At 54.9% G+C, this 56,192-nt stretch carries 58 protein-coding genes and 1 pseudogene (2 of these 59 only partly in view); 32 read left to right on the forward strand and 27 right to left on the reverse strand.

Annotated elements, in window-relative coordinates:
- From AC007G_RS12785 to AC007G_RS12810, 6 genes are all read left to right on the forward strand, one after another.
- Nucleotides 1-619: the 3' portion of a flavodoxin gene (locus AC007G_RS12785; RefSeq protein ID WP_077267086.1), read on the forward strand. The gene continues 38 nt to the left of window position 1, outside the view; 619 of the gene's 657 nt are visible here — the last part of the coding sequence; its start codon lies beyond the left edge, outside the window; the stop codon is at nt 617-619.
- Nucleotides 620-670: 51 nt separating this feature from the next.
- Nucleotides 671-1,318 (forward strand): DUF4405 domain-containing protein, encoded by a 648-nt coding sequence (locus AC007G_RS12790; RefSeq protein ID WP_318327864.1) that lies wholly within the window; start codon nt 671-673, stop codon nt 1,316-1,318.
- Between the two features lie 107 nt (nt 1,319-1,425).
- A complete protein-coding gene (locus tag AC007G_RS12795) occupies nt 1,426-1,905 on the forward strand; it encodes a (R)-mandelonitrile lyase (RefSeq protein ID WP_099972772.1) in 480 nt (159 codons plus the stop codon).
- Nucleotides 1,883-2,644 (forward strand): carboxymuconolactone decarboxylase family protein, encoded by a 762-nt coding sequence (locus AC007G_RS12800; protein WP_318327865.1) that lies wholly within the window; start codon nt 1,883-1,885, stop codon nt 2,642-2,644. The genes AC007G_RS12795 and AC007G_RS12800 overlap by 23 nt, the downstream gene beginning before the upstream one ends.
- Before the next feature lie 9 nt (nt 2,645-2,653).
- Nucleotides 2,654-3,238: a flavodoxin gene (locus AC007G_RS12805; protein WP_046852666.1), complete on the forward strand. Its 585-nt coding sequence runs from the start codon at nt 2,654-2,656 to the stop codon at nt 3,236-3,238.
- A gap of 107 nt (nt 3,239-3,345) precedes the next feature.
- On the forward strand, nt 3,346-4,410 hold the full coding sequence (locus AC007G_RS12810; protein ID WP_318327867.1) for an alpha/beta hydrolase: 1,065 nt from the start codon (nt 3,346-3,348) through the stop codon (nt 4,408-4,410).
- 189 nt (nt 4,411-4,599) lie between these two features.
- On the opposite strand, the gene AC007G_RS12815 is transcribed toward AC007G_RS12810, so the two are convergent.
- From AC007G_RS12815 to AC007G_RS12830, 4 genes are all read right to left on the reverse strand, one after another.
- Nucleotides 4,600-5,427 (reverse strand): aminoglycoside phosphotransferase family protein, encoded by an 828-nt coding sequence (locus tag AC007G_RS12815; protein WP_032700131.1) that lies wholly within the window; start codon nt 5,425-5,427, stop codon nt 4,600-4,602.
- A 242-nt stretch (nt 5,428-5,669) separates the two neighbouring features.
- On the reverse strand, nt 5,670-6,533 hold the full coding sequence (locus AC007G_RS12820) for an efflux RND transporter periplasmic adaptor subunit (RefSeq protein ID WP_132468198.1): 864 nt from the start codon (nt 6,531-6,533) through the stop codon (nt 5,670-5,672).
- On the reverse strand, nt 6,530-6,745 hold the full coding sequence (locus AC007G_RS12825; RefSeq protein WP_004850424.1) for a DUF1656 domain-containing protein: 216 nt from the start codon (nt 6,743-6,745) through the stop codon (nt 6,530-6,532). The genes AC007G_RS12820 and AC007G_RS12825 overlap by 4 nt, the downstream gene beginning before the upstream one ends.
- Nucleotides 6,735-8,774 carry an FUSC family protein gene (locus tag AC007G_RS12830; RefSeq protein ID WP_318327874.1) on the reverse strand — a complete coding sequence of 680 codons (2,040 nt, stop codon included), beginning with the start codon at nt 8,772-8,774 and terminating at the stop codon, nt 6,735-6,737. Before AC007G_RS12830 ends, AC007G_RS12825 begins: the two co-directional genes overlap by 11 nt.
- Before the next feature lie 77 nt (nt 8,775-8,851).
- Here AC007G_RS12830 and AC007G_RS12835 point away from each other — a divergent pair, with 77 nt between their 5' ends.
- Together AC007G_RS12835 and AC007G_RS12840 are read left to right on the forward strand one after the other, a co-directional pair.
- Nucleotides 8,852-9,646: an AraC family transcriptional regulator gene (locus AC007G_RS12835; protein ID WP_032688040.1), complete on the forward strand. Its 795-nt coding sequence runs from the start codon at nt 8,852-8,854 to the stop codon at nt 9,644-9,646.
- A gap of 149 nt (nt 9,647-9,795) precedes the next feature.
- Nucleotides 9,796-10,092 (forward strand): annotated as a pseudogene (locus AC007G_RS12840) (transposase); the annotation flags it as partial.
- A gap of 142 nt (nt 10,093-10,234) precedes the next feature.
- On the opposite strand, the gene AC007G_RS12845 reads toward AC007G_RS12840, so the two are convergent.
- The 4 genes from AC007G_RS12845 to AC007G_RS12860 all read right to left on the reverse strand — a co-directional run bounded on the left by AC007G_RS12845 (nt 10,235) and on the right by AC007G_RS12860 (nt 14,120).
- Complete coding sequence (locus tag AC007G_RS12845) at nt 10,235-11,389, reverse strand: MFS transporter (protein ID WP_099001066.1); 1,155 nt, start codon at nt 11,387-11,389, stop codon at nt 10,235-10,237.
- A gap of 79 nt (nt 11,390-11,468) precedes the next feature.
- Nucleotides 11,469-12,071: a TetR/AcrR family transcriptional regulator gene (locus AC007G_RS12850; RefSeq protein ID WP_032688042.1), complete on the reverse strand. Its 603-nt coding sequence runs from the start codon at nt 12,069-12,071 to the stop codon at nt 11,469-11,471.
- A 439-nt stretch (nt 12,072-12,510) separates the two neighbouring features.
- Nucleotides 12,511-13,404, reverse strand: coding sequence for a dihydrodipicolinate synthase family protein (locus AC007G_RS12855; protein WP_142631137.1), 894 nt, complete (start codon nt 13,402-13,404; stop codon nt 12,511-12,513).
- A gap of 20 nt (nt 13,405-13,424) precedes the next feature.
- Nucleotides 13,425-14,120: a B3/B4 domain-containing protein gene (locus tag AC007G_RS12860; protein WP_032688044.1), complete on the reverse strand. Its 696-nt coding sequence runs from the start codon at nt 14,118-14,120 to the stop codon at nt 13,425-13,427.
- A gap of 43 nt (nt 14,121-14,163) precedes the next feature.
- Between AC007G_RS12860 and AC007G_RS12865 the strand changes: the two genes are divergently transcribed.
- The 4 genes from AC007G_RS12865 (at nt 14,164) to AC007G_RS12880 (ending at nt 17,542) form a co-directional block, all read left to right on the forward strand.
- Nucleotides 14,164-14,766 carry a helix-turn-helix domain-containing protein gene (locus AC007G_RS12865; RefSeq protein ID WP_032688045.1) on the forward strand — a complete coding sequence of 201 codons (603 nt, stop codon included), beginning with the start codon at nt 14,164-14,166 and terminating at the stop codon, nt 14,764-14,766.
- 76 nt (nt 14,767-14,842) lie between these two features.
- On the forward strand, nt 14,843-15,304 hold the full coding sequence (locus AC007G_RS12870) for a GNAT family N-acetyltransferase (protein ID WP_046852673.1): 462 nt from the start codon (nt 14,843-14,845) through the stop codon (nt 15,302-15,304).
- A 369-nt stretch (nt 15,305-15,673) separates the two neighbouring features.
- A complete protein-coding gene (locus AC007G_RS12875) occupies nt 15,674-16,525 on the forward strand; it encodes an aldo/keto reductase (protein ID WP_032695902.1) in 852 nt (283 codons plus the stop codon).
- A gap of 27 nt (nt 16,526-16,552) precedes the next feature.
- Nucleotides 16,553-17,542, forward strand: a complete 990-nt coding sequence (locus AC007G_RS12880; protein ID WP_032695901.1) for an aldo/keto reductase — start codon at nt 16,553-16,555, stop codon at nt 17,540-17,542.
- Between the two features lie 24 nt (nt 17,543-17,566).
- On the opposite strand, the gene AC007G_RS12885 is transcribed toward AC007G_RS12880, so the two are convergent.
- Entirely contained in the window at nt 17,567-18,460 is an 894-nt protein-coding gene (locus AC007G_RS12885) for a LysR family transcriptional regulator (protein WP_142631139.1), read from the reverse strand.
- A gap of 148 nt (nt 18,461-18,608) precedes the next feature.
- Here AC007G_RS12885 and AC007G_RS12890 point away from each other — a divergent pair, with 148 nt between their 5' ends.
- The 3 genes from AC007G_RS12890 to AC007G_RS12900 all read left to right on the forward strand — a co-directional run bounded on the left by AC007G_RS12890 (nt 18,609) and on the right by AC007G_RS12900 (nt 20,170).
- Nucleotides 18,609-19,388, forward strand: a complete 780-nt coding sequence (locus tag AC007G_RS12890) for an SDR family oxidoreductase (RefSeq protein WP_142631136.1) — start codon at nt 18,609-18,611, stop codon at nt 19,386-19,388.
- A 138-nt stretch (nt 19,389-19,526) separates the two neighbouring features.
- Nucleotides 19,527-19,778, forward strand: coding sequence for a YdgH/BhsA/McbA family protein (locus AC007G_RS12895; protein ID WP_032688052.1), 252 nt, complete (start codon nt 19,527-19,529; stop codon nt 19,776-19,778).
- A 56-nt stretch (nt 19,779-19,834) separates the two neighbouring features.
- Entirely contained in the window at nt 19,835-20,170 is a 336-nt protein-coding gene (locus AC007G_RS12900; RefSeq protein ID WP_032688054.1) for a helix-turn-helix domain-containing protein, read from the forward strand.
- Between the two features lie 342 nt (nt 20,171-20,512).
- Here AC007G_RS12900 and AC007G_RS12905 read toward each other — a convergent pair whose 3' ends face one another.
- Nucleotides 20,513-21,421 (reverse strand): LysR family transcriptional regulator, encoded by a 909-nt coding sequence (locus tag AC007G_RS12905; RefSeq protein ID WP_479466608.1) that lies wholly within the window; start codon nt 21,419-21,421, stop codon nt 20,513-20,515.
- A gap of 94 nt (nt 21,422-21,515) precedes the next feature.
- On the opposite strand from AC007G_RS12905, the gene AC007G_RS12910 reads away from it, so the two are divergent.
- Together AC007G_RS12910 and AC007G_RS12915 are read left to right on the forward strand one after the other, a co-directional pair.
- Nucleotides 21,516-22,499: an NAD-dependent epimerase/dehydratase family protein gene (locus AC007G_RS12910; RefSeq protein ID WP_142631134.1), complete on the forward strand. Its 984-nt coding sequence runs from the start codon at nt 21,516-21,518 to the stop codon at nt 22,497-22,499.
- Nucleotides 22,500-22,716: 217 nt separating this feature from the next.
- Nucleotides 22,717-23,028 (forward strand): hypothetical protein, encoded by a 312-nt coding sequence (locus AC007G_RS12915; RefSeq protein ID WP_047665530.1) that lies wholly within the window; start codon nt 22,717-22,719, stop codon nt 23,026-23,028.
- Between the two features lie 112 nt (nt 23,029-23,140).
- On the opposite strand, the gene AC007G_RS12920 is transcribed toward AC007G_RS12915, so the two are convergent.
- The gene (locus AC007G_RS12920; protein WP_032688059.1) at nt 23,141-24,406 is read right to left on the reverse strand and encodes a Y-family DNA polymerase; all 1,266 of its coding nucleotides are present in this window, start codon (nt 24,404-24,406) and stop codon (nt 23,141-23,143) included.
- 2 nt (nt 24,407-24,408) lie between these two features.
- Nucleotides 24,409-24,828, reverse strand: coding sequence for a translesion error-prone DNA polymerase V autoproteolytic subunit (locus tag AC007G_RS12925; RefSeq protein ID WP_032700174.1), 420 nt, complete (start codon nt 24,826-24,828; stop codon nt 24,409-24,411).
- A gap of 423 nt (nt 24,829-25,251) precedes the next feature.
- Between AC007G_RS12925 and AC007G_RS12930 the strand changes: the two genes are divergently transcribed.
- The 3 genes from AC007G_RS12930 to AC007G_RS12940 all read left to right on the forward strand — a co-directional run bounded on the left by AC007G_RS12930 (nt 25,252) and on the right by AC007G_RS12940 (nt 27,743).
- Nucleotides 25,252-25,446: a hypothetical protein gene (locus AC007G_RS12930; protein WP_015584548.1), complete on the forward strand. Its 195-nt coding sequence runs from the start codon at nt 25,252-25,254 to the stop codon at nt 25,444-25,446.
- A gap of 522 nt (nt 25,447-25,968) precedes the next feature.
- On the forward strand, nt 25,969-26,088 hold the full coding sequence (locus AC007G_RS12935; protein ID WP_137056547.1) for a small membrane protein: 120 nt from the start codon (nt 25,969-25,971) through the stop codon (nt 26,086-26,088).
- Nucleotides 26,089-27,194: 1,106 nt separating this feature from the next.
- On the forward strand, nt 27,195-27,743 hold the full coding sequence (locus tag AC007G_RS12940; RefSeq protein WP_185935659.1) for a helix-turn-helix transcriptional regulator: 549 nt from the start codon (nt 27,195-27,197) through the stop codon (nt 27,741-27,743).
- Nucleotides 27,744-28,060: 317 nt separating this feature from the next.
- Here AC007G_RS12940 and AC007G_RS12945 read toward each other — a convergent pair whose 3' ends face one another.
- On the reverse strand, nt 28,061-29,680 hold the full coding sequence (locus AC007G_RS12945) for a peptide ABC transporter substrate-binding protein (RefSeq protein ID WP_032695894.1): 1,620 nt from the start codon (nt 29,678-29,680) through the stop codon (nt 28,061-28,063).
- 188 nt (nt 29,681-29,868) lie between these two features.
- On the opposite strand from AC007G_RS12945, the gene mpaA reads away from it, so the two are divergent.
- Entirely contained in the window at nt 29,869-30,582 is a 714-nt protein-coding gene (mpaA, locus tag AC007G_RS12950; RefSeq protein WP_032688064.1) for a murein tripeptide amidase MpaA, read from the forward strand.
- On the opposite strand, the gene ycjG is transcribed toward mpaA, so the two are convergent.
- Nucleotides 30,573-31,538, reverse strand: coding sequence for an L-Ala-D/L-Glu epimerase (gene ycjG / locus AC007G_RS12955; protein WP_032688068.1), 966 nt, complete (start codon nt 31,536-31,538; stop codon nt 30,573-30,575). The two genes, mpaA and ycjG, sit on opposite strands and share 10 nt — an antisense overlap.
- A 103-nt stretch (nt 31,539-31,641) precedes the next feature.
- On the opposite strand from ycjG, the gene tpx reads away from it, so the two are divergent.
- The gene (tpx, locus tag AC007G_RS12960) at nt 31,642-32,148 is read left to right on the forward strand and encodes a thiol peroxidase (protein WP_032688069.1); all 507 of its coding nucleotides are present in this window, start codon (nt 31,642-31,644) and stop codon (nt 32,146-32,148) included.
- 77 nt (nt 32,149-32,225) lie between these two features.
- Here the strand turns inward: tpx and AC007G_RS12965 are convergent, their stop codons facing one another.
- The 8 genes from AC007G_RS12965 to pspA all read right to left on the reverse strand — a co-directional run bounded on the left by AC007G_RS12965 (nt 32,226) and on the right by pspA (nt 39,437).
- The gene (locus AC007G_RS12965) at nt 32,226-33,281 is read right to left on the reverse strand and encodes an AbrB family transcriptional regulator (protein WP_032688070.1); all 1,056 of its coding nucleotides are present in this window, start codon (nt 33,279-33,281) and stop codon (nt 32,226-32,228) included.
- A gap of 113 nt (nt 33,282-33,394) precedes the next feature.
- Nucleotides 33,395-34,936: a transcriptional regulator TyrR gene (gene tyrR / locus AC007G_RS12970; RefSeq protein ID WP_032688071.1), complete on the reverse strand. Its 1,542-nt coding sequence runs from the start codon at nt 34,934-34,936 to the stop codon at nt 33,395-33,397.
- Nucleotides 34,937-35,133: 197 nt separating this feature from the next.
- Nucleotides 35,134-36,195, reverse strand: coding sequence for a TIGR01620 family protein (locus AC007G_RS12975; RefSeq protein WP_142631131.1), 1,062 nt, complete (start codon nt 36,193-36,195; stop codon nt 35,134-35,136).
- A complete protein-coding gene (locus tag AC007G_RS12980) occupies nt 36,192-37,589 on the reverse strand; it encodes a YcjX family GTP-binding protein (protein WP_015584552.1) in 1,398 nt (465 codons plus the stop codon). Before AC007G_RS12980 ends, AC007G_RS12975 begins: the two co-directional genes overlap by 4 nt.
- A 214-nt stretch (nt 37,590-37,803) precedes the next feature.
- The gene (gene pspD, locus AC007G_RS12985) at nt 37,804-38,022 is read right to left on the reverse strand and encodes a phage shock protein PspD (RefSeq protein ID WP_004861166.1); all 219 of its coding nucleotides are present in this window, start codon (nt 38,020-38,022) and stop codon (nt 37,804-37,806) included.
- Nucleotides 38,023-38,041: 19 nt separating this feature from the next.
- Nucleotides 38,042-38,401, reverse strand: a complete 360-nt coding sequence (pspC, locus tag AC007G_RS12990; RefSeq protein WP_004861164.1) for an envelope stress response membrane protein PspC — start codon at nt 38,399-38,401, stop codon at nt 38,042-38,044.
- A complete protein-coding gene (gene pspB, locus AC007G_RS12995) occupies nt 38,401-38,625 on the reverse strand; it encodes an envelope stress response membrane protein PspB (protein ID WP_004861160.1) in 225 nt (74 codons plus the stop codon). Before pspB ends, pspC begins: the two co-directional genes overlap by 1 nt.
- A gap of 146 nt (nt 38,626-38,771) precedes the next feature.
- Nucleotides 38,772-39,437, reverse strand: coding sequence for a phage shock protein PspA (gene pspA / locus AC007G_RS13000; protein ID WP_004861156.1), 666 nt, complete (start codon nt 39,435-39,437; stop codon nt 38,772-38,774).
- Nucleotides 39,438-39,599: 162 nt separating this feature from the next.
- On the opposite strand from pspA, the gene pspF reads away from it, so the two are divergent.
- Nucleotides 39,600-40,598, forward strand: a complete 999-nt coding sequence (gene pspF / locus AC007G_RS13005) for a phage shock protein operon transcriptional activator (protein WP_162180101.1) — start codon at nt 39,600-39,602, stop codon at nt 40,596-40,598.
- Here the strand turns inward: pspF and AC007G_RS13010 are convergent.
- A complete protein-coding gene (locus AC007G_RS13010; protein WP_032688073.1) occupies nt 40,589-41,980 on the reverse strand; it encodes an MFS transporter in 1,392 nt (463 codons plus the stop codon). The genes pspF and AC007G_RS13010 overlap by 10 nt on opposite strands.
- 26 nt (nt 41,981-42,006) lie before the next feature.
- Nucleotides 42,007-43,176 carry a M20 aminoacylase family protein gene (locus AC007G_RS13015; RefSeq protein WP_132467761.1) on the reverse strand — a complete coding sequence of 390 codons (1,170 nt, stop codon included), beginning with the start codon at nt 43,174-43,176 and terminating at the stop codon, nt 42,007-42,009.
- 172 nt (nt 43,177-43,348) lie between these two features.
- On the opposite strand from AC007G_RS13015, the gene AC007G_RS13020 reads away from it, so the two are divergent.
- Nucleotides 43,349-45,655: a helix-turn-helix domain-containing protein gene (locus AC007G_RS13020; RefSeq protein ID WP_142631130.1), complete on the forward strand. Its 2,307-nt coding sequence runs from the start codon at nt 43,349-43,351 to the stop codon at nt 45,653-45,655.
- Here the strand turns inward: AC007G_RS13020 and AC007G_RS13025 are convergent.
- Entirely contained in the window at nt 45,636-46,499 is an 864-nt protein-coding gene (locus AC007G_RS13025; protein ID WP_046852683.1) for a helix-turn-helix transcriptional regulator, read from the reverse strand. The two genes, AC007G_RS13020 and AC007G_RS13025, sit on opposite strands and share 20 nt — an antisense overlap.
- A gap of 97 nt (nt 46,500-46,596) precedes the next feature.
- On the opposite strand from AC007G_RS13025, the gene AC007G_RS13030 reads away from it, so the two are divergent.
- The 8 genes from AC007G_RS13030 to sapF all read left to right on the forward strand — a co-directional run bounded on the left by AC007G_RS13030 (nt 46,597) and on the right by sapF (nt 54,102).
- On the forward strand, nt 46,597-47,487 hold the full coding sequence (locus AC007G_RS13030; protein WP_142631129.1) for an SDR family oxidoreductase: 891 nt from the start codon (nt 46,597-46,599) through the stop codon (nt 47,485-47,487).
- 159 nt (nt 47,488-47,646) lie between these two features.
- Nucleotides 47,647-47,961, forward strand: coding sequence for a PTS sugar transporter subunit IIB (locus AC007G_RS13035; RefSeq protein WP_142631128.1), 315 nt, complete (start codon nt 47,647-47,649; stop codon nt 47,959-47,961).
- Between the two features lie 171 nt (nt 47,962-48,132).
- The gene (locus AC007G_RS13040) at nt 48,133-48,417 is read left to right on the forward strand and encodes a hypothetical protein (RefSeq protein WP_048024413.1); all 285 of its coding nucleotides are present in this window, start codon (nt 48,133-48,135) and stop codon (nt 48,415-48,417) included.
- A 399-nt stretch (nt 48,418-48,816) separates the two neighbouring features.
- A complete protein-coding gene (gene sapA, locus AC007G_RS13045) occupies nt 48,817-50,460 on the forward strand; it encodes an ABC transporter substrate-binding protein SapA (RefSeq protein WP_046852684.1) in 1,644 nt (547 codons plus the stop codon).
- Nucleotides 50,457-51,422: a putrescine export ABC transporter permease SapB gene (gene sapB / locus AC007G_RS13050; RefSeq protein ID WP_004861121.1), complete on the forward strand. Its 966-nt coding sequence runs from the start codon at nt 50,457-50,459 to the stop codon at nt 51,420-51,422. The genes sapA and sapB overlap by 4 nt, the downstream gene beginning before the upstream one ends.
- Nucleotides 51,409-52,299, forward strand: coding sequence for a putrescine export ABC transporter permease SapC (gene sapC, locus AC007G_RS13055; protein ID WP_004861118.1), 891 nt, complete (start codon nt 51,409-51,411; stop codon nt 52,297-52,299). Before sapB ends, sapC begins: the two co-directional genes overlap by 14 nt.
- Complete coding sequence (gene sapD, locus AC007G_RS13060) at nt 52,299-53,291, forward strand: putrescine export ABC transporter ATP-binding protein SapD (RefSeq protein WP_004861115.1); 993 nt, start codon at nt 52,299-52,301, stop codon at nt 53,289-53,291. The genes sapC and sapD overlap by 1 nt, the downstream gene beginning before the upstream one ends.
- A 1-nt stretch (nt 53,292) precedes the next feature.
- Nucleotides 53,293-54,102, forward strand: coding sequence for a peptide ABC transporter ATP-binding protein SapF (gene sapF, locus AC007G_RS13065; RefSeq protein WP_032688092.1), 810 nt, complete (start codon nt 53,293-53,295; stop codon nt 54,100-54,102).
- Between the two features lie 30 nt (nt 54,103-54,132).
- On the opposite strand, the gene AC007G_RS13070 is transcribed toward sapF, so the two are convergent.
- Both AC007G_RS13070 and AC007G_RS13075 read right to left on the reverse strand, forming a co-directional pair.
- On the reverse strand, nt 54,133-55,509 hold the full coding sequence (locus AC007G_RS13070; RefSeq protein ID WP_180889129.1) for a purine-cytosine permease family protein: 1,377 nt from the start codon (nt 55,507-55,509) through the stop codon (nt 54,133-54,135).
- A 124-nt stretch (nt 55,510-55,633) separates the two neighbouring features.
- A protein-coding gene (locus AC007G_RS13075; RefSeq protein ID WP_032700161.1) for an HAL/PAL/TAL family ammonia-lyase crosses the window boundary here: on the reverse strand, nt 55,634-56,192 show its final stretch. It continues 944 nt past the right edge of the window; 559 of the gene's 1,503 nt are visible here — the last part of the coding sequence; the start codon falls outside the window, past its right edge — the gene reads right to left on this strand; it ends in the stop codon at nt 55,634-55,636.

Consider the following 56,192-nt stretch of genomic DNA (forward strand, 5'->3'; position numbering starts at 1 on the left):
AATTGTCACGGGGCTTCTGGGACAGCCCGCGTTCGCAGCAGAGAATTCATCCGCTCAGTCCCGCACGCTGATTATCTACTTTTCACAACCCGAGGAAATGAAACCTGATGCGGCGGATGGTTTTTCCGGGGCCAGCGTATTACAAAAAAATACCCCAGAGACCGGCAGCACGCAGTTTATTGCGCAGTTGGTTCAGAAACAGACTCACGGCGACCTGTTTCGCCTTGAAACAACCAGCGCCTACCCTCGCCAACATGATGCGCTTTTACGCGTTGCCGAAAAGGAGCAGCAAACTCAAGCCAGGCCCGCGCTAAAAACGCCGCTCCCCGCTCTCAGCGATTACGACACCATTTACGTCGGCTATCCCATCTGGTGGTATACCATGCCAATGGTGATATATAGCCTTTTTGAGCAAAATGATTTTGCCGGTAAAACGGTCATCCCCTTTACCACCCATGGTGGCAGCCGGTTAGCCGACTCCCTACGAGAAATTGCCCGCATGCAGCCGCAGGCCAAATTAGTCACTCGCGCGCTCTCGATCTCGCGCAACGATATTTCAGATCCTGACGTACCCGCGCAAGTTGAGCAATGGGTAAAACAAGTCCAGCCGCAGCGTTAAGCCATCGACATGAAGAAAATTTATATTTTTCAGGTGATGCAGGATACGCTAATGACGTTACTTCTGCTGGTGCTGATGGGGTTTCATCTTCAGGATGAAATCGTGCATGAATGGGCGGGGATTATTTTTTCACTGCTCATCATATTGCATTTATACCTTAACAGACATCGCTTGTGGTCATTGTCGGCGAAAATGCCTTTAACCATGCGGATAATTAACAGAGTCATTAATGCTGTGACATTCGCTGTTATCCTGACCGCTATTGTCTCTGGCATGATGCTGTCACGACATATCCTTCTGGACCTGCCGTTCCACAACCCGGCAAGCTGGGTCAGAAAAGTACACATGACGTCGGTCCACTGGGGAATGCTCATTCTGGCGCTGCATATCGGGTTGCACTGGAAAATGCTGGCAACCTTTTTCTGTCGGATCCTGAACATCGCCGACGACTCACGCTTTGCAAATGTCATTATGCCGGGGATTTTTTCGCTCATCGCACTACTGGGTTTATACTGGCTTCTGAATCTGAACTATCTCGACTATTTGTTGATGAAGGTTGATTTCTACTTTTTCGATTACGACGAATCCCCCCTTCTGTTTTATTTACGCTATCTGGCTATTATTATTTTATTTTCATTAATGACACGCTTTTTGCTTTGGTGCCTTATTTTTAGACAGTACAAAGCGCTGTCACCATAATTGGGGTTAACTGACAGAATTGTCAGGGGGTCGTCAGCCTGACGACATGTCACCCTTATTACAATCATTGCAGGCCATCCCCCTCATTGTAGATAAGGACGCTTTGCATGATCGGACATTTACGTTACCTCGGGCTGTTACTGCCCCTCTTCACCTTTTCATCCTCGGCAGCGGAGCAAAATCCCGCTGTCCAAATCGCCCCCGCCGGAAGCCAGAATGCGGTGTATGGGCCAGCGGAGAATTTTACCGGTCGCGTCAGGGTTGATCCTCTTTTCAAATCTGATAACGAAATGAGCGTTTCCGGGGCTTATGTCACCTTTGAACCGGGAGCCCGCTCCGCCTGGCATACGCATCCGGCAGGTCAGCGGCTGATCGTGACCTCGGGTGTTGGGCTCACCCAACAAGCAGGTCAGCCGGTACAGGTCATCCGTACGGGTGACGTTGTCTCTTGCCCGGCGGGCGTTAAACACTGGCACGGGGCTGCCCCTGGCAGTGCAATGACGCATCTGGCGATTACCGGGATTGTGGATGGCAAAAGCGTTAACTGGATGGAGAAAGTGACAGATGAACAATACCACGCCCATTAAGGCATTAACGGCAGCGCTACTGCTGACCTTTGGTTTTGGTCTCACGGCACATGCTGCGCCCGTCAATAAAGGAGCCTCAGAAATGAACCAGCCATCAACCGTTTCAGATACGCTGTCAGCTCGCCAGCAGGCCATCCCGTTGATCGCGGCATCGATGGCCAGCAGTCAGATGGACAAGCTGAATGCGGCACTGAATCAGGGGCTTGACGCCGGGCTCACGATAAACGAAGCCAAAGAGATTCTCGTCCAGCTCTATGCCTACACCGGCTTCCCTCGTAGCCTGAATGCACTTAGCGAACTGATGAAAGTCGTCGAAGCACGCAAACAACGTGGCATCGAAGACGTTGAGGGTAAAGAGCCTGTCGCCCCCGTCCCCACCGGGGTGGAACTTCGCCGGGTCGGGACCGCGAACCAGACCAAAATCTCAGGCGCGCCCGTCCAGGGGCCGCTGTTTGATTTTGCGCCGGTCATTAATCAGTTTCTGCAAACGCATCTGTTCGGCGACATTTTCGCCCGCGATAACCTCGACTGGCAGAGCCGCGAGCTGGCAACGGTTGGCGCATTAGCGGCCACGCCGGGCGTTGAAGCCCAGCTGCTATCGCATACGCGAGCCAGCATGCGGGTCGGCCTGACCGCCGCGCAGCTGCGCCAGCTGGCACAGGTTCTGCGTGAGCATGGCGAAAGTGATGCAGCTACGCGAGCGGAAAAGGCGCTGCAACAGGCGCTCGCAAACCATTAGGAGTTGGCTATGGAGCATGATCCCCACCGCAGAATGTTAATCACCGCACTTGCCGGGCTGACGCTGGCGAACGTCTCCCTGGCATCGGCAGCCACCGGAAACGCGAACGTGCAGGGTAAAAGCCGTGTTCTGGTGGCGTACTTTTCCCGCAGCGGAAATACACGGGTGATTGCCGGCGTCATTCACCGCAACCTGAATACCGATCTGTTTGAAATTGAACCGGCTACGCCTTATCCGGAAGACTATTTCCAGACCGTGGAACAGGCGAAAAATGAGCGTGAGCGAGGCGTAAAACCCGCCTTAAAAAATCGCGTCGCAGATATCTCACGCTATCAGACCGTGTACTTAGGTTTTCCCATCTGGGGGACCAGCGTGCCGCCTGTAGTGCAGGCATTTCTCAGCAGCCATAACCTTGCGGGCAAATTACTGATCCCCTTCATTACTCACGGCGGCTACGGTAAAGGAGACAGCGACGACATCCTTACCAGCCTGGCCCCAACAGCCCGTCGGGAAAAACCGCTGGTCATTGAATGCGACCAGGAGCGAAGAACCACAGAAACGGTCAACAGCTGGTTAGAAACCCTACGCGGCTAATCGTCCGCATTTATGAGTCGGACAAATAGGGGCAATCAAGGCTGCTAAATAATTCACTCCGGCCATTCAGATATGATTGAACGGCAAACATAACAGAGGATGTCATTTTGAAGACAATCTTAAAAACGCTGGCCATCTGCGTGATGGCGGGTGGCCTGATGGCTCAGTCGGTATACGCCGAGCCGCTGGTCATTCAGGAACAGGGAAGCTTTTCTGCTGGTGGCACTATCATCACCGCACCAGGAACATTTGATGCAAAAAAGCCGCTGGATTCAGCTGGCCAAACCTATCATGGCGATCATGCCTCAGTGTTCTACCAAATCCCGGAGAATCCGCATAAATACCCTATCGTCATGCTGCACGGCGCAGGTCAGTTCTCCCGTACCTGGGAAAGTACCCCGGATGGTCGCGAAGGGTTCCAGAACATCTTTCTGCGTCGCGGGTTCTCAACTTATCTTGTCGATCAGCCACGCCGGGGCAGCGCCGGACGCACTACGGTAGAAGGTACTGTTACGCCTAAACCGGATGAACAGATGTGGTTCAACCAGTTCCGCGTTGGCGTGTGGCCAGAGTATTTTAAGGGCGTTCAGTTCTCTCACGACAAAGAAGCACTGAATCAGTATTTCCGTCAGATGACCCCAAATACCGGGCCGTTTGATATCAATGTTATCTCTGATGCGATGTCAGCCGTCGTGTATAAATCCGGCCCGGCAATCCTCTTCACCCACTCTCAGGGCGGCGGACCTGGCTGGTACACGGCGATGAAAAACAACAAGGTCAAAGCCATTGTCGCTTTTGAGCCTGGCAGCAGCTTTGTCTTCCCTGAAAAAGAACTCCCAGCCCCTATGCCAAGCGCGTTCGACACGCTGAAGGGTGAGCCGGTGCCGATGGAGCAGTTTATGGCTCTGACCAAAATCCCGATTCTGATTATTTACGGCGATAACATACCGGATAAACCTGTCGCCATGCCCGCGCAGGACAGCTGGCGCGTACGCCTGGCGATGGCTCGTGAGTGGCGTGACGTGGTGAACAAGCATGGCGGGGATGTCACTGTGACGCATCTGCCTGAGACAGGTATCAAAGGTAATACCCACTTCCCGTTCTCTGACCTCAACAATGTGCAGATTGCTGATTTAGTGAGTCAGTTCCTGAAGGAAAAAGATCTGCAATAACAAGAGGGGGTATTGAGCCTTTATTATTGAGGGCTCAATACACACATCAGAATTAAAAAATGGACGACTTTTGGTGGAAAGGTGTTGAACGTGACGGCCGACCTTGAGCAAAGAGCGGGCTTTCAGATTGTCATTGAACAGCAAATGAGAAGTGGGATGGTGACTCAGCAGCCCGGCGTTGCCGGCATCTCATACGCTCAGTTCAGCAATAGCCAACTCAGCAATTTCAACCTGGACTGATATACGATCATTGCATTCGAGCGACCATGCCGCTGAGAGCCCGCACCATGCAATTATCCACTGCAGAAGTCGCTCTCTATTGATTCCCGACATCTCAGTGACGATCTCAAGTCGCTGTTTAAAAATACCCGGTACTCTTGCAACATAATGCTCAGGATTACCAAGATCCGGATTGGTGAAAATATTAGCAAAGTCGAATCCTCGTTCGCCTTGTAGCCCTTTGGGATCAATGGCCAGCCAACCAGATGATGCGAAATCAAGCACGTTATCGTGATGCAAGTCACCATGTAATACAACGACGTCTTGCGCAGAGGAGAGCAGTTCCTGGGAGATCTCTGCGCACTGCGCCAGAATACCTCCATGCGCAAGGGCTGCGGGTTTTAGCGAAGAAAACCAGCGATGGAGAGGTGTAAGGTTTGGCAAGGGTTTATCTGACTTGCGGTGAAGCCTGTTCGCAGTTGCACACAAAATATGACAGGCTTCATTGTCTTGACCATTTCTGGACATCGTTGACAGTGCTGCCGTTCCCGTAGCGCGAGCGAGTAGAATAGCTTCTTTTTCATAAGCAAGAACCTGCGCTGCACCGTTACCTTCCCACCATGCCATCAGTGAGTTCCCGGTTTGCTCATCCGCATCATCAGTCACTTTCAGCATAGCCTTAATACCCTGCGTTGCTGTTTTTACCGGGAGCAAGGTTGATGTATGCGTTATAAATTTCTCGCCATCCGGAATGAGTAACCAACGATTTAACCAAAAACTTAACGTGTCTGTATCCATCGATATTCCTTTAAAATCCTTATTGCCGCCGGGCGTACTGAGGCATACATCCGAACTATATTAACCTATGGATCCCGATATTCCCTGAAGTTGTACTGTGGATTGAGAACGTCCATTTCTGGCACAAAGCAGGGACCTGGCAAGCTGCTGTATCAGAACGGTTGCTCACGCTCTATTTATCGCGGCTGGAGTCACGCAAACCGCTCTTCCACAATGCCCGCCGTCAGGACGGTTAAAAACTTTTAAGGCATAATAGAAACGCTGGCGGATAACCCTGCCACCAGTTCAATTCCCTCCGGTATCTTATCTAACTGGATACGTACAGGTACTCGCTGCGCAAGTCGTACCCAGCTGAAGGTGGGATTGACATCCGGCAGCCCAAGCCCGCCCGTCTCGTCATTGCTATCATCGATTCCCCGGCCGATACTCTCCACATGCCCCGTGATGGGCGGCTCGAACCCCATCAGCGAAATTTGTGCGGCGTTCCCGATACGAATATGACGCAGTTTGGTCTCTTCAAAATAACCCACCACCCAGAAACTGTGCGCATCGACAACGGCGACCTTTGTCTCTCCCACCGTGGCGTAGTCGCCTGGGCGAAGTCGAAGATGCGTGACGTAGCCGGCAACCGGTGCGCGCACGGTAGCATGAGATAAATTAAGCTGCGCCAGTTCCAGCGCAGCCAGCGCCCCCTGATAATTGGCCGCCGCGACGCGTGCTGCACTGCCTGTTTGCTGGATGTCCTCGCCGGAGATGACCCCTTTAATGAGCGCTCGTCGCCTGGCCGCATCCTGGCGCATCAGCATCTCATGACGTTTTGCTTCAACATCGGCCTGCGCGCTGAGCACGGCCAGCGTCAGCCAGCGCGGGTCGATAGCATAAAGCACGTCGCCCTGGTTAACCCACTGATTATCCCGGACAGCCACGCGGCTCACCGGCCCGGAAACATCCGGCGCAATCTGCACCACATCTGCCCTAACCCGTCCATCGCGAGTCCAGGGCGTCTGCGCATACTGTTTCCAGAAAATAAACGCCACGCAAGTCGCCACCGCCACTGCGATTAACGTCAGCGCGTAACGACCGAGCAAACAGAGTAAAGGTTTCATGCGAATAACCCCAGTGTGGTCAGGCCCTGCAAAAGCAGGAAAAAGGTCACGATATAGGTTGAGACATCAAGCAACGGGCGTAAGGGCAAACGCCGGTAAAGTCTGCTGAACGAAAAAAGCGGCACGAGTAACAGCGTACAGACCAGAGCGATAAGCGCGGTCAGCAGCAGCCCGGGGATAAAAACACCGCCGATATTGATGTCATTTATCATGAGTAGGTTCCTTGTTCTGTGTCCGTAGCGCGCAGTGCAGATCAACCAGCCGGTCGACAAACTGGCATGACTGTTCATTTGTCGCGGGCAAGCAGAGAGCTGCCATTACGGCAAGACGCTCGCGTAAGACGGCGGTTTTCGTTGTACCGGTCAGATGATAAAGCACCTCGTTGATCTCGCTGCCTGCGGGCGTATCGCAACGGCGCAAGCGCATCACACAGAGACCAATGCGCAGAAAGTGTACCAGGCTCTCAAGCGCCCGTGCGGATGACGGCCCGCTGCGCGGCAAGCGTGGCAGCAACAGCGCGGCCCGGTCGATCATCAGATTGGTCCAGTGCGTTTCATCGCCTTTAAACACGCCGTTCACGCTGCGGCGAATATCGCGTTGGCAAAGTTTTAGCAGACGGTTTATCGCCGCGTCCGCCTGTACGGTTTGCAGCAGACTCATGCCGATAACCGCAAAGCCGGTCGCGAAAAACAGAGCGATAGCGGTGTTGGCCGCGTCGGCGAAGTCGCCGCTGTAGCGTGCGCCCAGCTCGCATAGCACAGGCAGCGTCAGGGTAATCCCCATCGCCATAAAAGTCGTGGGCGGCCGCGCCTGCAGTGACCCGGCAAGCAGATAGACCGGGGCAAGCGCCGCCACCAGCACCGGGAAATCGCTGAGCGGGGGAAGCAGCGCGAAGCTGTAGATAAGGCTTATCAATACGCCCCAGACGGAACCGATAATGTATTTGACAATATGCGGGGCCGGCGTATCGAAACTGCCAAACAGCGTGCAGCAAACCCCAAGAATCGAGACCGCCGTGCCGCCATCGGGCCAGGCGGAGTAAATCCATAGCAGACAGCCGCCCAGAATGATGACAAAAGCGCCCAGCGCCGTTCGGGCGGCACTGAGGGCATCGCGATGGAAAACATACCCTTTCGCCGCATGATCTTCTGCCTGAATGGGGGCGGATTTGGCGTGATGGATGGCATCCGAAAGACGCTCACACTGTTGCAGGAGGGTCATCAACTCAACGATATAGCGTAAGAAATTCACCCGCAGCGCCTCCTCAAACGTCAGTGCCTGCGCAGCGTGCCGCTGTGCTAACTGCGCGCTGCGTTGTTGAAGCGCATCCGCTGTTTTTTTGCGTTTCCCGGTATTGTCACAGGTCAGCCAGGCCTGAACATCATCCAGCAGCGTCTGTATATCGGCGGGCATCTCCGCGATCGCCTGTAAACGATCGCATAATTCGCCGTTGACAATAACTAACCGCGCCAGCCTGTCATGGAGCGCTTTCCTGGCCTGGCGGACCGGAACCGAAAGCGCAAAATCATACGGGATGTGGTGGCTGACGCCCTGCAGGAACTGTAGCGCCAGCGCCAGATGCAGCGGTTCTGACTGCGCGTTGGACTTGCCCGCCAGAGTGTCGGCAATCCGCTGACGCGTGGCCTGCAGCGTCTGCGCTAATTTGCTGTTAAACAGCCCTGATATCCGGGTAGGCAAAATATACCGGTGAATCAGCGCGGCGCAGACGATGCCGATGGTGATCTCCTGTAGCCGAATGATGGCGATGTTAAACACCGTGCCGGGGTCAGAGACGGCAGGAAAACCAATCAGGCTTGCGGTATAACCGGCCAGTACAAAGGCATAGGCGCGGGGCGTGCGTTCAAGCAGGGATAAATAGAGGCAGAAGCTGATCCAGCCTGCCAGAATCACGCTGCATAAAATCGGCGTATTCACAAACGTGGGCACAATCAACACCGTGGCCCCCGCGCCGGCCACGGTCCCTGCCAGGCGATATAGACTCCTGCTCAAAGACGCGCCCACCGAGGTTTGCGAAACGATATAGACGGTGATGATGGCCCATGAGGGCCGTTCAAGGCCAATCGCCAGGGCAATGTAATACGCGAGCATCGCGGCGACAAAACTCCTGACGGAATAGAGCAGCGCATGGGCGTCGCTCAGTAGCGCGGGTGAGGCTATGCGGCCTGACCAACGGCTTATCGCGTGCAAAGCACGACTATGATGGGGAGTGAATTTTCTCATGCCGGGAATTATTCCCGCTTTGCGCTTGTCCTTAAATACTCTATTCTGTCAAAAAATACCTAAATGTTGCCAATGAGATGCCATCCAGACTTGCCCATACCCTGTTTGATCCCGATAGCACGCCGAGCCCGGCCGTCGCGCGGCATATTGATTTCGTTGATTATGCAGCAGAAGTGCCGGTTCATACGCACCGCAAGGGGCAACTGATTGTTGCCCTGTATGGGGCAGTGATTTGTCGCGCGGAAAACGATATCTGGATAGTGCCGCCGGATTGCGCGGTGTGGATCCCCGGCGGGATCCCCCATAGCGCCAAAGCGACCTGGAATGCGCATCTCAACTATTTGTTTATTGAACCCGGCGCCGCCGCGCTGCCGGAAAAATGTTGCACGCTGGCAATTTCTCCGCTGATTAAACAGTTAGTTGACCGCTTAACGAATGAGGGGGTTGATTACGTAGCGGAGAGCCATGCTGGCAGGCTGATCAGAGTGACGCTCGATGAACTGGCCACCATGCCGCAGCAGCAATTGAGTCTGCCGGTTTCGGCACACCCTAAGATCCGCGCCATGGCTGATGCGCTGGTCAGCCACCCGGAGGATCGCAGCACGTTTAAAGCCTGGGCGAAACGGCTGGCGCTCAGCGAGCGTTCATTAGCACGCCTGATGCTGCGCGAAACCGGGCTGACCTTCGGGCGCTGGCGTCAGCAACTGCATTTGATTATTGCCCTTCGGGAGCTGGCAAGTGGGGTATCGGTGCAAAACGTCGCGGCTAATCTGGGGTATGAGTCGGTAAATGCGTTTATCACCATGTTCAGAAAAACGATGGGTAGCACGCCCGCGCACTATTTTGCCGGTCGAAGAACGGCAGCTCCCTGAGTGACGCGCAGGCTGGATACGGCGGTGCCATGTCCGCGTCTGGCACGGAGCGGACGAGCTGGCTGGGCTGGAGGTCCGCTATGAGCGGTGAGTTCAACGGGTCGATGCAACGCCATCCTTAATCGAAGGGGGACGTTGCCATGAAACGAAAGAAGATGCATCAGGACTGGTCGCCGGAACAAATCGCCGGTTGGCTGAAACGCTGTTATCCGGATAATCAGGAAATGCATGTGTCACACGAAACGATATATAAAACGCTTTTTATACAAACCCGAGGGCATTAAAAAAGAACTGCAGCAATGCCTCAGAAGCGAAAGAGTCGTCGTAGATCCAGAACATTATCGCTAAAAGGGAAAGGATTAGGGGCAATCCCGGATACAATCTCTATCAGCGAAAGGCCACCTGAAGCCGCTGACAGAGCCATACCAGGTCACTGGGAAGGTGATGATCCAAGGCTCTAGATCGATAAAGACCCCGGCACGCAGAACCCACTCGATGATAAAGGCCAGTGAATTTTGAATAAAAATTAACGGCTAAATCGACGCCCCATGACTTTTATAATCAAGGTGTTTTTATCTTCGGAACCTATTAACTCCAGCCTTGTTTACTACGACGGAGATAAGGTAATACGGATAATAAAGCCAGAGCCGCTAATACCATTCCAATCCATAATGCTGAACGCAAACCGAATCCAGATGAAATTGCCATTCCACCTAAATAAGAACCGCCACCTAATCCAATATTAATAATGGAAGTATGAACAGCATTAACCATGGGTCCTGGATGTGCCACACTGACAATTCTTGCCATCATTGCCGGATTCATTGGCACGCCTGACAAACCGATGAGTATGACAGCCAGAATAGCAATAACCTGATATTGAACAAATAGTGCCATGCCGAGCAAAGAAATACTCAGTATTGTTAAGCCGACAACCATAACAGCTAAACTATGGCGATATGCAAGACGTCCCGTTACCATATTACCGATGATATTGGCTAGTCCATAAAGCATCAGAATGAAGGGAACCGTCTGCATTGTAAATTCACTGACATCAGTCAACACGGGAACAAAATAACTGAATGCCGCAAAACTTGCACCCAAAATCAAACAGCTGGTTGCACAGGCTTTCCAATAGGCTTTATTTTTAAATGCCTTAATCTCTTCCGCCATCTTGATAGCACCGCCGCCGCTCATATGTGGCAATAAGCGTACTAATGCTAACTGGCATATGAAAACCAGGACCGCGACCAGCCCAAAACTCATTTTCCAGCCCCAGTGCTGGTCAATGATTGTCGCGATAGGTACACCAAAGACATTGGATACCATAAAACCTGCTATCACTATTGATGCGGCACGAGGGCGATTTTCTACAGAGACAAGAGCCATACTTGTCGCGAGCGAAAGACTTAAACACCCTGCACACAAAATACCTGTCACGATTCGAATAGCAACTAACACATTGTAATCTGAAACAAAGATGCTTAATCCTTGTACGATAACATATAACCCTAACAGCCATAATAACGTTGAACGATAGGGTGCTTTAAACTTAAGAAAGGCGTAGGTTAATACCGGGCCACCTAGCATTACACCGAATGCATAATATGAAATCAAATGCCCGACTTCGCCGACTGTAACACCAAATGCTTCAGATAGCGTGGTCATCATACCCGCCACCATTAACTCTGCTGTACCTAATGAAAAAATGGCTAACCCTAAAATATATACGACTAATGGCATAGTTTTTTATTCTCTCCTTGTATTGGAACGATCGTTACAAAAATAAGTGCAAGTAAACAATGAACTTTTACGCTTAAATTTATAAATTGATTAACAGACCAGCGACGACATCTTCGAGGATTTTTCTATCTGAAATGTTTTTATTCAGTACACGTAAACCGTAATAGCCTGCCATAAAGCCTCTCGCCATTTCGACGGCTGATGCTTTATTGTTTAGTTCACCGCTTCGTTGACCTTCGATGAATACCGCCACCAGCGTTTGTTCTAAATGCTGACGATATTCATTATTCAGGTTCGCAACGGCTTCATCTTTACTGCCCATCTCCAGGGCTGAAAATAAGACCATCGCATCATGCTGCTCTGGCTGAGAAAGATCTTCGGCAATACCCCAGAGCAGAAGGGTATGCAATCGCTCTTTTACCGGACCTGGTTGTGTGAGTATTGTTAACTGTGCTGACATAGTTTGTTCGTGGCTGCGCAACAAAGCTTGCTCGTACAGGGCTTGCTTGCTTCCAAAGGCATTGTATAGGCTTCCCCGCCCTAATCCCGTACCATTGCATAAATCTTGCGCAGAGGTGCCTGCATAACCATTGGCGCTGAAAACAGCGACGGCAGCATCAATGACATCCTGATCTTCGAACTTTCGTGGACGACCTGGAAAGGTTGGTTTTTCAGCACTCATAGGGATGTGGGACTTGAAATGAGTTGAGGCGGCATAGTATTGATTATGGAACGATCAGTCAAATAATTTTCATAAAAAAATCAGCAGTGATGCGCCGACAGCTTTTTTTATGAATTGCCATGCGTTTCTGTAGAGGAACGTGTGGATTTTATCCTTTCCAGGATAGTACGTTGATAAAACGGCAACTACGCGTAATGGTTAATTTTCACACCTGAATCTGCCGTATTCTAGTGAACATACAACTTCCGCTCCTGGCTCGAAGCAGACTGACTTTAGGTGCATGGTGGCCGCTTCGAGCAAGAAACGGACCTTTGTCATCCTGGCGTAAAATTCGCCACGTGGTCAGATGATAGCAATACCTCTTTCTGAGGGTTGTCATGAAAAGTTTTGCACGTTCGGTTTTCTACAGGCCCGGCAGCCTGCCGGTCCAATAGAGGGATTATTTCAGTTCCAGTACTCTTATCACCCCGGCAATATCCGCAATATCCCCCGCCGACAGTGGCTGAAGAGGTCGAGGCAAACAATCCGTGTCAGTCAGCCCAAGCACGCCTGCGGCGGCGGCAATAACCCGGATACTTCCTCTATGTTTACGGAAAAGCGCCCACAAAGGCTCAAGGCGGGTTGTCAGGGCCGTGACGCGCTCATGCTCGTTCGCCGCCGCGGCTTCAGTGATTTGTTTCGCCGTCTCCGGGAACAAACCGCCGCTCACGGAGTACCAGACTTCGCAGCCGGCGTTTAATCCCAGCCCGGCATAAGCATCTCCACTGATACCGATGGTTACGCCAGGGCGCAAATGTTGACGCAACGCCCCTACCCGCTCAGCCGCTGCTGCCGGGCTATCAGGGACGCCCGGGATCTTAAGCGAACGCACACCCTCCAGTGATGAGAGAAGGCCATGCAGTTCATCCGTAAAGGTAAAATGCGTGGTGCCCGGATTATCATAGATGCATACCGGTACCGACACGTGCCGGGTAACGGTCTCAAAGAGTGCGAAGACTTCTTCGTCACGGAGCGACTGGTAGCTAACCGCCGGGAGCAGCAAGGCATCTGCGCCTGCCGCTTGCGCATCGTCTGACAGATGCAGGATGGCATCCGTGCTGACAGCCCCCACACAGACCATGACAGGGATGTCCCCGGCATGCTGTTTTGCCAGAGTCGCTACGCGCTGGCGTTGCTCTCGGGTCAGATACGCATAGCTACCGGTTGACCCCAGGATCCCCATAGAATCAACCCGAGCTTCTGTAAGGCGGGAAAGTATATGACTGAAGCCCTTTTCGTCCACGCCGCTGGCGGTGATTGGGGTTAACGGGAACGCAGACAAGCCGGTAAACATAGTGTTTCTCCTGAATGATATTACTGGCGTTGCTCTTCGATGAGAGCAACAGCAAACCACAGACCTGGCATCATTTTTTCAAGACCGTCAGTCAGCATTTTCCCGGCGTCGTAAAGCTTCTCCAGCGGCATCTGCGGCAGATTTTCCAGAATAAACCACATGTGTTGAGCCTCCACGCTTAAGCGGGTTCTTACCCCCTGTCGCCAGTTCCAGCGGCGGCAGGTTACGCCTGAATCATCGCGCCAGATAACTTCATGTTGTGAAGGATATTCAACGGCGGTGTCCCCCTCTTTTACCGTATCAAAAGGCTCAGTGCCTTCTGCCACAACCAGACGTGGCGACCCCTGATAGGCAGCAATGTTTTCGCCACCAACCGGAATGGCGTAGCGGAGACTAACGGCGTTATAAAGATCAACGATGGGATCGAGCGCTGGCATCGTACCGTCACGTAATACGCGCTTACGTAACGCGTCAGCTGAACAAGGGGTGCGTTTGGGTTTAGCACCAAACTTCTGGAAAACCTCGGCCCATGCGGCCAGATGAGATTCCGCCCATTCAGGCTCACCGGCCAGAACCGCTTCACATGCCTCCCGCAGCGCCGTTTCTCCAATATCAGGGTTCAGCACCGGCGCCGCTTTTACGTAGATACTGAGTGCCCGAAAGCCGGGAGCAATACGATAAATTTCAGGGGCAATTGACGGAGAGACTGTTAACACGTGATAATCCTGTAATGACCAATTTAATCCATAATAATGACCGATGACCAAAAAAGTCAATTTAATGACCGACGCAAATGCTATCGTCAGCACCGTGAATGAAGCCGTATCTCAGCGGATTAAGCTGTATCGTAAACAAAAGAAAATATCACTCGATGAACTGTCCCGTCGGGCGGGCGTCAGTAAGGGGGCGCTGGTTGAGATTGAGGGATGCCGGGCGAATCCCAGCATTGCCCTGTTATGCCGGCTGGCTGCCGCGATGGGAGTTTCGGTGGCTGACTTTGTGGATGTCAGTGCAAAACCGACGGTTCATCTCATTGCTGAAGATGAGATCCCAGAATTGTGGGAAGGTGAAAAAGGCGGCAGAGCAAGGTTGCTGGCAGGATCTGGTGGCCCTGAGATGACAGAACTCTGGATGTGGGAAATGCAGGCGGGAGAAAAGTTTGCTTCACCCGGCCACCCGGCAGGGACGCTTGAGTTGTTTTATGTCCAGACGGGTACGCTCACCCTTGGCGTACAGGACCACCTGTATCTGGTGAAGACCGGTTGTTCGGCAACGGCCAGAACGGACGTTCCTCATTTCTATGAAAACCGGGGAGAGAGCCCATTGGTTTTCATCATGACCGTACATGAAAAAGCATCCTGAGTGTTGCCCGGTACAGAAGCCAACCCTCGCCAGTAAGGCTTGTCTCATCACAAATAAGTGCAGAAGGATACGTTCAGTGAATAATCAGCATCTGAGTTTTACCAAAGATAAATTTACTGTCACAACCGATCCCGCTTTTTTTCAGCTGGACGCCATTCACGATTACCTCTCACAATCGTCCTGGGCTCCTGGTATTGATGTCGAAACGGTCAGGTTATCCATCCAGAACAGCCTTTGTTTTGCGCTTCTGGATGGAACAAGACAAATCGGCTTCGCCCGTCTGGTCACCGACTATGCCACTTTTGGTTATTTGTGCGACGTCTACGTGCTGAACGATTATCAGAAAAGTGGTCTTGGCCGTTGGCTGATTGAATGCTGTCACGCCCATCCGGTGATGTCACGTCTGCGGCGGATAATGCTGGTAACCGACAGTGCGCCCTGGCTATACCAGAAGTTGGGGTATAGCCCGTTGAACCGGCAAGATTTTGTCTGGCAGATCAATCGACCAGACATTTATCGTAACCCCGGACAAAAATAAGCGGCGGTACCCACTCTATTTACCCGATACAGCGGCAGCCATGCATATTATCGTCACATGTTAGCCCTGTTAAAAAATGCTTTTCCGAGAGTAATGACCACTGTTAATCCGTAGGGCAAGTCCCTCTGCCGCAGAAGAACTTGCCATAATCCCTCCCCTGGTAAAGGAGTTGCACAACAACTTATGCGGAAGTGCTTTGCTGAATTTGCGTTAGCTGAACACACATTGCGCCGTCCACTTTTGGTAAAAAACCGATTGCCCCCTCTAAATTAATGAACAAATCTAATAAACCCTAGCTAATTACCCCATCTAATCGAATAAATCGCATTGCGTTATGCTTTTCCTACACAACAGCTGAAGGATAACGTCATGCAAACTGTAAAACTGAACAACGGGATTGAAATGCCCCTGCTGGGCTTTGGTGTGTTTCAGATGTCTGATGCCGCTGAGTGCGAAAGAGCCGTTATTGACGCCATTGATACGGGATACCGTCTGATCGATACCGCCGCGTCTTACCAGAATGAAACCCAGGTCGGGAACGCACTGAAACAGACCGGTATTGCACGTAACGAACTCTTTGTCACAACCAAACTGTGGTTGCAGGACACCCATTACGAAGGCGCTAAAGCACAGTTCGAACGCTCGCTGAATCGACTGCAACTTGATTACGTTGACCTGTACCTGATTCACCAGCCTTACGGTGATGTTCATGGGGCCTGGCGTGCCATGGAAGAACTGCAGCAGGCAGGCAAAATTCGCGCCATTGGCGTCAGCAATTTCCACCCTGACAGGCTGGCCGATCTTATCGCCTTCAACAACGTTGTCCCAGCGGTAAACCAGATTGAAGTTAACCCCTTCAACCAGCAGCTGCATGCGGTTCCATGGAATCAAAGCCGTGGTATCCAGCCGGAAGCCTGGGCACCGTTTGCAGAAGGTAAAAATGGTCTGTTCCAGCATCCGGTGTTAACAGCGATGGGTCAGAAGTACGGCAAGAGCGTAGGCCAGGTTGTGCTGCGGTGGATCTTCCAGCGAGGCGTCGTTTCGCTGGCGAAATCAGTACGCAAAGAGCGCATGGAAGAGAACATCAACATTCTCGATTTTGAACTCAGTTCTGAAGATATGCTGCAAATTGCCGCCCTTGATACCGCAACCAGCGCCTTCTTCTCTCACCGCGATCCGGCGATGGTGGAATGGCTGACCGGTCGCAAGCTGGATGTTTAAGCCGCAATAAAAAGAGGTATTTATTCAATGCAAAAACGTTATCTGGGTAAATCCGGACTCGAAGTCTCCGCCCTTGGACTCGGTTGCATGGGCTTAAGCCACGGCTACGGCCCGGCGACAGATACGCGTCAGGCGATCGAGCTTATTCGCGCAGCGGTTGAACGTGGCGTCACGTTCTTTGATACCGCCGAAGTGTATGGCCCATATCTTAATGAAGAGGTTGTCGGTGAAGCCTTAAAACCGTTTCGTGATCGTCTGGTCATCGCCACCAAATTTGGTTTTACCTTCGGTGCGGACAACAAGCAGCAGATTTTAAACAGCCGCCCGGAGCATATCCGTGAAGCTGTTGAAGGATCATTACGCCGTCTTAAGACTGATGTCATTGATCTGCTGTATCAACACCGTGTCGACCCGGATGTCCCCATTGAAGATGTTGCGGGAACGGTGAAAGACCTGATAGCTGAAGGTAAAGTCAAACATTTCGGTCTCTCCGAAGCGGGGGCGCAGACCATTCGTCGTGCGCATGCTGTACAACCTGTCACTGCCCTGCAAAGTGAGTACTCCATGTGGTGGCGCGAGCCTGAGCAGGAGATCCTGCCGTTGCTGGAGGAGCTGGGCATTGGTTTCGTGCCCTTCAGTCCATTAGGCAAAGGCTTCCTGACGGGATCGATTAAGCCAGGAACCACTTTCGGGAAGGATGATTACCGCAGTACCGTGCCGCGTTTCGCCGAACAAGCGATGGCAGCCAATGAAAAGCTGGTTTCGTTGTTGGGTGAACTGGCAGCCGGGAAAGGCGTAACGTCTGCGCAAATTGCACTGGCATGGTTGCTGGCACAAAAGCCGTGGATTGTCCCCATCCCGGGCACCACTAAACTGCACCGGCTGGAGGAAAACCTCGGCGCTGCCAACATCGTTCTTTCGCAGGATGACTCACGGCAGATAACCCAGGCGCTGGAAACGATTAAAATCGTCGGCGCACGTTACTCCCCTGAGCATCAGGCTCGCGTGGGCCGTTAATACCCGGACGGGTCTACGGACCCGTTATTCCTGGTAGCGAAGGGCATCGATCATCAGCGCAAAAGCGGGCGGATGCTGCTTACGACTGGGGTAGTAAAGATAATATCCGGGGAAAGACGGACACCAGTCCTGCAGAACCTGAATAAGCTCTCCTGACTTTATATAATCCTGCACCCTGTCTTCAGGTATACAGGCGATGCCAAAACCGGATAAAGCCGCATCAATCCTTTCCGCCTGCAGATTAAAGGTTACCTGCCCTTCTACTCTGACCCGCAACGGTTTCCCTTCCTTCTCAAACTCCCAATGATAAAGTCCACCGGCCGTCGGCAGGCGCATATTGATACAGCGATGATTTTGTAGCTCGTGCGGCGTTTCAGGGGCAGGATTTGTCGCGAAATAAGACGGCGCGCCCACCACAGCCATACGCATATCCGGCCCAATCCTCACGGCGATCATGTCTTTATCCACGCTTTCGCCCAGACGGATCCCGGCATCAAAACGCCCTTCAACAATATCGACAAAGCCGTTATCAACCACCAGTTCGAGATTAATTTCCGGATATTCCCTGAGGAAGGGTTTTAACTTAGGCCATACCAGACTTCGCGCGGCATGCTCCCCGGCGGATAAACGGATATTACCGGAGGCGGTGCCATTAAGTTGCACAAGCGATTCCAGCTCCTGCTCAAGATCGGCAATACGGGGTTCAAGGCAGGCAATAATTCTCTCACCGGCTTCTGTAGGGGCAACGCTTCGGGTCGTACGGGTCAGAAGACGGATATTTAGCCTTTCCTCCAGCGCTTTCATCGCATGGCTGAGTGCCGACTGAGAAACACCCAGTTTGCCCGCTGCTTTGGTAAAACTCCGCTCTCTTGCGACGACAAGAAAGATTTGCAGTTCATTGAAGTTTTCTTTGAGCATTGGCGATTTCCTTATGGATGCATTCCCTTCGCAGCGCACTCATGAAGGGTGTTCATAGACGCAATTATTTTAGCCCCATTACTGACAATAATGATAATTGATATTCTGGCCGTATCGAAAATAAATCTGAATTATCAGAAGGTTTATCATGAAAATACTCGTTGCCGGAGCGACAGGAAGTATAGGTCTGCATGTCGTAAATACCGCTATTGATATGGGCCATCACCCCGTGGCTCTGGTCAGAAATCGACGCAAAGTAAAACGGCTTCCTCGTGGCACGGATATTTTCTATGGCGACGTTTCCATGCCCGAAACCCTCACCGATCTGCCGAAAGATATTGATGCCGTCATCTTCACTCTCGGTTCCGATGGCCAGGGGCGTATTGGGGCCAGAGCGATAGATTACGGCGGTGTACGTAACCTTTTGCGAATGTTCAGGGATACCCCTGTTCGCATCAGCTTAATGACCACGATTGGCGTGACTGAACGACTCAGCACCTGGAATCAACGGACTGAGGTTCACGACTGGAAAAGGCGCGCCGAACGTCTGGTCAGGGCGAGTGGCCATCCCTACACCATCGTCAGGCCCGGCTGGTTTGACTACAACAATGATGATGAGCACAAAATCGTTATGCTGCAGGGCGATCGACGCCATGCGGGAACGCCGGAAGATGGCGTGATATCCCGAGAGCAAATCGCCCGGGTTCTGGTCAGCGCCCTGAGTAACGATGCGGCAAAAAATAAAACGTTCGAACTGGTGGCTGAACGAGGGGAAGCACAGCAGGATCTCACCCCTCTGTTTGCCGAGCTGCAAATGGATAATCGCCAAAAAAATGATGGGATTTTAGATATGGACAATATGCCCCTCAGTGAAGAACCTGAGTGCATTATTAACGAGCTGAACCAGTATGCACACAAGCTTAACTAAGCTAAAACCCTGACAATTTTGTCATATAGCGGTCAGCCTGATGACAGCTTAGATCTGTATATTTAAATATCAAGACGGAGGACGTTCCTTCTGACAGAAGTCCCGTTTTAACCATATCGTTTAAAAGAGGTGTTAAATATGAAAGCACGACTGATTACGACATTGTTCATGGTATTTATTTCAGTGAATGCCGCCTCTGCAGCTCAGGAAATTAGTCATGCAGATGGGAAAGAAAAGATAGGTGTAGTCTCGGCCAGCAATGCTTATACGCTTGATGAGTTATCGAGTGCGCTTTCTCGTAAGGCTGACGAGCAAGGTGCAACATCATTCAAAATCCTGTCCGCGACGGGAAATAACAGGCTACACGGAGTTGCCGAAATCTATAAATGAATCATTAGCATCCTGTAAAGGATGTGTCATAAACCTTTTATTATGAGCATCGATTTATGTTCAGAACAGAAGACATCATCGATGAGATAACCCAATGGATTGATTCAAACTTACACAAACCGCTGAGGATTGAGGATGTTGCTGCCCGGGCAGGATATTCCAAATGGCATCTTCAGCGGATTTTTGTACAGGTAAAAGAAGTGAGTCTGGGGAAATATATCAGAGATAAGAAACTTAGACTGGCGGCAAAAGATCTTATCGAGACTAATGAGCCCGTTATCAGCATCGCCTGTAAATATGGATTTGACTCACAGCAGACCTTTACGCGAATTTTTTCTAAAAATTATAAGCTGCCACCATTAAGGTATCGACACGCCAACAGGACAAAATAATAGCACGACGTGAACCATTCCAATTTTCTTCATATCACGCGAATAGAAATTTATTCCAGCTTCTGCGCCTTCAGTCATTGCACATCAGCAGAAAACAGACCAGAAGCCGATCGCTACCGATCCGCACATAACGCCCCGGGGCTGCCAACGTCGCCAGATAATCCCCCTTTTCAGCAGTCGCCTTCAGGCTGCGGATATTGAAATGCAGAATCTGAGTGGGCTCCCCGGCATGTGAGCCCCCTCCTCCCCGGCCTTGTGCTGCTGATTGCAGAATGCGGTTCTGTCGGTAACTCTGCGAAAATAAAAGAGTGCGCTTCTGTGGCCCGGGAGGTATGGGGGATATCACGCTTTCGCCTTAGCGATATAAGCCCGTAACCCCCCGGCAAGAATATCGAATACCGTTTTACAGGCCTTACTGTGGCGAAGATCCTCATGCATTACCAGCCAGGTATCGAGATGAAAGGCAAAGAAATCAGGCAGCAATCTCTGTAACTGCACAGGAAAATCGGCCAGTTGAACCTGACATATACCGATGCCAGCACCTGCGCGAATCAGGTTCAACTGCGCCACATCGCTGTCAGTGCGCACGGTAAATAGTTCACGATGCAACTGAGGATAGTGTTTCAGGGCCTGTAAAATAAATGGCGTTGTTTTATCAAAACCCACCAGCGTATGCGTGAACAACGCCTCCATACTTTCCGGTGCGGCATGCCGTGCCAGATAGGAAGGTGCGGCATGCAGACCAATTTCGATACTGCCCATCCGCCGTGCAATCAGTTGCTCCTGCACCGGCGTGGTCATGCGTACTGCAATATCCACTTCCCGGTTCAATAAATCCTGAATCCGGTTAGATAAAACCAGTTCAATTGTAACCTGCGGGTAAGCCTCTTTAATTTGCGCAATGAGGGGAGGCAGAACTTCTGTGCCGATAATTTCGCTCGCCGAAACACGCACCACGCCACGCAATCCGGCGGTGCGGGTGCTGAAGCTGGCGGCCGATCGCTCAATCATACTGGCCGTGTTTTCCATTGCTTGCGCATGGCCTTGCAGCGCGACGGCTGCATCCGTGGGCTGCAGGCCCGTCTGAGAGCGTGTAAACAATACCAGACCCAGTGCTGATTCCAGCGCCGCCACGTGGCGTCCCGCGGTGGGCTGGGTAATGGCAAGCATACGGGCGGCCCCCGACAGGGAGCCTTCTTTCATCACCGCCAGGAAGGTTCGATACCATTCCCATGGAATGTTTAGCTTCATACAAAAATGCATACCTGCTCTCTGATGTCATGCAATTACATTTAGCTCGCGCAAGCACTACGCTGTCAAGCAGACATCCGGCAGAGGTAACACGATGAAAAGCAAAAACAAGGTACTCATACTCGGCGCCACAGGCGGGATCGGTGGAGAAATCGCCCGTCAGCTCGTCCGCGATCAATGGGACGTTCATGCATTGCGTCGCCACGCCCCGCAGAATGAAGAGCACGGAAGTATAACGTGGATAAGCGGTGATGCGCTGAATGCAGAGCAGGTCGCGTCTGCCGCGTCAGCGTGTAGTGTGATTGTCCACGCCGTTAATCCGCCGGGTTATCGAAACTGGGAACAACTGGTTTTGCCAATGTTACATAACACTATCCATGCAGCGGAGCGAAACGGTGCATTAATCGTTCTCCCGGGCACCGTTTACAACTACGGTCCGGACGCCTTTCCTCTCTTGCGGGAAGACGCTCCCCAAAATCCCGTCACCCGAAAAGGGGCTATACGGGTGCAAATGGAGAAGGCGCTGTTAGCCTACGCGCAGCGTGGCGGGAGGGTGCTGATTTTGCGGGCAGGTGACTTCTTTGGCCCTGACGCAGGCAATAACTGGTTTTCACAGGGATGGATCAAACCGGGACAACGCCCGCAGATAATTAAAAACCCGGGCAAAGCCGGGACAGGCCATCAGTGGGCCTGGCTGCCGGACGTTGCCAGGACCCTGGCAGCGCTGTTAGCGCGTCGGGATCAACTCGAACCGTTTGCCTGTTTTCATATACGTGGACACTGGGATCCCGATGGCACGGCGATGGCCGCAGCCATACAGCATGTCGCGCAACTTGCCGGGGTTAAAGCGAAGGTAACCTCGTTTCCCTGGTGGCTCATCTTTGCGATGTCCCCTTTCAATACCACGCTGCATGAAATGCTGGAGATGCGATATTTGTGGCAACAGCCAATACGGCTGGACAATACAAAACTGATCGATTTTCTGGGCCACGAACCGCATACCCCTCTTATTGAGGCCGTACACCAGACCTTAATTGGTCTGGGCTGCCTTAATCATGCGCCAGAAACGCCTTCGTGAACGGGTCAGCGCAGTATTTTAAGTTCTCTCCTGGCCCGAGACAGGCAGCGCCAGAGAACATGCCGTTTTCCTGGATCGAGGCGCGGACCGGCAGGAGAGACGCACGGCTTAATCCGGATAAATATTGTGCGGATTGCGCGAACATGCGCCGCAAATTGCCCATCCAGCTCTCTTTAGGTGGTATGGTGATATTCTGTGGTTAAATGAGGGAAAGCTTATGATTGTAAGGACCTGGCACGGTTGTGTTCCGCTTAAACACGCAGAAGGTTTTGCGAATCATCTTCAGAGGACGGGCGTGGAGCACTCAAGGAGTATCGAGGGGAACAGAGGTGCATTTGTGCGCAGGGAAACCCAGGGCGATCGGGAGCACTTCTTTCTGGCAACTTACTGGCAGGATTTACCGTCGGTGAAAGCCTTTGCTGGAGAAAACTATCAAGTCGCGGTTACTTATCCAGATGATGAAGAATTTGAGCTACTTTCCGACCCCTACGTCTTTCAGCATGTTGTAGAAGCCATTTCACCGCTTTAGCTCCATTTCCGGGGCAACCTTATCGGTAACCCGGAATGGTCATCATCTTGCAAAAATTCGACTTCTCAGCGTTCACTTTTGGCACAAGCGACAGGTACTGCCCTGAGGATTATCACTTAACCGTGAGCAGATCGGCATATCGCGTGGTGTATCTCGGCGAAAGCATTTCCCGTTTCATCCGCCACTGCGGCTGAATACCCTGCCCGGCGAAATAAAGCGTTTCGCGCCCCTCTTTCGCATTAAGACGATCCAACACCGCCATCAGCTTCTGGCTGTTGTGTCGCGGCGCATTTTCATCGAACAGGTTAAGCTGCGCCACCCCCTGGCTATAAAAGTCACCCAGCATAACCCCCCCTTTCTGATAGCGCAGGCCATCTTTCCAGATGGCATCCAGACAGCGTATCGCCGCACCGATAATATCCCGGCTGTCCTGGGTCGGCGTCAGCAGTTTAAAGGATGCGCTGTTGCTGTAATACGGCTCGTTGCGCGCAAATGGCGAGGTTTTAACAAACGCGGAGATAAAGCGGCAATATTGATGCTCGCTACGCAGTTTCTCCGCAGCCCGAGCGGCATAGCTGCAAATCGCCTGCCGCATCTCCTCATATTCCATGATGTAGTGGCTGAAGGAACGGGAGCAGATAATCTCCTGTTTGATCGGGGCGAACTCTTCCAGTTCAAGACATGGCTCGCCGCGTAGTTCGCGCACGGTTCTCTCCAGCACAACGTTGAAATGCTTTCTGATAAAGCGAATATCGGTGTCTGCCAGTTGCAGGACGGTCTTGATGCCCAGTCCTTCCAGTTTTTTCGCAATCCGCCGGCCTACGCCCCAGACGTCACCGACACATAATGCCGCCATGAGCCTCCTCTGACGCTCAATATTTGACAGATCGACCACCCCTCCGGTCTGCCGTTGCCATTTTTTTGCCGCATGGTTCGCCAGTTTGGCCAGGGTTTTGGTCTGGGCGATACCCACCCCAACCGTCAGATGCGTGCGTTGCAGAACCGTGGCTCTGATTTCGCGGCCAAACTCTGTCAGATCGCGACAGTGGCGCACGCCGGTAAGGTCACAAAAAATCTCATCAATAGAGTATATTTCGCAGCGGGGAGACATCTCCTCGATCGTGGTCATCACCCGATTGGACATGTCCGCGTAGAGTTCATAGTTGCTACTAAAGCAAACCACCCGGTGACGCCTGAAAAGATCCTTCAGTTTGAAGTACGGTTCGCCGGTTTTCACCAGCGATTGCGCTTCGGCAGAACGCGCAATAACGCATCCGTCGTTATTGGATAACACCACCACGGGCCGCCCCTTCAGGTCCGGGCGAAAAACGGTTTCACAAGAGGCATAAAACGAATTCACATCGCACAGCGCAAACATGATCAGCCCACCGACTTCACGATGTAGGTCACTACCCCGAAAATGTCCAGCCGATCTTCGCGGCCAATCACGATCGGGGAATAGGCGCTGTTTTCAGGCTTAAGCATCGCCACGGGATGCAGCTGCAGGCGCTTAACGGTAAATTCGCCATCGACCGCGGCAATAACGATATGGCCATGCTCAGCCTTACGGGAGCTATCCACCACCAGCAAATCCCCTTCGCCAATTCCGGCGTCGATCATTGAATCGCCGGTGGATTTCACAAAATAGGTCGCGCTAGGGTGCTGAATCATCAGTTCATTCAGGTCAATGCGCCGCTCGACATAATCCTGTGCCGGGCTCGGAAAGCCGCATGGCACAAGATCGCTGAACAAAGGCAACGCCACTATCTGGCGTAGGTCGGCAGGTGTGAAAAACGGCATGATAACCACCATTAAAAATACTGTATACATATACAGTATTATCAATCGATGAGAGAAATCAAGGGCTGCTGGCGTGATAACGGAGTACTGGCCGCGTATCCCTCTGATTTAATAACGACTCTTTCTGCTTAAGGGAAAGCTCTGGTTTACAGGGCAACCGTGAGAAAAACCGGACGATAAAGCAAAGCGACGGTCACCGGCCAGCGCGCGAAGATATATCACTCGTCAGATGGCCTCTGCCTGCCCACCACAAACAAGAGCACCGGCAGACGAAGTGACCAGAAAATTGGCAAAGAGTAAGTCGCATCTCTGGAAATTTCCGCCGATTGGGAGGAGGATAGTCTTTGTGCAACCGACCGTTATGGGCCATCGCTATCCCCATCATACCGGCGATGTACCCGAGATACTGAACTGGAGATTCTTATGTATTACACGTTAGGAGATACCACCCTCCACTTTTATCGCTATCAGTGCCGCTTCTACGTCGCCCATTGGGACGGCGGCAATGTCATGAGCGATAAGTTCAAGCAGTTCATTGAGTTGATTACCGAAAAAACCGGTATTGATTCTAAGCGCGTCGAAGCCGTTGCGCGGGACTACTTCAATAACGTGGATTGACGCCGGTCGGAATCCGCATACGTCATACGTCTTTATTTCTCATTCGGGCACAGCCCCCCGGTGAGCGTTTACCAATCAACAGCCCGCCATTACCCGCTCGCGGAGGGCTGTCGCGCGCGATCCACGCGCGTATTGTGCTAAACAGTCCACTTCAGCAGGTCTCCCACGAGGCCTGCAGCCGCATTTTTGACTAAAGCTTCCGCCACGCCGCACGATTGCCATTTCCAGTGAGTTATTAATCAGATATCACCTGCTAGCGGCCTCTTTTTCTGCTTATCTGCCTCACAGACCAACCACGGTGTATCCGATGTTTTTGAGCGAAAAATCCATTATCAATGACCATATAATGCTACGCCATCGGGGCGTAATTGGCATAAAATCTCGCACCAACAGAGCAAACAGAATTAAAAAAACTTTTTTCACATTCCATTAAAATATTTAGTTAGGATTTTTCTTAATCCTGGAGTAGATTCGCTTTCATAAAAGCAAGAATATCCATGAACTTCTCGGGGACTAAACCACATGGCAAACTTATTCTTTTTAGTATTAGCTATAGTACTGCTTCTGGTTGCTGTTTTTTCTCTCGTTTCCTATATCAAAGACAGAAAAAAGCAGCAGTTTACGTTCAAAAAAAGGCGTTAATAACAAAGCCACAACAGGAGAGGCACGCATCTGTGAACTTTCTAAAGTGAATTTAACTTAATGATCGAGAGTCTGACATGGCTAGTTTAACGCGATATCGCGTCAAAGATTGACGTCGCTTTAAACGCACAGGTCATGAGTTTTAGCAAAATTACGCATAAGCAAATCCAATTAATAATATTGCATTAATAAGATTTTAATTTCTCTTGGGTTAAGCAAGATAGTTATTTAGCGACCTTATCAACACCGACGGTATGATTGGTGCTGACAGGCCGTGCCGCGAAATTAAAATGCTGTTTGTCCTCACGGTGGTCTGCTGCTGGCCACCTGAGTTCACCCGCCGGTGTCATCCCTCCGCCCCCTTCCCGAGACATTAGCAAGACAGAGCCGGCCAAATCCAGTCAGGTCGGTCTGACCTTACCGCAGAGTGGTCAACGCCGTATCGCCGGTCTTATATGATGTCATTAACGTGCCCATTTCTATCTCCTTTCGTCATGAGAAAGAGCATGGTACTCGCGACACCATTCGCGATGTCATAAGAGAATCCCGGTGTATTCCAGGCACAGGCGCAATCAATTCTCCCCTGTCGCATCGACCAGAGTGAGTTCAGGCATATTTATCACCCATGCTATTTCACACTCCGACACAATTGTTACCCACAGCAATGCCCTTGCACATTATCTTTACCGGTATTGACTAAGCCTGACCGTCGATTCATAAAACAAATCATAAAATCAAGATAACGCTCACCCCCCATTTTTTTATCAACCCCAGAAATATTGTTTTCCTCAACACTGCTCTCTGACTAGCGGCAGACATTTTGTTTAAAATAAACCAAAACAAACTATTACAACGTATTAATTCATTGTTTAATAGGATTTTTCTTATCAAAGCAAGCCTGTATCTCATTTTTGCCACACCTCTTGCAAAGATAATCTTAGTGAAATATCTTAGCTGCAATGCATTAACAAAAGAAAAGTTATAAAAAACACAACATTATCATATCCTGCCCTGACTATTGACTGTGAATACTAATGACTAAAATTTTACTTAATATAAAAAACATTTATTTCAGACTTGCTATGATAAAATTAATTGAAGACATCATGGCCGAGAATGAAAACATCACTTATGATTTCACCTACAATATAAAAAATATCAGCGCCGCCGATATCATCATTACAGAAATGGTCGCGGGCGAGTTTTCCTTATGTCATGACACGCTAAATAACAGAGGCGATGCCGCGAGAATTTTCATCATTCATCCACAAAAGGGACCCATTATAAAAAATCCGCTCCCCAACTGTATTAAAGGTTCTGTTTTTATTTACGAAAAAGATTTGCTTATCAATATCAAAAAGATCATTGCAAAAGCACTGGATGTTAACAGCATAAAAACCACAGATGAATCAGCATCATGTAGCCTCAGGAGGTGTCTTGACTGCCAGTGTAAATCGGTCACCGCGATACAACTAAAAATTCTCTTTGCCACCAGTATCGGATTAAATACTTCCGATATTGCCAAAAAATTAAGCATGAACTATAAAACAGTATTTTCACACAAAAGAAATGTAATGAATAAATTTAACCTCGCCAACAAGCAGGAACTGCAAAAATTTGCTAATCTGTTTGCCAGAAAAAGAAGTGAGTCATAATATGGCCTGCGTCCGTGCTAATAAACGATGAATCAGAGACGCACCTGGCTTTTACATCATATTAATAAATATATCGGTTACACTCTAAAAAAGTCATAGTCTTCCGCTCCTGTCCCCTGCGCGACGCTAACATAGCGGTAATGAGCCCCCTATACGTTGATATTTATACTGTTGCTGCGACAAGATCAGCATGGGCCTGCGCAAAAGGGAGATGTCTCCCCCCTCTGACACAACGTCAGCACGTGCCGTCAGTCCATCAATATTGCCAAAACAGGGCGCGGATAACCGCGCCCTGTTAAACGGTGCTGAGGTAACAATTACGGGTGCTTTTCGATATACATCGTACGGCTATAGGCAACATCTTCCGGGTTATTAATCGGATACCCTTTCAGCCACGGCTTAATCAACCGCCCGTTGGTATACTGGTAAATCGGGGCGATAGGCGCTTTACTCATGATGATTTTTTCCGCCGCATTGTAATCATCATTGCGCGCTTTCTCCGAGGTTTCCAGCGCCGCCTGGCTCAGAATCTTGTCATAAGCCGGGTCGTTAAAACGGGAGATATTCCCGCTGTGGGTCGAGGTCAGCAGCGACAGGAAAGTGGAAGGCTCATTATAATCCCCTACCCATGAAGCGCGAATCACATCAAAATTGCCGGTATTGCGGCTATCGATATAAGTTTTCCACTCTTGATTCTGCAGCTTCACATCCACGCCGAGATTCTTCTTCCACATCGAAGCAACCGCAATCGCGATTTTCTGGTGGTTTTCCGAAGTGTTATACAGCAGCGTCAGCTGCAGCGGACGACCGGGACCGTAGCCTGCCGCCTGCAATAACGCTTTGGCCTGAGCATTCAGCTCGGCCTGGCTCATGCTTTCCATCTGCGACGGCTGCGGTGTAAACCCGGCGGTCACGTCCGGCGTAAAGTGCCAGGCCGGTTTTTCGCCGGTTCCCAGTACCTTCTCCGCCATCAGACGACGGTCGATAGTCATGCTCAGCGCCAGACGCACGCGCTCATCGGCGGTAGGACCTTTCTGGGTATTAAAGGCGTAGTAATAGGTTCCCAGCTGCGGCGGCGTATACACCTGACCCGGAATATCCTTCAGCAATTTCTGATACAGATTCTTCGGGAAAGACTCGGTGATATCAATATCGCCGGCCAGATAGCGTTTCGTTGCCGAGGATTCCTGATTGATCGGGACAAACGTCACCTGCTGAATGACCGTTTTCGCATTATCCCAATAGTGACTGTTTGGGACGACCACCAGTTTTTCGTTAACCACGCGATCTTTTAAAACGTAAGCACCGTTGCCGATAAGATTGCCCGGACGCGTCCAGTTGGCACCGCTCTCCACGTTGGCTTTCTGTACCGGATAAAACGCGAAGCTGGCCGTCAGGTTACTGAACCACGGCAGCGGTTTATCCAGCTGCACGCGCAGGGTACGCGCATCAACGGCGGTGACGCCCAGCGTCTGCGGCGCAGCTTTACCGTCGATAATATTTTGCGCGTTGCTGATCCCCGCCAGCGCGGCGAACCAGGCGAAAGGCGAGGTGGTTTTCGGGTCGACCAGACGCTGCCAGCTATAAACAAAATCCTCTGCCGTCACCGGTGAGCCATCGGACCAGCGCGCGTTATCGCGCAGCGTAAACGTCCAGACGCGGTTATCATTACTCTGCCAGCGGGTCGCCACGCCTGGGATAATATTGCCTTTCGCATCCTGGTTGACTAAACCTTCAAAAAGATCGCGAATCACCTGAATTTCCGGCAGACCAACGGCTTTGGCGGGATCTAAGGATGCGGGTTCATCTTTAATATGCCGTACCAGCATCTGCTTTTCGGCTAATACGGTTCCCTGGGGGACATCCGCCGCCCAGGCAAGAGAAGAAACGCTGGCTAACCACAGCGCGCCGCATGTCAATGTGACAGGATACTTCATGAGATCCCCTTTAAAATAAAAGAACCAGAGCTGGCAGAGCGATAATTATTTGTTTCATCACCTGAAATTGCAAACGGCTTGTGATAGAAAATTGACCTGTCTACTGATTTAGCCGCCTCAGGAAACTATTTGATTCCGGGAGGCTTTTACACAACACTGCAGAAAATAACCTGCTAACAGGATGCCCTATGCCCGTTTCCCGTCCTCGCCCCCTACGCGGCGCCTTTCCGCCCGGTACGCAGCGCTATGGTCAGTCACATCTTGGCGCGCCGCTGCTCTGGTTCCCCGCCCCGCTGGCGGACAGCCGCAGCGGCCTGATTCTTGCCGGTACCCACGGCGATGAAAACTCATCGATCGTGACGCTCTCCTGCGCGCTGCGTACCCTGAAGCCGGAATTACGCCGCCATCACGTCGTGCTGGCGGTGAATCCCGATGGCTGTCAACTGGGGCTACGGGCCAACGCCCGCGGCGTCGATCTGAACCGCAACTTCCCCGCAGCAAACTGGAAAGAAGGGGAAACGGTGTATCGCTGGAATAGCGCGGCAGAACAGCGCGACGTGGTACTGCTGACCGGCGAAAAGCCCGGTTCAGAACCGGAAACGCAGGCACTGTGCCAGCTGATCCATCAGATCCACCCGGCGTGGGTTGTCTCCTTCCACGATCCGCTGGCCTGCATTGAAGATCCCGGCCACAGCGAGCTGGGACAGTGGCTGGCCGAGGCTTTTGCCCTGCCGCTGGTCGGCAGCGTCGGTTACGAAACCCCCGGCTCTTTTGGCAGCTGGTGCGCCGATATCGGCCTGCCCTGCATCACCGCCGAGTTTCCGCCCGTCTCGGCCGACGAAGCGACGGAAAAGCATCTGTCGGCGATGATGGATCTGCTGCGCTGGCACGCTCAGAGATGAAGCACTCCGGTGCTGAAATGCAGCGCCGGCTCAACATCCACCGCCAGCCAGGTCGGGCCATCCAGATCGGCGAAACGCGCCAGCGGCGCCAGCGGGAGCGCCGCGGAAATGGCCCGCGACGTGCAAAGCATGCAGCCCAGCATACGTTCAAACCCCAGCTCCCCGGCCTCCTGCGCCAGAAACAGCGCTTCGGTCAAGCCGCCGGTTTTATCCAGCTTAATATTCACCATCTCATAGCGCCCGCGCAGCTGCGGCAGGCTATCACGGGTGTGGCAGCTCTCGTCGGCACAGACAGGCAGCGGGTGAATAAAGTTTTCCAGCGCGTCATCGGCGTCCGCCGGAAGCGGCTGTTCGAGCATGGCCACGCCGATATCCGCCAGCAGCTGACAGCGCGCCGCCAGGCCATCGCCGGACCAGGATTCATTGGCATCCACTATCAGCGTCGCCTCTGGTACCACGTTGCGAATGGCAATCAGCCGTTCGCTGATCAGATGATTATCCAGTTTCACCTTCAGTAGCCTGGCCCCCTTCTCCCACAGCGCGGCGGCGCTGGCCGCCATCTGTTCAGGGGTACCGATCACCACCGTCTGCGCCGTCACCACCCGATTGGGGAGCCCGATCCCCAGCAGTTGCGGAATCGTCTTCCCGACGCGACGGGCCTGCAGATCCCACAGTGCGCAATCTACGGCGTTGCGCGCTGCCCCTGCCGGCAGCAGATGCTGGAGCTGTTCGCGGGTTATGCCGCTTTCCAGCTGCTCGCCAATGGTGAGGATCTGCGCCATGACTGACGCAATGCTCTCCCCATAGCGCGGGTACGGCGTGCACTCTCCAACGCCTTTTACGCCGTCCTCTTCAATTTCCACCACCACCACCTTCGCCTCGCTGCGACTGCCGCGGGCAATCACAAAAGGCGTATGTAACGGCCAGGCTTCTTCGTACACTCGCAGGTTTCGCATTCCCAGGTTCCTCCAGGGGAAACATTAAATAGGATTTGCCGTGCCGATAACGGATGTCATACACTATCCGTGACGTTAACTATATGTAAACAGGAAGATAAACATGTCACAAACCGTGCATTTCCAGGGCAACCCCGTTTCTGTTCAGGGCACCATTCCGCAGGCTGGCGCTACCGCGCAGCCGTTTACGCTGGTCGCCAAAGATCTCTCTGACGTCGCGCTGAGCCAGTTCGCCGGCAAACGTAAAGTACTGAATATTTTCCCGAGCATCGATACCGGCGTTTGCGCGGCATCGGTTCGTAAATTTAACCAACTGGCCTCCGAGCTGGATAACACCGTTGTACTGTGCATCTCTGCCGACCTGCCGTTCGCTCAGTCTCGCTTCTGCGGCGCGGAAGGCCTGAACAATGTCGTCACGCTGTCCACGCTGCGCGCACCGCAGTTCCTGGCCGATTACGGTGTCGCCATTGCAGCCGGCCCGCTGGCCGGTCTGGCCGCGCGTGCGGTGGTCGTTGTTGATGAAAATGACCAGGTTGTTTACAGCCAGTTGGTGAACGAAATCACCGAAGAGCCGGACTACGATGCGGCCCTGGCTTCGCTGAAAGGCTAAGACCATAAGCTATCCCGGAAAATGGCGTCACCGCCAGCCTTCCGGCTACGTTAAGCCTCCGCTATGCGGAGGCTTATTTATTTCTGCGGCGCATAACGTGAAATAAAACGCGCCATCATCGGGCCGGTCAGCAAAATGGTAAACAGACGCAGCGTCTGCATCGCCATGATAAACGACATATCCGCCCGCGTACCTGCGGCAATGATCGCCACCGTATCCAGCCCGCCGGGGCTTGTCGCCAGATAAGCGGTCATAAAATCGAGCGGCAGCACCTGGGTCACGCCCAGCGCCAACAGCGCACAAACCACAATCAGGCCGATAATGGAGGCGATAATCTGCGGCAGCGTCTTCAGGGCCAGCAGGAAGATCTCTTTATTAAACTTTAGCCCAACGCTCCAGCCAATGGCAGCATACGCCAGCGCCAGCAGCCATTCAGGCAGTTCCAGCATCCACCAGCCCTCCCCCTGCACCACCGCGCCCGCCAGCATCGGGAATAACATCGCGCCGGACGGGAAACGCATCCTCAGCCCCAGCCATCCCGCAACCATCGTCAGCAGCAGCGTCCACGGCAGCTGCCACGTCAATGGCGGAAACCAGACGATCTGCTGGGTCAGCGCCTGCGCATCGCCGCCCAGGGCAAAACGTACCACCAGCGCCGCCGCACCCGCGACAAACAGTACCCGCAGATACTGCATCAGAGCCACCAGCCGCACGTCGGCGCCGTACTCCTGCGCCATCACCACCATGGCCGACGCTCCGCCAGGCGAACTGCCCCACGCGCCGGTCGCGCCCGGTAGCGCGCTATAGCGCACCAGCAGCCATCCCGTCAGCGCGCTGACGGCAAGCGTGGAGAAGAGGATAAGCAGCACCAGCGGCCAGTGCCCGATCAGGACACTAAAAATAGAGGGGGTCAGCGTGCGGGCGATCATGCAGCCGATAATGGCCTGAGCGGCAATAAAAAACGGGCGCGGAACGCGAATGTTCGCCCCGCGCAGACTCAACGTTATCCCGGCGATCATCGGCCCCAGCAGCAATGCCGCAGGCAGGTGCAGACCAAACAGGACCCCAGAGAGTCCGGCAGAGAGTCCCAGCAGTTTCATCCACTGAAGCAGATGACCCGGTGAAGTTGACATCCGTATTCCTGGAAAAAGATGAAGAAAACTGAGTATATACAGAAGCCGGCGACAGGCAGAAGCCTCTATGGCATCCGGTTGTCACCGGCCGCCTGAGCCGCCGGTGATTGCGCCTACTCTTCGCCTTTCTTCTGGCTCAGACCGTATTCACGCAGCTTGTTGGCGATCGCGGTATGCGATACGCCGAGGCGCTTCGCCAGCTTACGCGTGCTCGGGAAGCTGCGATAAAGCTGGGTAAGTACCGAGCGTTCAAAGCGACGCGTTATATCATCCAGCGACCCTTCCATCGCCTCTTCGCCAACCGGTAGTGAAGCCACATCGTGATCCGGCAACAAAATATCCTGCGGGCGCATCTCATAGCCTTCGAGCTGGGTCAGCGCGCGGTAAACCGCATTCTTCAGCTGGCGAACGTTGCCGGGCCAGCTATAGCGGGTCAACACCGTGCTGAGGTCGGCGGAAAGCTTCGGTCGCGGGATCCCCTGCTCGTCGGCAAACCGTGAAACAAACAGCTCCGTCAGCGGAATGATATCCTGCGGACAGTCGCGCAGCGGCGGCAGGTAGAGGGTGAGCACGTTGAGGCGGTAGTAGAGATCCTCGCGGAATAATCCCTTCTGCACCAGCTCCAGCAGATTTTTCTGCGTCGCACAGATGACCCGCACGTCGACGTGAACTTCATGATCCTCCCCGACGCGCCGGAAGGTGCCGTCATTGAGAAAACGCAGTAGCTTGGTCTGCATCCGCGGCGACATTTCGCCGATTTCATCCAGCAGGACCGAACCGCCGTTCGCCTGCTCAAAGAAGCCTTTTTTACCCTGAATGGCATCGCCAAACAGCTCGCTTTCCACCGCATCTTCCGGGATGGAGCCACAGTTCAGCGCCAGATAGGGTTTGTTCGCCCGCGGACTGGCCAGATGGCAGGCGTGGGCGAATAAATCTTTGCCGGTTCCGGTATCGCCGACGATCAGCAGCGGCGCGCTGAGCATCGCCAGCTTACGGGCCTGCTCGACGACATGGCGCATTTTCGGGCCGACGGCGAGGATTTGACTGAAGGCACTGGTGTCCTGCGTCGTCATGGTTTGCAGCTGACGCCCCATACGGACGGTGGAACGCAGCATCGCCACCGCGCCGGTCAGGACCCGTTCGCCGTGTTCGCCTTCAAGGTAGACCGGGGTGATTTCCAGCACGAAATTCTGACCGTTAACCACCACATGCTCGCTATGCGACTCCTGCGGGCTGCTCTCCAGCCAGCGCTGGACGTTAAAATCGGTAATTAACTGAGCGACCGGATGATTGCGCAGCCGCTCCTGGCTCTGCGCAAACAGCTGGCAGCTGGCGGGGTTCGCCAGTTCAACCTTACCTTTGGTGTCCAGCGACAGCACCGGTTCCGGCATCGCCACCAGCAGCGCGCTAAGCGCCAGGTGTTCACGTTCCGACGGCATCCACGGCACGGTACGCACGTCGGTCACGCCGGCGATCCGACGGATTTCCGCCATCAGGCTGCTGAAGCTGGCGAACTCCAGCTCGGCAAAATTAAGATAAATTCGGCCAATGGGATCAATGTCGATGCCGCGCAGATCGATACCGCGGAGCACCAGCAAATCAAGCAATTCACGAGTCAGACCAAGACGGTCTTCACAAAAGACTTCAAGACGCATGGGAGTATTCACCCTAAAAAGGCCAATGACGGATGAATAATAGGACAGTTATTTGCTGGCGTGAAGATAGCTGTCAACAATTATTGACAGCATGGCGGAAAAACGGCCGTTATGGCGTAAAGATATCCGTTCAAAGCCCCGGCAGTCGGGGGAGCGACGTTAAAACCGCCGGTCGCCCGGCGGTTATCAGAAGGCGATCAGGGCTGCGGACCGCTTTTACTTTTTTGCAGCGTCTCTTTCAGCTGACCAATCAGTTCACGACGGAAATCGCCCAGCCGCGGTTTGTCGTCAGCGATCCACGGTAGTGGGCGGCACAGCTCCATTGCCTTAATCCCCAGACGCGCCGTGAGCAGTCCGGCGCCAATCCCCTGCGCCGCACGTGCCGAAAGTCTGGCCGCCAGGTCCTGCGACATCCAGTCCATGCCCACTTCCCGCACCAGTTCGCTGGCGCCGGCAAAGGCAATATTCAGCAGCACCAGGCGGAACAGACGCAGGCGGCTGTAATAACCCAGCTCAATGCCATACAGCGTGGCGATGCGGTTGATCAGGCGTAAATTACGCCAGGCGATAAAGGCCATATCCACCAGCGCCAGCGGGCTGACGGCAATCATCAGCGTGGACTCCGCCGCCGAACGGCTGATTTCCCGCCGCGCCTGGGCATCCAGCACCGGCTGCACCAGCTGCGCATACAGGCTGACCACTTCCCGGTCGTTTTGCGTTTCATGAATCGCCGCATACCAGCGCTGCAGCGCGGGATGCGCCTGATCCAGCCCGGCCTGCTGCGCCAGTTTCTCGCAAAACGCGCGCCCTTTTCCGACCGCGTGACTGTGCATCAAATCCCGCGCCTCATCGCGCTCGTGGGCCCGCTGGCGCAGACGCCACAGCCGCCGCCATTCGGTGGCGACCGACCCGACACCGGCGCCGGCAATCAGCGCTCCCGCCGCACAGCCGCCCAGCGCAATCCAGTCCTGGGTTTGCCAGGCGGTCATTGTCCACTGTACGCCCTGCGCCACGACGCTGACGCCAAAAATAGCCAGACCGGCGCTGACCATGCGTCGCCATAAACTCCGTTTCGGCCGCAGAACCGATTCGACTACCGCTTCTGCCGCCCCCTCGTCTTCCTCCAGCGCGTCGACTCGCGCCGGGGCAAATTTCGCCGCCTCTGCGCCGTCAAAGGCGCGGGCCGATTTCAGCGCTTCCATTTTCTCCGCTTCCAGCGGACCGTCGAAATCGATACGCGGTTTTAAGGGTTCGCTCATCGCAATTTATCTCCGATCAAAAATTCAAGCGCGGCATCCAGGCGAATATGCGGCAGCGGCTTATCGACGTCCATCACCTGCGGACGGAAATTCTCAAACTGAAACCCCTGCTGTTGCCAGAACGCCTGACCCGGCAGCCGCGCCGGAACCTCTCCGGGGTAGACGGTCAGCGGCTGACCGTCGCTCAGGCGATTTCCGCGCAGCGCGGGAATCTTCTCGCCGTTAACCTCAATCAACCCGCTCTGCGTCGCCTGGATCGATGCCAGCCCCAGACAATCCATACTGATGCCTTCGAACGCGGCGTTCTGCCAGGCGTCCTGAATCAGCTGCTGCAGCAGAGAAACCATATTGCCGTGCTGATCGACGGTGACGTGATCGGCTTTGGTGGCGGCAAACAGCAGCTTATCGATCACCGGGGAAAACAGACGGCGGAACAGGGTTCGCTGGCCGTAATGGAAGCTCTGCATCAGCTGAGTCAGCGCCAGGCGCATATCGTTGAAAGCCTGCGGGCCGCTGTTCAGCGGCTGCAGGCAGTCCACCAGCACGATCTGGCGGTCAAAGCGCAGGAAGTGGTCTTTGTAAAAGCCCTTCACCACTTTTTCGCAGTAATATTTAAAGCGTTCGCGCAGCATTCCGGCGTTGCTGTGTTTATCCGCCTGGGCCAGCTTCGCTTCGCCAATGGCGTCGACATCCGGCCAGGGGAAAAACTGCAGGGCCGGCGCCCCGGCCATATCTCCCGGCAGCACAAAGCGCCCCGGCTGAATAAAGTGCAGCCCTTCTCGTTTGCAGGCATGCAGATACTCCGTCCACGCGGCGGCAATCTCCGCCAGACGGTTTTCATCCGCCGGCGCCAGCGGATCCAGCCCGTCGCAGAGCTGACGCCAGCGAGCGGACCACGCCTCACGCTGCCCTTGCAGCAGGCCGGTCATCTGCCGCGACCAGCTGAGGTAATCCTGCGCCAGCATCGGTAAATCAAGCAGCCACTCGCCCGGATAATCGACGATCTCCAGGTACAGCGTGGAGGTCTCTTTAAAATGGCGGAGCAGCGATTCGCTGGAGCGGTAGCGCAGCGCCAGGCGAATTTCGCTTACCCCGCGGGTCGGCGTCGGCCAGACCGGCGGCGAACCGTACAGCTGCGCCAGCCCTTCGTCATAGGTAAAACGCGGAATGCCGAAATCACGCTGCGGAACCCGTTTGACGCCAAGCAGGCGCTCTTCTCTCACCGCGCTAAGCAACGGCAGGCGTGCCCCGGAGTGAATATTCAGCAGTTGATTGACCAGCGCGGTGATAAAGGCGGTTTTACCGCTGCGGCTCAGGCCGGTGACCGCCAGACGCAAATGACGGTCAACGCCACGGTTCACCAGTGCATTGAATTCAGTTTTGAATCGCTTCATTGCCATCCTGTTATGCTCTGAAGGAAAGTGCTTTGATTATAAGCTATTAGGTGAGGATAAGTAGAAAGATTCCCGCCAGCGCTGCGGAAGATTGACGGCTGATGGCATTCACCTCAGTCGCTGCGCGCCAGGCGCGCGCAGGAGTGCCTGCGCGACCTCACCCGTCCACCCCGTGGACGTCGCAACGATACGCCTGGCGCATCGCCTCGATAAATCATTTCATCCCGCGGGCAAAACGGTTGGCCAGACGGCTGAGCAACGGCTCCAGCGCCACCGCCAGCAACATTTTTAACGGCCGACGCGCCACCGATTTCACCGCCCAGCCGGCAACGCCCGCCGGGCCATAACGTAACGCGGTCAGCAGAACCAGCTTACCCGCGATTTTCAGGCCGGGTTTCACTTTTTGCCCTGCCTGCTGCCATTTTATGTTCATGCGTGACCTCAGATTTCAGTTAGAGCTGGCGAAAACGGCTGCGTAACGTAAAGGTATCCGACGTGACATAGCGTTCCATTTCGCGCAGGCGGCGTTCGCTGGCCGCCAGTTCTTGATCCGCCGCGGCCAGCAGCTCACCGCTGGTCGGCATTTTCTCGCCGTACAATTCACTTTCCGGCATCGGGTCAAGAGCGAACGTCAGGATGATGTACGCCACCACCACAAAGAAAAACAGGCCAAAGATCATCGCCAGTACGGTAATCAGTCGTACCAGCTTGACCGGCACATCCAGATACTGCGCGATACCGGCGCAGACGCCTTTTACCATGCCGTGCTGCGGCACGCGCCACAGTTTTTTATTCAGATCCAGTCCGCCCATTATTTGTCTCTCCAGTTCGGATGTTCGGCATCAAGAATGTCTTCCAGCGTCTGAATACGTTCGCGCATGCGCTTTGCATCGTCGGTCAGCTGCAGCAAACGCTGCTGTTCATTCTGCGATAAGCTGCCGCTCGCGGTGCGGTTGTTGTAGTGCAGCCAAAGCCAGACCGGTAAAACGAACAGCACAAACAGCGTCAGAGGTATGGCAATAAAAAGCGTACTCATGTGTACTCCTTACGGTGAGTGAACGGCGGCGCATAGCAGCGCCGCAACGCATTATCCTTCAGAACGTCGGGGCATCGGCTCACGACCGGCTTTAGCTGCGCCCGCCCTATCCGGCCCGCCAGTTCTGAAGGCGCTGGCCTCTGCCATTAGTTGTTTTGGTTCATTTTGCTTTTCAACGCCGCCAGCTGGGCGCTGATTTCATCATCCGCTTTCAGGTCGGCAAACTGCTGATCCAGCGTTTTCTGTTTACCAAAACCATGGCTTTCCGCTTCGGCTTCCATATGATCGATGCGGCGTTCAAAGGATTCAAAACGCGCCATCGCTTCATCAATTTTACCGCTATCCAGCTGACGACGTACATCGCGGGAAGAGCTGGCCGCCTGATGACGCAGTGTCAGCGCCTGCTGGCGAGCGCGGGTTTCGCTCAGTTTATTCTCCAGCTCGCCAATCTCTTTTTTCATCCGCGTCAGCGTTTCGTCAACCATCTGCGCTTCATTTTCCAGACTGCCGATAAGGTCGGTCAGCTTTTGTTTTTCGATAAGCGCGGCACGCGCCAGATCTTCTTTATCTTTACGCAGCGCCAGTTCAGCTTTTTCCTGCCACTCGGCCTGCTGGGCAAGCGCTTGTTCAATTCGACGGCTCAGCTGTTTCTTTTCCGCCAGCGCACGCGCCGAAGTTGAACGGACTTCGACCAGCGTATCCTCCATCTCCTGGATCATCAGACGCACCAGCTTCTGCGGATCTTCCGCTTTCTCCAGCAGGGAGTTGATGTTGGCGTTCACGATGTCGGCAAAACGAGAAAAAATACCCATAACGTTGATCCTCATAGTTCTGATTTCAGGCCGTGGCCTGCGATGATACTTACGCTGATTAATACAAATCCTGTGCCAACTTTTTATCTTATTGATTTTAAAAGGAGTGGTTGTTATCTGCACAACGGGTTGCTACAGTAGCCTGGTGAATCACACGAATAAATGGCGAATTTCATCATGGCGGAATACAAGGACAACCTGCTCGGCGAAGCGAACAGCTTTCTCGAGGTGCTGGAACAAGTGTCGCGGCTGGCGCCACTGGACAAACCGGTGCTGGTTATTGGTGAACGCGGTACTGGTAAAGAGCTTATCGCCAACCGCCTGCACTTTCTCTCTTCGCGCTGGCAGGGACCGTTCATCTCCCTCAACTGCGCGGCGCTGAATGAAAATCTGCTGGATAGCGAACTGTTTGGCCATGAAGCCGGCGCCTTTACCGGCGCCAGCAAGCGTCATCCGGGGCGCTTTGAGCGCGCCGACGGTGGAACCCTGTTTCTGGATGAACTGGCGACAGCGCCGATGCTGGTCCAGGAAAAGCTGCTGCGGGTGATTGAATATGGCGAACTGGAGCGCGTGGGCGGCAGTCAGCCGCTGCAGGTTAACGTGCGTCTGGTTTGCGCGACCAACGCCGATCTGCCGCAGAGGGTTGAGGACGGCCATTTCCGCGCCGACCTCCTCGACCGCCTCGCCTTCGATGTGGTGCAGTTGCCGCCGCTACGCGACAGACAGAGCGACATTATGCTGCTGGCAAATCAGTTCGCTATCCAGATGTGTCGCGAACTGGGGCTGCCGCTGTTTCCCGGCTTCAGCGACCGCGCCCGCGAAACGCTGCTCGGCTACCGCTGGCCGGGGAATATTCGCGAGCTGAAAAACGTGGTGGAGCGCTCGGTGTATCGCCACGGGACCAGCGACAGCGAACTGGATAACATCATCATTAATCCTTTCCATCAACATCAGCCGCTTCAGTCGCCCGCCGCAGACGTTGCCGCGCATCCCGCCGGACCAACGCTGCCTGTGGATCTGCGGGCCTTTCAGCAGGAACAAGAAAAAAACCTGCTGCAGACGAGCCTGCAGCAGGCGAAGTACAATCAGAAACAGGCGGCGGCGCTGCTCGGGTTAACCTACCACCAGCTGCGGGCGCTGCTCAAAAAACATCAGCTGTGAGAGCTATGCGGCAGCATCAGGGCGCTGACCACCGTAGCTCCCAGGCACATCGCCGCGTTAAACCACAGCGCATACTGCGCGGCGCTGGCCATACCGAGCGGTAAAAACAGCGCAAAAAGTGACGCTGTCACCGCAATGCCCATCGCCCCGCCCAGCGAGCTGCCCATTTTGTAAATCCCCGAGGCGACGCCCACTTTGTTTTCCGGCGCGTTCACTACCGCCGTATCGGTAGACGGTGTCGCATAGCACCCCAGCCCGAGGCCAAACAGCACGTTGCTGAGAAAGACGGTGACGATATAGAGCGACTTATCGAGAAAGGTGCAGGAGATAAGTACAATCGCCACCGCGGTTAACAGCGGCCCGGTCATCATAGGCAGCCTGGCGCCGTAGCGCTGCAGCAGCTTTTCCCCCACGCGGATCATCGCCAGAACGGTCACCAGATAGCCCAGAGTCATGCCGCCGGTCTCCAGCGGGGTCATATTGTGCCCTTTTTGCAGCCAGATACTGGTGATCATCATCGTGCCAATCGCGCCGTTAAGCAGAAAGTTAGACAGCACGGCGGCGCTGTAGGCCCGGTTGCGAAACAGCGCAAAATCAATCAGCGCGGCATCCCCTTTGCGCAGACCGCTGCGGATGAAAAACCCTGCCGCCAGCAGCGAGCCGGCAAACATCGTCAGCGACAGGCTGCTGCTCCAGCCCCAGCCGTGCCCTTTGCTGATAAACAGATTCAACAGTACCAGCGAGGCGATCAGGCTCAACAGACCGCTGATATCCAGCTTTTGCTGCTGCGCGCCGGCGCTACGGCTTTCCGGCGTGCCGCGCAGCAGCATCAGCGCCACCAGCGCGACGGCAATGGAAAAGACGAAGATCCAGCGCCAGCCGAGACCGGTAGCGATGGCGCCGCCGACGAATGAACACAGCCCGCTACCGCCCCATGAACCGATAACCCAGAAGCTTACTGCGCGCTGGCGGGCCTTGCCTTCATACCAGGTTTTGATCAATGCCAGGGTCGCGGGCATGATGCAGGCCGCCGACAGCCCCTGTAAAACCCGCCCGGCGAGAAACAGCCATGGTCCCTGGGCCACGATCAGCAGCGCACTACCGGCAATACTCAATCCTAAGCCGATATGGGTCATGCGCATCCGGCCAAATTTATCCGCCAGCCCGCCGCTGGCGACAACAAAGCAACCGCTGAAAAGTGCGCTGAGGCTGACGGCGAGCGTCAGCGTCTCAAGGGAAATATCCAGACTGCTTTTCATTGCCGGCACGACGTTAATGACCGACTGGGCAAACAGCCAGAAGGTCAGCACGCTCAGCACGATGCCCGCCAGCAGACGATCGGTGCCGACAAACGGGGTGTCGGTCAGAGATACGGAGCTCATAATAGGGTCCTCCCGGTCGCGGGTCGTTAGCGCAGATAATGTTCCGTCAGGCCGCACCACAGCGCCGCGCCCTTGAGCAGGATCTCGTCGTTAAAATCATATCCGGGATTATGCACCATGCAGCGATCGGCTTCGTCTCCGGCGCCGATAGTGAAATAACACCCGTTCGGATTATGTTCGAGCATAAAGGCAAAATCTTCGCTGCCCATAAACGGTTTCACCTCCCCGACCTGCGCTGCGCCAAACAGCGATGTCGCCACCTCGCGCACCATCTGATTCGCGGCGGGATCGTTTTTCAGCACCGGGCTGCCGTTGACGTGGGTTAAGGTGGCCGTGGCGTTAAAGCTTTCCGCCTGGGCAACGGCAATATCGTGAATGCGCTGCAGGACCGTTTCACGTACCTGCTCGTTCAGAGTACGGACCGTCAGCTTCATCAGTACCTTATCGTTGATAATGTTTGGCGCATGTCCCGCCTGAATACTGCCGACGGTCACCACCGCCGGTTCAAATGGCGTGATATTACGCGAAACGATGGATTGCAGCGCCAGCGTGATGTGACAGGCAACCAGCGTGGCGTCAACGGTATGCTCCGGTACCGCCCCGTGCCCGCCCACCCCCTTGACCTCAATATGCAGGGTATCGGAGGAGGCCATCATCGCGCCGTCGCGCAGACCAATTTTACCCACCGCCTGCCCCGGCATATTGTGCAGACCAAAGATCCGGTCGCAGGGGAATTTGTCGAACAGGCCGTCTTCCACCATGACCCGCCCACCGTACAGCAGCTCTTCGGCGGGCTGAAAAATCAGCTGTAGCGTGCCATTAAACTGCCGGGTGCGCGCCAGATACTCGGCGGCGTAGAGAAGCGTGGTGGTGTGCCCGTCATGACCGCAGCCGTGAAAACGGCCATCGACCTGACTGGCCCAGGCTTTACCGCTCGCCTCCTGCATCGGCAGCGCGTCCATGTCGGCGCGCAGACCAAGGCGACGCTGACCTCTGCCGACGGTTAACGTCCCGACCACGCCGGTTCCCGCCAGACCACGATGCACCTCATAGCCCCATTCGGCCAGCAGGCGTGCGACTTCATCGCTGGTTTGATGTTCTTCGAAGCCGATCTCCGGCTGCTGATGGAAACGGCGACGCAGGGCGATAAACTGCGCTTCATTAACCTGTAATGCCTCAATAAGTGGATGTGTCATTTTTGTTATTCCTTCATTGGGTTTGCGCGACACTTTCGAGTTTATGCGGTTAAAAAGCCCACGATGCGCTGTTTTTTGTTTTATATTGACGGATTATTCATGAGTGCTTTTCATAAAAATCGGTTATGACAAAAAATAACCTGTTATTTTTTGTCTTTGAGGGGGCGTTACGGTGGAACACCATTCAGGCGATTTTAGCGTCGTGGTTCGCGATGTTCGTCAGTACAGTCAACAGGATAGCGATGCCTTAACGTTGCTGTGGGTGCTGGAAGGCCGCGTCGGGCTGCATGACGGCGAACTCCGCCAGCAGTTGGATACTGACGACCTGGCGATAGTGAACCGTCATCAGCGCTGGAGCCTGACCGCATCCGCCGCCAATGCGGTGATGCTGCTGACCCTGCCTTACGGCTGGCTGACGCGTCTTGACGGTGATTTTTTCGCCGTCGACTACCAGGTCGCGGACGCAACCCGCGATGCCGATGATAACCTGCGCCATCTGATGCGCCAGCTGTTGGTCATTGAACTGGTAAATCACCAGTCCCGCTACCGCCTGGAAGCCAATCGCTGGCTCAGTGAAATTGCCCTGCTGCTGGCCACTCGCTATACCCGGCCCGTCATCGCCAGGACACAGCGCGGGGCGGAGAAGTGGAGCCGCCGCATTGCCCGGGTGGTGGCGCGGATCGAGGCCAACTATCAGCAGCGGCTTTCGCTACACGATGTCGCCGCAGCGGAATTTGTCTCCGAAGCCTGGCTATCAAGGCTGTTTCGCAAGGAGGTCGGCGTAAGCTTTGTGCAGTACATTACCGCACTGCGTCTCAGCAAGGCGGCCGAACAGCTCCTCACCACCCGCAAGTCGGTGCAGCAGATTGCCCAGGAGCAAGGGTTCGCCAGCACCCGCATCATGAGCGACCTGTTTAAACGACTGCATGAACTGACGCCGCGTCAGTTTCGCCAGCAGCATCCGCAGAGCCACCCGGAATCCACCCGCTCACGCATCGGTCAGGCCGATATCTGGCAGCCGGTCGCCGTGGAGCGCCTCTATGCCCGGCTGAGTGAGCCGGAGAAAAACGGCTGGGATAATCCTCCGCCGCGGCTGAATCCGCAGCAGACCCGCCAGATTGATCTGCGTCAGCTGCCGGGCCGGGCCGCGCCATTACGCCATACCCGAATCGTGGTCACCGTACGCGAGCTGGATGATTTATTACGTGAAGATGTCCGCCGCGAGCTGGAGCGGCTGCACGATACCCTGCCAGTCTATGCGATTGATATTAATGACCCGTTTCTCAGCAGCAGACTGTTCGCCACCGGTTGGGATGACCCGCAGATAGCAGGCTATGCCTGCTGGTACCAGCTGCAGCAAATTTTCAGCTGGCTGGCCAATATGGGCTGGGGGTTGATTTTGCATACCGGGCTGACCACCCGCTGCGATCTGCTACAGCGTTTTTTACGCCTCGCGGCCAATCATTTCCCCCCGGCGACGCTCGCCAGCTGGCGATTTGTCTGGCACTGGTCACCCCAGGCCAGCGAAGAGGCGCGCCAGCACGCCTGGCAGCAGCAGCGCGATACGCTGCGGGCGATACTGCCGCAGCCGCAGCTGGGGATCTGGCATCGCTTCCCGGAGAGCGCCATTGGCGAAGACGCACTGCTCCGTTCGCCGCTGTTGAGCGAAGCCAGCTTTCTCGCCTGTCAGGCTGATGCAAACGAACTGCTGGATCTGGCCCAGCTCGATAGCAGCAGACTGGCCGCCAGCGAAAACTACCCGGTACATAAACTGCGCCAGATCCACAGCGCCCTGCGCCAGCGCCAGCTGTCGCTTCCCGTCTGGCTACTCTCCTGGAATACATTGACCGGCAACACCCGCGACACCAACGGCCGTTTCTTTCGCGGCGCGCTGTTGATGGATAATCTGCTGGGGCTGGCGGATCAAGTATGGCTGGCCGGGTTCTGGCTCAACTCAGGCCTGCAGGGCGAAGCGCGGGCGAACGGTAAGCTGGATACCTCGAGCCTGGCGCTGCACTATCTGCACGGCCTCCCGCGCCCGGTTTACTGGGTGCTGTGGCTCTGGAGACGGCTGCGTGGTGAGGTGCTGGTGAATGACAAAAACCTGCTGCTGTTACGCCACGGGGAGCACTATCAGCTGCTGTTACGTAATACGGTGGTGTTCAACCCCTGGCTCTCCAGCGAAGAGGCTTTTATCCAACGCTTCAGCCAGCCCTATAGCGTGCAGCTATCGGGGCTGGAGGGCCGCTGGCGGGTTAAACAACATCTTTTCGATCGCCATCACGGGGCGTTATTCCCGCTTTTTGACGCCTTTCGTAGCCAGAGCGGGCCGGACGAAGAGGATTATCACTGGATAATGCACAAAGCCCGCCCGGCGCTGAGCGTCTCAGAGGAGCGGCCGGAAAACGGCTGGCATGTCGTCGACTCGCTGGAGAGCAACGCCCTGGTTCTCTACGAATTTACCCCGATAAGTGACTAACCTCGCCACCATCAGATGACGGCTTGCCCTGTTTGACCCAGGCATCGATTTTCACCCGGCTCGCCTCGCTAGCCGGGTTAAACACCATCATGTTGAGGTCCGGGCGACCGTCAACGGTAAAGGTGGAAAACTCCAGCTCAATCATACCAAGCTGCGGATGATGCATGCGCTTAAAGCCTTCGCCCTGCCCGGCCACATCGTTGCTACGCCAGAAGGCGTCAAATTCCGGGCTCTGACGACTGAGCTCGGCAATGAGCCGTTCGTTTTCCGTCGATGCTCCTGCCCGGGCAACATCAGCACGAAAGGCGCTGACGATAAGGCGGGCTACGGATGACCAGTCTTCCAGCGCGCTGCGCGCAGAGTGATTGGTAAACAGGCGCCGGAGAATATTGCGTTCGGCGGGCGGTAGCCGACCGTAGTCGGTCAGGACGCGGGCGGCGGCATCATTCCACGCAATCACGTCCCAGGCGACGGTTTTAACGATTGCCGGAACGGGGAGCGCATCCAGCACCCGCTGTAAACGCGGGGTAATGTCGTCGGAGACAATCAGCCGGGTTTCCGGCGGATGACCAAATGCCAGAATAAACAGGTGTTCACGCTCCGGCGTAGTCAGTCTCAGGCCACCGGCAATACGGCCCAGCACTTCGCGGGATGGCGCTCCGCCGCGCCCCTGCTCCAGCCAGGTATACCAGGTGGGGCTGATATTGGCCAACTGAGCAACCTCTTCGCGCCGGAGCCCAGGCGTGCGCCGACGGCCTGGCGTAAAGCCAAATGTTGCCGGATCGAGCCGTAAACGCCGCGCCCGCAGAAATTCACCCAATGCATACGTTGAAGAGTCGCTCATGCTAAACCTGTTAGTCTTTATACCCTGATAATGTCTCTACTTTTATCGTATCGCGTTAAGACTACCATAGCCTGGATACTCATTCTGGAGGCAGGTTATGCGAATTTTTCTCACCGGCGCGACCGGATTTATCGGCTCGCGTATTCTCAACGAACTGCTGGCCGCCGGACACCAGGTCACCGGCCTGGCGCGTTCAGAGGCCAGCGCCCTCGCGCTGCAGACGGCAGGCGCAGACGTGCAGTACGGAACACTGGAAGAGCCGCGCTCGCTGCTGGAAGCGGTCACCCGCTGCGATGCGGTGATCCACACCGCTTTCGATCATGATTTCAGCCGCTTTGTGGAAAACTGCGAAAAAGACCAGCGCATTATTCTCGCCATCGGCGCGGCGTTGCAGGGGAGCCGGCGGCCGCTCATCATCACTTCCGGTACCGCCATGGGTGACATCGGTAACGGACTACCCGCCAGTGAAATGCACTTCAATCCCGCGCACCCGAACCCGCGCGCCGCCTCAGAGCGTGCGGGAAACCGGCTGCTGGATGCCGGGGTGGATGTCCGGGTGGTGCGACTGCCGCAGGTGCATGACACCACCCGCCAGGGCTTATTGACCTATTACATCGCGCATGCGGCAGAAAAAGGGGTCGTGGTCGTGGTCGGCGACGGGAATAACTGCTGGTCGGCCGCACACATCAGCGATGTTACCGCGCTGTACCTGCGGGTGCTGGAACAAGGTCTGGCCGGCAGGCGCTATCATGCCGTTGCTGAAGAGGCCATCCCCTCTCTGCGCATCGCCGAGGTGGTGGCGGAGAAATTGCACCTGCCGCTGCAGTCCCTGAGCGCCGATCGCGCGGCGGCCCACTTTGGCTGGTTTGCCGCCTTTGCCGGAATGGATTTACGCGCCACGTCCGTCTGGACCCGCCAGCAGCTGAACTGGCAGCCCACCGGTCCGGGCCTGCTGGACGATCTGCGTCACCTGAATCACGACAAGTGACAACGTCACTAAAACGATGACCGTATGCTCAGCGCGCCTGGCCCGGCCGCCCTTTTATCTCGCGCCCGGATATATTTGTCAGACAAAATTGATGGGCCACGCATTTTCTCCGCCGGGAGCGGAATAAGGTAGTTGCGGTACTCCATCGAGGATAAAACCGTGAAAAAATTACTGATATGTTGCCTGTCTGGCGAGACAGCGAACATCTTAGCGAAGAAAATGCAAAAAATAGCGGATGCGCAGGGTCTGAATCTGTTAATTAGTGCCGTAGGCCTGGAGAATGTATTTAGCGTTGCCCCGGCCTATGACGCCATTTTAGTAGCGCCGCATGTTCAATATAAACGGGATGAAATCGCTAACGTGCTGCAAGACAAGCAGGAGATTGCGGTTATTGAAAGCCTGCCCTACGCCGCATTCAACGGCGACAGCGTGCTTAAATTTGCGCTGGTCAATCTGTCCCAATCGCTCACCTGACTGAGCATGAAACTATGCGGGCAGGTCGCAGACGCCGGCCCGCATTATCCCGCCTCGCCAGCATTGCATGACAACCGGCGCGCCCGCCCCGAGTTAATTATTTGTAACTGGTAAGATGTGCCAATGTGAATTATAGTCTGCGCATCATCGTTCAATGGACTGAAAACGCACATGATTCCGGTTAATATTCATACTCTTAGTCGCTATGCGGCCCATGTCAGCTTGACCCACACGATGAAAAACCATCGGTCGCCCGCCCTCTCCGTAATGATGATCTTCTCCGATTTATGTATCCGTTCAACCCTGGACTCCTACAGCGAACAGGGCTGGGAAATTAGCGAGAAGTGCAGCGGGCTGGTTCTGCGCAGCTTTGTCGCCACCCATCGCGGTGGGACGGCGATCGAAATCACGCCGAAGGATTATATCGGTCGATATAACCGCTTGCTTCCGCTGTAAGCGCCGGTGAATTAACAGCTAACTGGAGAAAGTGGCAATAAAAAGATACCATGTTTCATTATCCGCCATACACCGCATGAATATGCTGAGAAGCGCCTAAAAGAGCACCATACCCTCAGGTTTTTGATCAATATCAATCCATAGTCCCCTTTGCAGCATCACGATCGGCGCGACCCGTGCTCTCGTACGCTTTGTCCGTTTATTCAGGGAGATGGAGGATAAAAACGCCTGGTGGTTTTACGAGGTATACTCGAAGTAGCGGTGTGGTATGCATTCGAACCTGCGGAACAGCACAACGGCGCAGCCGTCGTGATATTGTCCCTGTGAGCGTTGAAGGTGATGGAATATGTCATTCAATATTAATAAGATAGAGCACCGCTCTATCATCATAAAAACATTATGCGCCTGAAAATATCTTCTCTCCTGGCGGTAGCGTCGCTGCTGTGCGGGCAGGCTCTTGCCGCGCCCACGTTGCCCGCGAATGCCGATATTCGCGATAGCGGCTTTGTTTACTGCGTCAGCGGGCAGGTTAATACCTTTAACCCGCAAAAAGTCAGCAGCGGTCTGATTGTCGACACCTTAGCCGCCCAGCTGTACGATCGCCTGCTGGATGTCGATCCTTATACCTACCGTCTGGTCCCTGAGCTGGCCGAAAGCTGGGAAGTATTGGATAACGGCGCGACGTACCGCTTCCATCTGCGTAGCCACGTCCCTTTCCAGTCGACATCGTGGTTTAAACCCACCCGCGCCTTTAACGCCGACGATGTGATTTTCACCTTCAGTCGTATTTTTAACCGCGACGATCCGTGGCACAGCGTCAACGGCAGCAGCTTCCCTTATTTCGACAGCTTACAGTTTGCCGACAGCGTTGAAAGCGTGCGCAAGCTGGACAACCAAACCGTCGAATTTCGCCTGAAGCGCCCGGATGCCTCATTCCTCTGGCACCTGGCGACCCACTATGCGTCGGTCATGTCTGCAGAATACGGCGCGCAGTTGATCAAAGCCGATCGTCCGGAACAGCTTGACCGTCAACCGGTTGGTACCGGTCCGTTCCAGCTTGAAGAGTACCGCGCCGGGCAGTACGTGCGCCTGCAGCGCCATCCGGACTACTGGCGTGGCAAACCGCTGATGCCGCAGGTGGTCGTCGACCTCGGTTCCGGCGGCACCGGCCGCTTGTCGAAACTGCTCACCGGGGAGTGCGACGTTCTGGCCTGGCCTGCCGCCAGCCAGTTGACCATTTTACGCGACGATCCCCGTCTGCGTCTGACCCTACGCCCGGGAATGAATATCGCCTGGCTGGCGTTCAATACCGCCCGACCGCCGCTGGATAAACCGGAAGTTCGCCATGCGCTGGCGCTGGCTATCAACAACCAACGCCTGATGCAGTCTATTTATTACGGTACGGCGGAAACCGCCGCGTCAATGTTGCCGCGCGCCTCGTGGGCCTACGATAACGACGCTAAAATTACCGAATACAACCCGAAAGAAGCTCGCGAGCGGCTCAAAGCGCTGGGGCTGGAAAAGCTGACGCTCAAGCTCTGGGTACCCACCAGCTCGCAGGCCTGGAACCCCAGCCCGCTGAAAACCGCCGAGCTGATTCAGGCGGACATGGCGCAAATTGGCGTGAAGGTCATTATTGTGCCGGTCGAAGGCCGTTTCCAGGAGGCCAGACTGATGGACATGAACCACGATCTGACGCTCTCCGGCTGGGCCACGGACAGCAACGACCCGGATAGTTTTTTCCGACCGCTGCTGAGCTGTGCGGCCATTGCCTCACAGACCAACTTCGCCCACTGGTGCAATCGCGAATTTGACGAGGTGTTGCAAAAGGCCCTGCGCTCGCAGCAGCTGGCGTCGCGCATTGAAGCCTATAAAGAGGCACAGCATATCCTGGCCCGCGACCTGCCGGTGCTGCCGCTGGCTTCATCGCTGCGTCTGCAGGCTTACCGCTATGATATGAAAGGTCTGATACTGAGTCCGTTTGGCAACGCCTCCTTTGCGGGCGTCTCGCGGGAGAAAAAAGACGAGGTGAAAAAACCATGATTATTTTTACCCTGCGCCGCCTGCTGCTGCTGCTGGTCACCCTCTTTTTCCTGACCTTCGTCGGCTTCAGCCTGAGCTATTTTACGCCCCACGCCCCGCTGCAGGGCGCCTCGCTGTGGAACGCCTGGCAGTTCTGGTTCAGCGGACTGTTGCACTGGGACTTCGGTGTCTCCAGCATTAACGGCCAGCTGATTTCTGAACAGCTGAAAGAGGTTTTTCCGGCCACCATGGAGCTGTGTATCCTCGCATTTGGCTTCGCGCTGCTGGTGGGTATCCCCGTCGGTATGCTGGCGGGGATAATGCGCAACAAGTGGCCCGATACGCTGATCAGCGCCCTCGCGCTGCTCGGCTTCTCGATTCCCGTGTTCTGGCTGGCGCTGCTGCTGACGCTCTTTTTCTCTCTGACCCTCGGCTGGTTCCCGGTCTCCGGGCGCTTCGACCTGCTGTACGAGGTGAAAACGGTGACCGGTTTTGCGCTGATTGACGCCTGGCTGTCTGACTCGCCGTGGCGCCATGAGATGATCGTCAGCGCCGTACGCCATATGGTGCTGCCGGTGCTGACGCTGGCGGTCGCCCCCACCACCGAAGTGATCCGCCTGATGCGCATCAGCACCAGCGAAGTGTATGACACCAACTACGTGAAGGCGGCGGCCACCCGCGGCGTGTCGCGGCGGACGATTTTACACCGCCACGTTCTGCACAACGCTCTGCCGCCGGTGATCCCACGTCTTGGGCTTCAGTTTTCCACCATGCTGACCCTGGCGATGATCACTGAAATGGTCTTCAGTTGGCCGGGGCTCGGTCGCTGGTTGATAAATGCGATTCGCCAGCAGGATTACGCCGCCATTTCGGCCGGCGTCATGGTCATTGGCGCCCTGGTGATTACCGTCAACGTGATATCAGATATTCTGGGTGCGATGGCTAACCCGCTGAAACATAAGGAATGGTATGCCCTACGATAGCGTGTATCTGGAAAAGCGTCCGCCTGGGGCGCTGCGTACCGTCTGGCGAAAATTCTACGGCGACACGACTGCGATGATCGGCCTGTACGGCTGCGCCGGTCTGGTGCTGCTGTGCGTCTTCGGCGGCTGGTTTGCCCCTTATGGTATCGATCAGCAGTTTCTTGGCTACCAGCTGTTGCCGCCGTCATGGTCGCGCTATGGCGAAGTCTCGTTCTTCCTCGGGACCGACGATCTCGGTCGCGATGTGTTGAGCCGTCTGCTGAGCGGTGCGGCGCCGACCGTCGGCGGCGCTTTTGTCGTCACCTTCGCGGCGACGCTGTTCGGCCTGGTGCTCGGCGTCGTTGCCGGCTCAACCCATGGCCTGCTGTCGGCGATGTTGAACCATATCCTCGATACCCTGCTGTCGATTCCGTCGCTGCTGCTGGCCATTATTGTCGTGGCTTTCGCCGGGCCGCATCTGAGCCACGCGATGTTCGCCGTCTGGCTGGCGCTGCTGCCGCGCATCGTACGCTCGGTCTACAGCATGGTGCATGATGAGCTGGAAAAAGAGTACGTCATCGCCGCCCGTCTCGACGGCGCATCGACCTTAAATATTCTCTGGTTTGCGGTGCTGCCGAATATCGCCTCCGGGCTGGTCACGGAGATCACCCGCGCATTATCGATGGCGATTCTCGATATCGCTGCCCTGGGCTTTCTCGACCTCGGCGCTCAGCTTCCTTCCCCGGAATGGGGCGCGATGCTGGGCGACGCGCTGGAGCTGATTTACGTCGCGCCATGGACGGTGATGCTGCCCGGCGCGGCGATTATGATTAGCGTCCTGTTGGTCAACCTGCTGGGCGACGGGATCCGCCGCGCCATTATCGCCGGGGTGGAATAATGCCGTTACTTGATATTCGCAACCTGACCATTGAGTTCAAAACCAACGAGGGCTGGGTCAAAGCCGTCGACCGTGTCAGCCTGACCCTTGCGGAAGGTGAGATTCGCGGCCTGGTGGGCGAATCCGGATCCGGTAAAAGCTTGATTGCCAAAGCGATCTGCGGCGTCACCAAAGACAACTGGCGGGTGACCGCCGACCGTATGCGTTTCGATGATATCGATCTCTTACGCCTTTCCAGCCGCGAACGCCGCAAGCTGATTGGCCACAACGTGTCAATGATTTTTCAGGAGCCGCAGTCCTGTCTCGATCCGTCGGAGCGTATCGGCCTGCAGCTAATGCAGAATATCCCCGGCTGGACCTTTAAAGGCCGCTGGTGGCAGCGCATCGGCTGGCGAAAACGCCGGGCCATCGAACTGCTGCACCGCGTCGGGATTAAAGATCACAAAGACGCCATGCGCAGTTTCCCCTACGAATTAACCGACGGGGAGTGTCAGAAGGTGATGATTGCCATCGCCCTCGCCAACCAGCCGCGTCTGCTGATCGCCGATGAGCCGACCAACGCCATGGAGCCGACGACCCAGGCGCAAATTATCCGCCTGCTTACGCGTCTGAACCAGAACAATAACACCACCATTTTGCTGATCAGCCACGATATGCAGATGCTCAGCAAGTGGGCGGATAAAATCAATGTGATGTACTGCGGACAAACGGTAGAAACGGCGCCCAGCGAAGAGCTGGTGACAACGCCTCATCATCCGTATACCCAGGCATTAATCCGCGCGATCCCGGATTTTGGCAGCGCGCTCCCGCATAAAAGCCGCCTGAATACGCTGCCGGGAGCCATCCCCCTGCTCGAGCAGCTGCCGATCGGCTGTCGTCTCGGGCCGCGCTGCCCCTACGCGCAGCGTGAATGCATTGAAACGCCGCGCCTGACCGGAGCCAGAACTCATCTGTATGCCTGTCATTTCCCGCTAAACATGGAGAAAGAGTGAAATGGTCGAAACATTGCTCGAAGTCCGTAATCTGAGTAAGACCTTTCGCTACCGTACCGGCTGGTTTCGTCGTCAGATGGTGGAAGCGGTGAAACCGCTCAGTTTTACGCTGCGCGAGCGCCAGACGCTGGCGATTATCGGCGAGAACGGCTCAGGAAAATCGACGCTGGCGAAAATGCTGGCGGGCATGATCGAGCCAACATCCGGCGAGCTGTTGATTGACGATCATCCGCTGACGTTTGGCGACTACTCTTTCCGCAGTCAGCGTATCCGCATGATCTTTCAGGACCCTTCGACCTCGCTGAACCCGCGGCAGCGTATTTCGCAAATCCTCGACTTCCCGCTGCGCCTGAATACCGACCTCGAACCGGAGGCGCGAGAGAAGCAGATTATTGAGACGCTGCGAATGGTCGGCCTGCTGCCGGACCACGTGAGCTACTATCCGCATATGCTGGCTCCCGGCCAGAAGCAGCGTCTGGGCCTCGCGCGCGCGCTGATTCTGCGTCCTAAAGTGATCGTCTGTGATGAAGCGCTGGCGTCGCTGGACATGTCGATGCGTTCGCAGCTGATCAACCTGATGCTGGAGCTACAGGAGAAACAGGGGATTTCGTATATCTACGTGACCCAGCATCTGGGGATGATGAAGCATATCAGCGATCAGGTCCTGGTGATGCATCAGGGCGAGGTCGTCGAGCGCGGCAGCACCGCCGATGTGCTGGCGTCACCGCTGCACGACCTCACCCGACGCCTGATTGCCGGCCACTTTGGCGAGGCGCTGACCGCCGATGCCTGGCGCAAAGACGGTAAATAATCATCGGCGCCGGCAGCGGCTCAGTCGGCTCTAGTTCGGGAACACGCTCTGCGTCGGCAGCACGCGACGGTCAAAGCGACGCAGCGTGTAGTAAAGAACCCCGGTCCCGAACCAGCCGATAATCCAGGAGACATCGTTGCCGGCAAACAGCCACGTCAGCGAGCCGTGATACAGCGGGTTCTCAATAAACGGCAGCTGGATAAGCACGCCGACGATATAGACCGCGATCGCGTAGAGATTCCAGTATCCGTAACGCTGTTGCGGATCGGACAGCGCGGGAATATCCACGGCGCCCGCGGAGATCAGATAGTAGTCGGTCAGACCGATCGCGCTCCACGGGACAAAAAACGCCAGCAGGAAGAGCAGGAAATGGGTGAAGTTCTTTAAGAACGCGGGCTCGCTCAACAACGCAATCACGCATGAGATGGCCACCATCAGCACCACGAAGAGAATGCGCGCCCTCTTCGACAGCGCAGCCTGACGACGAAATCCGGAAACGATGGTGCTCAGCGACATAAAGCTGCCGTAGGCATTCAAGGTGGTGAAGGTGATTTTGCCAAAGCAGATCGCAAAGTAGATCACCATCGCCATCAGCTGGCTTTTGCCTAACCCGACGATAAAGCTCACTTCATGACCGGAAAACGCGCTGCCGGCGATGGCCGCTGTCAGAACGCCTAGCGTCATCGATGCCTGCGTGCCCAGCACCGTCCCGCTAAAGACGCACAAAAACGTTTTCGCGCCCGAGACATTACGCGGCAGATAGCGAGAGTAATCCGAAACGTAGGGGCAGAATGCAATCTGCCATGACGACGATAACGACACGGCCAGTAAAAACATCGGCAGTGAGAAATGGTTATTCTGCGCGATCGCCGGCAGATTGGCAGACAGCAGCAGCGTCACAAACAGATAGACAAACGCCAGCACCCCGACCACGCTCGCCACTTTGCCCAGCTTATGAATGACGCGATAGCCCAGCACGGCAATCACAATAATGATCGTGCTGAACAGCAGCATACCGGCCACGTCAGAGATCGACAGCAACCTTGCCATCGCCTGACCGGCCAGCACGGTACCGCTGGCCGAAAAGCCGACATACATCACGCACACCAGTACCAGCGGCACCACGGCGCCAAACACGCCAAACTGCGCCCGGCTGATGATCATCTGCGGCAACCCCAGGCGCGGCCCCTGCAGCGCATGCAGCGACATCACCGCCGCGCCGAGCACCTGCCCCACCAACAGCCCAATCAGCGACCAGACAACATCGCCTCCCAGCACCACCGCCAGCGCACCGGTGACGATGGCGGTAATCTGCAGATTACCGCCAAACCACAGCGTAAACTGGCTAAAGGGATGTCCATGGCGTTCATGATCGGGAATATAATCGATCGACCGCGATTCCGTTATCCCCTGCTCGCGATGGGCTGACTGGCGGTCGGCTGGTGAAAAAGAAGACATCGTTTCCCCGCTATAGCTTATTGTTATTGATGTATTTTATTTTTATATTCTGCTGTTATTGACCGTTCAGCCGCTATGCCAGCCAGTCTGCCCGATGGCGCTTGATGGTCGCGACCGCTTTGCCTATTTCTGGCGCCAGCCAGCGATCGTCTTCCCATGTCGCCACGCTCTGTCGCAGCAGCGCCAGCGCGTGACGCGTGCCGGCTGCCAGCATGTCCTGAGCATGAAACTCCAGCCCTTGAGCGGCCAGCAGATACTCGATTGCCATAATTTGATACAGGTTAGCCAGCAGGCGCTGTAGCTTTAGCGAAGCGCCGGTCCCCAGGCTCAGGTGATCTTCCTGCAGCGCCGAGGTCACAAAATTATCGAGCACCGCCGGCTGCGCCAGCTGCTTGTTCTCCGCACAAAGCGAGGCCGCTACGTACTGGGCGATCATCATGCCGGAGTTCACCCCGGGTTTGGCCACCAGGAATGCCGGCAGGCCGCTGATTAGCGGGTTAACCAGACGATCCAGACGCCGCTCGGCGATAGCGCCCAGTTCAGCCATCGCAATCGCCAGCACATCACAGGCCATGGCGACTGATTCCCCATGCGGATGCGCCTGCGACACCACTCGCCAGTTCTCGAGGGTG

Source organism: Klebsiella sp. CSG-1, assembly GCF_056521145.1.

What these genes read in the sequence shown, in the direction of transcription:
- AC007G_RS12790 (WP_318327864.1), top strand. Translation starts at nt 671, where the DNA reads ATGACGTTACTTCTGCTGGTGCTGATGGGGTTTCATCTTCAGGATGAA.
- AC007G_RS12795 (WP_099972772.1), top strand. Translation starts at nt 1,426, where the DNA reads ATGATCGGACATTTACGTTACCTCGGGCTGTTACTGCCCCTCTTCACC.
- AC007G_RS12800 (WP_318327865.1), top strand. Translation starts at nt 1,883, where the DNA reads ATGAACAATACCACGCCCATTAAGGCATTAACGGCAGCGCTACTGCTG.
- AC007G_RS12805 (WP_046852666.1), top strand. Translation starts at nt 2,654, where the DNA reads ATGGAGCATGATCCCCACCGCAGAATGTTAATCACCGCACTTGCCGGG.
- AC007G_RS12815 (WP_032700131.1), bottom strand. Translation starts at nt 5,427, where the DNA reads ATGGATACAGACACGTTAAGTTTTTGGTTAAATCGTTGGTTACTCATT.
- AC007G_RS12820 (WP_132468198.1), bottom strand. Translation starts at nt 6,533, where the DNA reads ATGAAACCTTTACTCTGTTTGCTCGGTCGTTACGCGCTGACGTTAATC.
- AC007G_RS12825 (WP_004850424.1), bottom strand. Translation starts at nt 6,745, where the DNA reads ATGATAAATGACATCAATATCGGCGGTGTTTTTATCCCCGGGCTGCTG.
- AC007G_RS12830 (WP_318327874.1), bottom strand. Translation starts at nt 8,774, where the DNA reads ATGAGAAAATTCACTCCCCATCATAGTCGTGCTTTGCACGCGATAAGC.
- AC007G_RS12835 (WP_032688040.1), top strand. Translation starts at nt 8,852, where the DNA reads ATGCCATCCAGACTTGCCCATACCCTGTTTGATCCCGATAGCACGCCG.
- AC007G_RS12845 (WP_099001066.1), bottom strand. Translation starts at nt 11,389, where the DNA reads ATGCCATTAGTCGTATATATTTTAGGGTTAGCCATTTTTTCATTAGGT.
- AC007G_RS12850 (WP_032688042.1), bottom strand. Translation starts at nt 12,071, where the DNA reads ATGAGTGCTGAAAAACCAACCTTTCCAGGTCGTCCACGAAAGTTCGAA.
- AC007G_RS12855 (WP_142631137.1), bottom strand. Translation starts at nt 13,404, where the DNA reads ATGTTTACCGGCTTGTCTGCGTTCCCGTTAACCCCAATCACCGCCAGC.
- AC007G_RS12865 (WP_032688045.1), top strand. Translation starts at nt 14,164, where the DNA reads ATGACCAAAAAAGTCAATTTAATGACCGACGCAAATGCTATCGTCAGC.
- AC007G_RS12875 (WP_032695902.1), top strand. Translation starts at nt 15,674, where the DNA reads ATGCAAACTGTAAAACTGAACAACGGGATTGAAATGCCCCTGCTGGGC.
- AC007G_RS12880 (WP_032695901.1), top strand. Translation starts at nt 16,553, where the DNA reads ATGCAAAAACGTTATCTGGGTAAATCCGGACTCGAAGTCTCCGCCCTT.
- AC007G_RS12885 (WP_142631139.1), bottom strand. Translation starts at nt 18,460, where the DNA reads ATGCTCAAAGAAAACTTCAATGAACTGCAAATCTTTCTTGTCGTCGCA.
- AC007G_RS12890 (WP_142631136.1), top strand. Translation starts at nt 18,609, where the DNA reads ATGAAAATACTCGTTGCCGGAGCGACAGGAAGTATAGGTCTGCATGTC.
- AC007G_RS12895 (WP_032688052.1), top strand. Translation starts at nt 19,527, where the DNA reads ATGAAAGCACGACTGATTACGACATTGTTCATGGTATTTATTTCAGTG.
- AC007G_RS12900 (WP_032688054.1), top strand. Translation starts at nt 19,835, where the DNA reads ATGTTCAGAACAGAAGACATCATCGATGAGATAACCCAATGGATTGAT.
- AC007G_RS12905 (WP_479466608.1), bottom strand. Translation starts at nt 21,421, where the DNA reads ATGAAGCTAAACATTCCATGGGAATGGTATCGAACCTTCCTGGCGGTG.
- AC007G_RS12910 (WP_142631134.1), top strand. Translation starts at nt 21,516, where the DNA reads ATGAAAAGCAAAAACAAGGTACTCATACTCGGCGCCACAGGCGGGATC.
- AC007G_RS12915 (WP_047665530.1), top strand. Translation starts at nt 22,717, where the DNA reads ATGATTGTAAGGACCTGGCACGGTTGTGTTCCGCTTAAACACGCAGAA.
- AC007G_RS12920 (WP_032688059.1), bottom strand. Translation starts at nt 24,406, where the DNA reads ATGTTTGCGCTGTGCGATGTGAATTCGTTTTATGCCTCTTGTGAAACC.
- AC007G_RS12925 (WP_032700174.1), bottom strand. Translation starts at nt 24,828, where the DNA reads ATGCCGTTTTTCACACCTGCCGACCTACGCCAGATAGTGGCGTTGCCT.
- AC007G_RS12930 (WP_015584548.1), top strand. Translation starts at nt 25,252, where the DNA reads ATGTATTACACGTTAGGAGATACCACCCTCCACTTTTATCGCTATCAG.
- AC007G_RS12935 (WP_137056547.1), top strand. Translation starts at nt 25,969, where the DNA reads ATGGCAAACTTATTCTTTTTAGTATTAGCTATAGTACTGCTTCTGGTT.
- AC007G_RS12940 (WP_185935659.1), top strand. Translation starts at nt 27,195, where the DNA reads ATGGCCGAGAATGAAAACATCACTTATGATTTCACCTACAATATAAAA.
- AC007G_RS12945 (WP_032695894.1), bottom strand. Translation starts at nt 29,680, where the DNA reads ATGAAGTATCCTGTCACATTGACATGCGGCGCGCTGTGGTTAGCCAGC.
- mpaA (WP_032688064.1), top strand. Translation starts at nt 29,869, where the DNA reads ATGCCCGTTTCCCGTCCTCGCCCCCTACGCGGCGCCTTTCCGCCCGGT.
- ycjG (WP_032688068.1), bottom strand. Translation starts at nt 31,538, where the DNA reads ATGCGAAACCTGCGAGTGTACGAAGAAGCCTGGCCGTTACATACGCCT.
- tpx (WP_032688069.1), top strand. Translation starts at nt 31,642, where the DNA reads ATGTCACAAACCGTGCATTTCCAGGGCAACCCCGTTTCTGTTCAGGGC.
- AC007G_RS12965 (WP_032688070.1), bottom strand. Translation starts at nt 33,281, where the DNA reads ATGTCAACTTCACCGGGTCATCTGCTTCAGTGGATGAAACTGCTGGGA.
- tyrR (WP_032688071.1), bottom strand. Translation starts at nt 34,936, where the DNA reads ATGCGTCTTGAAGTCTTTTGTGAAGACCGTCTTGGTCTGACTCGTGAA.
- AC007G_RS12975 (WP_142631131.1), bottom strand. Translation starts at nt 36,195, where the DNA reads ATGAGCGAACCCTTAAAACCGCGTATCGATTTCGACGGTCCGCTGGAA.
- AC007G_RS12980 (WP_015584552.1), bottom strand. Translation starts at nt 37,589, where the DNA reads ATGAAGCGATTCAAAACTGAATTCAATGCACTGGTGAACCGTGGCGTT.
- pspD (WP_004861166.1), bottom strand. Translation starts at nt 38,022, where the DNA reads ATGAACATAAAATGGCAGCAGGCAGGGCAAAAAGTGAAACCCGGCCTG.
- pspC (WP_004861164.1), bottom strand. Translation starts at nt 38,401, where the DNA reads ATGGGCGGACTGGATCTGAATAAAAAACTGTGGCGCGTGCCGCAGCAC.
- pspB (WP_004861160.1), bottom strand. Translation starts at nt 38,625, where the DNA reads ATGAGTACGCTTTTTATTGCCATACCTCTGACGCTGTTTGTGCTGTTC.
- pspA (WP_004861156.1), bottom strand. Translation starts at nt 39,437, where the DNA reads ATGGGTATTTTTTCTCGTTTTGCCGACATCGTGAACGCCAACATCAAC.
- pspF (WP_162180101.1), top strand. Translation starts at nt 39,600, where the DNA reads ATGGCGAATTTCATCATGGCGGAATACAAGGACAACCTGCTCGGCGAA.
- AC007G_RS13010 (WP_032688073.1), bottom strand. Translation starts at nt 41,980, where the DNA reads ATGAGCTCCGTATCTCTGACCGACACCCCGTTTGTCGGCACCGATCGT.
- AC007G_RS13015 (WP_132467761.1), bottom strand. Translation starts at nt 43,176, where the DNA reads ATGACACATCCACTTATTGAGGCATTACAGGTTAATGAAGCGCAGTTT.
- AC007G_RS13025 (WP_046852683.1), bottom strand. Translation starts at nt 46,499, where the DNA reads ATGAGCGACTCTTCAACGTATGCATTGGGTGAATTTCTGCGGGCGCGG.
- AC007G_RS13030 (WP_142631129.1), top strand. Translation starts at nt 46,597, where the DNA reads ATGCGAATTTTTCTCACCGGCGCGACCGGATTTATCGGCTCGCGTATT.
- AC007G_RS13040 (WP_048024413.1), top strand. Translation starts at nt 48,133, where the DNA reads ATGATTCCGGTTAATATTCATACTCTTAGTCGCTATGCGGCCCATGTC.
- sapA (WP_046852684.1), top strand. Translation starts at nt 48,817, where the DNA reads ATGCGCCTGAAAATATCTTCTCTCCTGGCGGTAGCGTCGCTGCTGTGC.
- sapB (WP_004861121.1), top strand. Translation starts at nt 50,457, where the DNA reads ATGATTATTTTTACCCTGCGCCGCCTGCTGCTGCTGCTGGTCACCCTC.
- sapC (WP_004861118.1), top strand. Translation starts at nt 51,409, where the DNA reads ATGCCCTACGATAGCGTGTATCTGGAAAAGCGTCCGCCTGGGGCGCTG.
- sapD (WP_004861115.1), top strand. Translation starts at nt 52,299, where the DNA reads ATGCCGTTACTTGATATTCGCAACCTGACCATTGAGTTCAAAACCAAC.
- sapF (WP_032688092.1), top strand. Translation starts at nt 53,293, where the DNA reads ATGGTCGAAACATTGCTCGAAGTCCGTAATCTGAGTAAGACCTTTCGC.